50 protein-coding genes (2 of these 50 cut by a window edge) are annotated in these 57,671 nt (G+C 43.0%); 31 read left to right on the forward strand and 19 right to left on the reverse strand.

The features are described from left to right. The 7 genes from ACFGVS_RS11625 to ACFGVS_RS11655 all read left to right on the forward strand — a co-directional run. Nucleotides 1–199 carry the 3' portion of a response regulator gene (locus ACFGVS_RS11625; protein WP_439698735.1) on the forward strand. The gene continues 3,731 nt to the left of window position 1, outside the view, so only the last 199 of its 3,930 coding nucleotides appear in the window; its start codon lies off the left edge, out of view; its stop codon occupies nucleotides 197–199. Between the two features lie 146 nt (nucleotides 200–345). After that, on the forward strand, nucleotides 346–1,305 hold the full coding sequence (locus tag ACFGVS_RS11630; RefSeq protein WP_439698736.1) for a bifunctional helix-turn-helix transcriptional regulator/GNAT family N-acetyltransferase: 960 nt from the start codon (nucleotides 346–348) through the stop codon (nucleotides 1,303–1,305). A 38-nt stretch (nucleotides 1,306–1,343) separates the two neighbouring features. After that, on the forward strand, nucleotides 1,344–2,291 hold the full coding sequence (locus ACFGVS_RS11635; RefSeq protein ID WP_439698737.1) for a ketopantoate reductase family protein: 948 nt from the start codon (nucleotides 1,344–1,346) through the stop codon (nucleotides 2,289–2,291). Between the two features lie 76 nt (nucleotides 2,292–2,367). Continuing rightward, complete coding sequence (locus ACFGVS_RS11640; protein ID WP_274212299.1) at nucleotides 2,368–3,258, forward strand: helix-turn-helix domain-containing protein; 891 nt, start codon at nucleotides 2,368–2,370, stop codon at nucleotides 3,256–3,258. An 80-nt stretch (nucleotides 3,259–3,338) separates the two neighbouring features. Continuing rightward, complete coding sequence (locus ACFGVS_RS11645; RefSeq protein ID WP_439698738.1) at nucleotides 3,339–4,076, forward strand: SDR family oxidoreductase; 738 nt, start codon at nucleotides 3,339–3,341, stop codon at nucleotides 4,074–4,076. A gap of 294 nt (nucleotides 4,077–4,370) precedes the next feature. Further along, nucleotides 4,371–5,246 carry a diacylglycerol/lipid kinase family protein gene (locus ACFGVS_RS11650; protein ID WP_439698739.1) on the forward strand — a complete coding sequence of 292 codons (876 nt, stop codon included), beginning with the start codon at nucleotides 4,371–4,373 and terminating at the stop codon, nucleotides 5,244–5,246. A gap of 15 nt (nucleotides 5,247–5,261) precedes the next feature. After that, nucleotides 5,262–5,813 (forward strand): protein-tyrosine phosphatase family protein, encoded by a 552-nt coding sequence (locus ACFGVS_RS11655; protein WP_274212296.1) that lies wholly within the window; start codon nucleotides 5,262–5,264, stop codon nucleotides 5,811–5,813. A 525-nt stretch (nucleotides 5,814–6,338) separates the two neighbouring features. Here the strand turns inward: ACFGVS_RS11655 and galA are convergent. From galA to ACFGVS_RS11675, 4 genes are all read right to left on the reverse strand, one after another. Next, nucleotides 6,339–9,143, reverse strand: coding sequence for a beta-galactosidase GalA (gene galA, locus ACFGVS_RS11660; protein ID WP_439698740.1), 2,805 nt, complete (start codon nucleotides 9,141–9,143; stop codon nucleotides 6,339–6,341). A 446-nt stretch (nucleotides 9,144–9,589) separates the two neighbouring features. Further along, nucleotides 9,590–10,024, reverse strand: a complete 435-nt coding sequence (locus ACFGVS_RS11665) for a VOC family protein (RefSeq protein WP_274212294.1) — start codon at nucleotides 10,022–10,024, stop codon at nucleotides 9,590–9,592. A 43-nt stretch (nucleotides 10,025–10,067) separates the two neighbouring features. After that, nucleotides 10,068–10,559 carry an SRPBCC family protein gene (locus tag ACFGVS_RS11670; protein ID WP_439698741.1) on the reverse strand — a complete coding sequence of 164 codons (492 nt, stop codon included), beginning with the start codon at nucleotides 10,557–10,559 and terminating at the stop codon, nucleotides 10,068–10,070. Beyond that, the gene (locus ACFGVS_RS11675) at nucleotides 10,556–10,876 is read right to left on the reverse strand and encodes an ArsR/SmtB family transcription factor (RefSeq protein ID WP_090644261.1); all 321 of its coding nucleotides are present in this window, start codon (nucleotides 10,874–10,876) and stop codon (nucleotides 10,556–10,558) included. The genes ACFGVS_RS11670 and ACFGVS_RS11675 overlap by 4 nt, the downstream gene beginning before the upstream one ends. A 223-nt stretch (nucleotides 10,877–11,099) precedes the next feature. Between ACFGVS_RS11675 and ACFGVS_RS11680 the strand changes: the two genes are divergently transcribed. Beyond that, complete coding sequence (locus ACFGVS_RS11680; protein WP_439698742.1) at nucleotides 11,100–11,552, forward strand: VOC family protein; 453 nt, start codon at nucleotides 11,100–11,102, stop codon at nucleotides 11,550–11,552. 302 nt (nucleotides 11,553–11,854) lie between these two features. On the opposite strand, the gene ACFGVS_RS11685 is transcribed toward ACFGVS_RS11680, so the two are convergent. Next, nucleotides 11,855–12,676, reverse strand: coding sequence for a class I SAM-dependent methyltransferase (locus ACFGVS_RS11685; protein WP_439698743.1), 822 nt, complete (start codon nucleotides 12,674–12,676; stop codon nucleotides 11,855–11,857). A gap of 389 nt (nucleotides 12,677–13,065) precedes the next feature. Here ACFGVS_RS11685 and ACFGVS_RS11690 point away from each other — a divergent pair, with 389 nt between their 5' ends. Both ACFGVS_RS11690 and ACFGVS_RS11695 read left to right on the forward strand, forming a co-directional pair. Continuing rightward, nucleotides 13,066–13,884, forward strand: a complete 819-nt coding sequence (locus tag ACFGVS_RS11690) for an SDR family NAD(P)-dependent oxidoreductase (RefSeq protein ID WP_439698744.1) — start codon at nucleotides 13,066–13,068, stop codon at nucleotides 13,882–13,884. A gap of 71 nt (nucleotides 13,885–13,955) precedes the next feature. Further along, entirely contained in the window at nucleotides 13,956–14,846 is an 891-nt protein-coding gene (locus ACFGVS_RS11695; protein ID WP_439698745.1) for a helix-turn-helix domain-containing protein, read from the forward strand. Nucleotides 14,847–14,956: 110 nt separating this feature from the next. Here the strand turns inward: ACFGVS_RS11695 and ACFGVS_RS11700 are convergent, their stop codons facing one another. Continuing rightward, nucleotides 14,957–15,535: a DUF6438 domain-containing protein gene (locus ACFGVS_RS11700; RefSeq protein ID WP_439698746.1), complete on the reverse strand. Its 579-nt coding sequence runs from the start codon at nucleotides 15,533–15,535 to the stop codon at nucleotides 14,957–14,959. Nucleotides 15,536–16,005: 470 nt separating this feature from the next. Between ACFGVS_RS11700 and ACFGVS_RS11705 the strand changes: the two genes are divergently transcribed. The 3 genes from ACFGVS_RS11705 to ACFGVS_RS11715 all read left to right on the forward strand — a co-directional run bounded on the left by ACFGVS_RS11705 (nucleotide 16,006) and on the right by ACFGVS_RS11715 (nucleotide 19,306). After that, entirely contained in the window at nucleotides 16,006–16,581 is a 576-nt protein-coding gene (locus ACFGVS_RS11705) for a Crp/Fnr family transcriptional regulator (RefSeq protein WP_274212287.1), read from the forward strand. Nucleotides 16,582–16,648: 67 nt separating this feature from the next. Further along, entirely contained in the window at nucleotides 16,649–17,671 is a 1,023-nt protein-coding gene (locus tag ACFGVS_RS11710) for an NAD-dependent epimerase/dehydratase family protein (RefSeq protein WP_439698747.1), read from the forward strand. A 372-nt stretch (nucleotides 17,672–18,043) separates the two neighbouring features. Next, a complete protein-coding gene (locus ACFGVS_RS11715) occupies nucleotides 18,044–19,306 on the forward strand; it encodes a dipeptidase (protein ID WP_439698748.1) in 1,263 nt (420 codons plus the stop codon). A 238-nt stretch (nucleotides 19,307–19,544) separates the two neighbouring features. Here ACFGVS_RS11715 and ACFGVS_RS11720 read toward each other — a convergent pair whose 3' ends face one another. Then, nucleotides 19,545–21,410, reverse strand: a complete 1,866-nt coding sequence (locus ACFGVS_RS11720; protein ID WP_439698749.1) for a PAS domain-containing sensor histidine kinase — start codon at nucleotides 21,408–21,410, stop codon at nucleotides 19,545–19,547. A 698-nt stretch (nucleotides 21,411–22,108) separates the two neighbouring features. Here ACFGVS_RS11720 and ACFGVS_RS11725 point away from each other — a divergent pair. From ACFGVS_RS11725 to ACFGVS_RS11745, 5 genes are all read left to right on the forward strand, one after another. After that, nucleotides 22,109–22,690, forward strand: coding sequence for an RNA polymerase sigma factor (locus ACFGVS_RS11725; RefSeq protein WP_090644191.1), 582 nt, complete (start codon nucleotides 22,109–22,111; stop codon nucleotides 22,688–22,690). A 65-nt stretch (nucleotides 22,691–22,755) separates the two neighbouring features. Then, on the forward strand, nucleotides 22,756–23,835 hold the full coding sequence (locus tag ACFGVS_RS11730) for a FecR family protein (RefSeq protein WP_439698750.1): 1,080 nt from the start codon (nucleotides 22,756–22,758) through the stop codon (nucleotides 23,833–23,835). A gap of 131 nt (nucleotides 23,836–23,966) precedes the next feature. Next, entirely contained in the window at nucleotides 23,967–27,380 is a 3,414-nt protein-coding gene (locus ACFGVS_RS11735) for a TonB-dependent receptor (RefSeq protein WP_439698751.1), read from the forward strand. Between the two features lie 26 nt (nucleotides 27,381–27,406). Next, nucleotides 27,407–28,846: a RagB/SusD family nutrient uptake outer membrane protein gene (locus ACFGVS_RS11740; protein ID WP_439698752.1), complete on the forward strand. Its 1,440-nt coding sequence runs from the start codon at nucleotides 27,407–27,409 to the stop codon at nucleotides 28,844–28,846. A gap of 359 nt (nucleotides 28,847–29,205) precedes the next feature. After that, nucleotides 29,206–29,646, forward strand: a complete 441-nt coding sequence (locus ACFGVS_RS11745) for an Hsp20/alpha crystallin family protein (RefSeq protein WP_439698753.1) — start codon at nucleotides 29,206–29,208, stop codon at nucleotides 29,644–29,646. A gap of 298 nt (nucleotides 29,647–29,944) precedes the next feature. On the opposite strand, the gene ACFGVS_RS11750 is transcribed toward ACFGVS_RS11745, so the two are convergent. The 3 genes from ACFGVS_RS11750 to ACFGVS_RS11760 all read right to left on the reverse strand — a co-directional run bounded on the left by ACFGVS_RS11750 (nucleotide 29,945) and on the right by ACFGVS_RS11760 (nucleotide 35,619). After that, complete coding sequence (locus ACFGVS_RS11750; RefSeq protein WP_439698754.1) at nucleotides 29,945–31,132, reverse strand: histidine-type phosphatase; 1,188 nt, start codon at nucleotides 31,130–31,132, stop codon at nucleotides 29,945–29,947. 315 nt (nucleotides 31,133–31,447) lie between these two features. Then, nucleotides 31,448–32,830, reverse strand: coding sequence for a hypothetical protein (locus tag ACFGVS_RS11755; RefSeq protein ID WP_439698755.1), 1,383 nt, complete (start codon nucleotides 32,828–32,830; stop codon nucleotides 31,448–31,450). 11 nt (nucleotides 32,831–32,841) lie between these two features. After that, nucleotides 32,842–35,619 (reverse strand): TonB-dependent receptor domain-containing protein, encoded by a 2,778-nt coding sequence (locus ACFGVS_RS11760; protein ID WP_439698756.1) that lies wholly within the window; start codon nucleotides 35,617–35,619, stop codon nucleotides 32,842–32,844. A 298-nt stretch (nucleotides 35,620–35,917) separates the two neighbouring features. Here ACFGVS_RS11760 and ACFGVS_RS11765 point away from each other — a divergent pair, with 298 nt between their 5' ends. The 6 genes from ACFGVS_RS11765 (at nucleotide 35,918) to hppD (ending at nucleotide 43,165) form a co-directional block, all read left to right on the forward strand. Next, the gene (locus ACFGVS_RS11765) at nucleotides 35,918–37,639 is read left to right on the forward strand and encodes an HAD-IIIC family phosphatase (protein ID WP_439698757.1); all 1,722 of its coding nucleotides are present in this window, start codon (nucleotides 35,918–35,920) and stop codon (nucleotides 37,637–37,639) included. A 6-nt stretch (nucleotides 37,640–37,645) separates the two neighbouring features. After that, nucleotides 37,646–37,888 (forward strand): acyl carrier protein, encoded by a 243-nt coding sequence (locus ACFGVS_RS11770; RefSeq protein ID WP_439698758.1) that lies wholly within the window; start codon nucleotides 37,646–37,648, stop codon nucleotides 37,886–37,888. A gap of 189 nt (nucleotides 37,889–38,077) precedes the next feature. Continuing rightward, on the forward strand, nucleotides 38,078–39,391 hold the full coding sequence (locus tag ACFGVS_RS11775) for an MBOAT family O-acyltransferase (protein ID WP_439698759.1): 1,314 nt from the start codon (nucleotides 38,078–38,080) through the stop codon (nucleotides 39,389–39,391). Between the two features lies 1 nt (nucleotide 39,392). Then, entirely contained in the window at nucleotides 39,393–40,304 is a 912-nt protein-coding gene (locus ACFGVS_RS11780; RefSeq protein ID WP_439698760.1) for a hypothetical protein, read from the forward strand. A gap of 403 nt (nucleotides 40,305–40,707) precedes the next feature. Continuing rightward, entirely contained in the window at nucleotides 40,708–41,865 is a 1,158-nt protein-coding gene (locus ACFGVS_RS11785; protein WP_274212270.1) for a homogentisate 1,2-dioxygenase, read from the forward strand. A 175-nt stretch (nucleotides 41,866–42,040) separates the two neighbouring features. Further along, entirely contained in the window at nucleotides 42,041–43,165 is a 1,125-nt protein-coding gene (gene hppD / locus ACFGVS_RS11790) for a 4-hydroxyphenylpyruvate dioxygenase (protein WP_274212269.1), read from the forward strand. A gap of 170 nt (nucleotides 43,166–43,335) precedes the next feature. Here the strand turns inward: hppD and ACFGVS_RS11795 are convergent, their stop codons facing one another. From ACFGVS_RS11795 to ACFGVS_RS11810, 4 genes are all read right to left on the reverse strand, one after another. Then, entirely contained in the window at nucleotides 43,336–43,935 is a 600-nt protein-coding gene (locus ACFGVS_RS11795) for a hypothetical protein (RefSeq protein ID WP_439698761.1), read from the reverse strand. A gap of 152 nt (nucleotides 43,936–44,087) precedes the next feature. Next, the gene (locus ACFGVS_RS11800) at nucleotides 44,088–44,705 is read right to left on the reverse strand and encodes a hypothetical protein (protein ID WP_439698762.1); all 618 of its coding nucleotides are present in this window, start codon (nucleotides 44,703–44,705) and stop codon (nucleotides 44,088–44,090) included. A 51-nt stretch (nucleotides 44,706–44,756) separates the two neighbouring features. Further along, the gene (locus tag ACFGVS_RS11805; RefSeq protein WP_439698763.1) at nucleotides 44,757–45,461 is read right to left on the reverse strand and encodes an ATP-binding cassette domain-containing protein; all 705 of its coding nucleotides are present in this window, start codon (nucleotides 45,459–45,461) and stop codon (nucleotides 44,757–44,759) included. A 368-nt stretch (nucleotides 45,462–45,829) separates the two neighbouring features. Continuing rightward, the gene (locus tag ACFGVS_RS11810) at nucleotides 45,830–46,498 is read right to left on the reverse strand and encodes an FAD-binding oxidoreductase (protein WP_439698764.1); all 669 of its coding nucleotides are present in this window, start codon (nucleotides 46,496–46,498) and stop codon (nucleotides 45,830–45,832) included. Between the two features lie 474 nt (nucleotides 46,499–46,972). Between ACFGVS_RS11810 and ACFGVS_RS11815 the strand changes: the two genes are divergently transcribed. The 3 genes from ACFGVS_RS11815 to ACFGVS_RS11825 all read left to right on the forward strand — a co-directional run bounded on the left by ACFGVS_RS11815 (nucleotide 46,973) and on the right by ACFGVS_RS11825 (nucleotide 49,885). Beyond that, nucleotides 46,973–47,398, forward strand: coding sequence for a hypothetical protein (locus tag ACFGVS_RS11815; protein WP_439698765.1), 426 nt, complete (start codon nucleotides 46,973–46,975; stop codon nucleotides 47,396–47,398). A 428-nt stretch (nucleotides 47,399–47,826) separates the two neighbouring features. After that, nucleotides 47,827–48,072: a hypothetical protein gene (locus ACFGVS_RS11820; protein ID WP_439698766.1), complete on the forward strand. Its 246-nt coding sequence runs from the start codon at nucleotides 47,827–47,829 to the stop codon at nucleotides 48,070–48,072. Nucleotides 48,073–48,403: 331 nt separating this feature from the next. Then, the gene (locus tag ACFGVS_RS11825) at nucleotides 48,404–49,885 is read left to right on the forward strand and encodes a glycine--tRNA ligase (protein ID WP_439698767.1); all 1,482 of its coding nucleotides are present in this window, start codon (nucleotides 48,404–48,406) and stop codon (nucleotides 49,883–49,885) included. A 329-nt stretch (nucleotides 49,886–50,214) separates the two neighbouring features. On the opposite strand, the gene ACFGVS_RS11830 is transcribed toward ACFGVS_RS11825, so the two are convergent. After that, the gene (locus ACFGVS_RS11830) at nucleotides 50,215–51,222 is read right to left on the reverse strand and encodes an ABC transporter ATP-binding protein (RefSeq protein ID WP_439698768.1); all 1,008 of its coding nucleotides are present in this window, start codon (nucleotides 51,220–51,222) and stop codon (nucleotides 50,215–50,217) included. Nucleotides 51,223–51,398: 176 nt separating this feature from the next. Between ACFGVS_RS11830 and ACFGVS_RS11835 the strand changes: the two genes are divergently transcribed. Beyond that, on the forward strand, nucleotides 51,399–51,611 hold the full coding sequence (locus ACFGVS_RS11835) for a hypothetical protein (protein WP_090653067.1): 213 nt from the start codon (nucleotides 51,399–51,401) through the stop codon (nucleotides 51,609–51,611). A 2-nt stretch (nucleotides 51,612–51,613) separates the two neighbouring features. Here the strand turns inward: ACFGVS_RS11835 and ACFGVS_RS11840 are convergent, their stop codons facing one another. Next, complete coding sequence (locus ACFGVS_RS11840) at nucleotides 51,614–52,384, reverse strand: ChbG/HpnK family deacetylase (protein ID WP_439698769.1); 771 nt, start codon at nucleotides 52,382–52,384, stop codon at nucleotides 51,614–51,616. Nucleotides 52,385–52,741: 357 nt separating this feature from the next. Between ACFGVS_RS11840 and ACFGVS_RS11845 the strand changes: the two genes are divergently transcribed. Continuing rightward, entirely contained in the window at nucleotides 52,742–54,340 is a 1,599-nt protein-coding gene (locus ACFGVS_RS11845) for a PAS domain-containing protein (RefSeq protein ID WP_439698770.1), read from the forward strand. 84 nt (nucleotides 54,341–54,424) lie between these two features. Here ACFGVS_RS11845 and ACFGVS_RS11850 read toward each other — a convergent pair whose 3' ends face one another. Then, nucleotides 54,425–55,675 carry a DUF2130 domain-containing protein gene (locus ACFGVS_RS11850; RefSeq protein WP_439698771.1) on the reverse strand — a complete coding sequence of 417 codons (1,251 nt, stop codon included), beginning with the start codon at nucleotides 55,673–55,675 and terminating at the stop codon, nucleotides 54,425–54,427. A gap of 116 nt (nucleotides 55,676–55,791) precedes the next feature. Between ACFGVS_RS11850 and ACFGVS_RS11855 the strand changes: the two genes are divergently transcribed. Both ACFGVS_RS11855 and ACFGVS_RS11860 read left to right on the forward strand, forming a co-directional pair. Next, nucleotides 55,792–56,184, forward strand: a complete 393-nt coding sequence (locus tag ACFGVS_RS11855; RefSeq protein WP_090653071.1) for a hypothetical protein — start codon at nucleotides 55,792–55,794, stop codon at nucleotides 56,182–56,184. Nucleotides 56,185–56,387: 203 nt separating this feature from the next. Beyond that, nucleotides 56,388–56,609, forward strand: coding sequence for a hypothetical protein (locus ACFGVS_RS11860; RefSeq protein WP_439698772.1), 222 nt, complete (start codon nucleotides 56,388–56,390; stop codon nucleotides 56,607–56,609). A gap of 64 nt (nucleotides 56,610–56,673) precedes the next feature. On the opposite strand, the gene ACFGVS_RS11865 is transcribed toward ACFGVS_RS11860, so the two are convergent. Both ACFGVS_RS11865 and ACFGVS_RS11870 read right to left on the reverse strand, forming a co-directional pair. Continuing rightward, nucleotides 56,674–57,249 carry a YceI family protein gene (locus ACFGVS_RS11865; RefSeq protein WP_439698773.1) on the reverse strand — a complete coding sequence of 192 codons (576 nt, stop codon included), beginning with the start codon at nucleotides 57,247–57,249 and terminating at the stop codon, nucleotides 56,674–56,676. A gap of 190 nt (nucleotides 57,250–57,439) precedes the next feature. Next, a protein-coding gene (locus ACFGVS_RS11870) for an autotransporter outer membrane beta-barrel domain-containing protein (RefSeq protein WP_439698774.1) crosses the window boundary here: on the reverse strand, nucleotides 57,440–57,671 show its final stretch. It continues 437 nt past the right edge of the window; 232 of the gene's 669 nt are visible here — the last part of the coding sequence; its start codon lies beyond the right edge, outside the window; the stop codon is at nucleotides 57,440–57,442.

A 57,671-nucleotide genomic window follows, 5' to 3' on the forward strand; every position in this document is an offset into this window, starting at 1 on the left:
TTTGAAAAAATTAAATTTACATGGCCATAAACTGTACGGCACCGCGGTAACAGCCGGCTTAAACCACCTGGCCAAACTGGCCAGGGAACTGGAGCATATGCCTGTTTTTATACTCGAAAACACACAAAACCTCGTAAACGAAATTGAGGAAGAGATTAGGCTGATTATTGGCTTGTTAGAAAAGGAAATAACAAGCTAATTATCAACTCATTTGTGCCTCTCAACAGGGTGATGTAGTCCGCATTTACCGGCTGTCTACTATTTTAAACCACTATTTGATACCTTTTAATTTATTGGTTTAATTATATTTTGCAAATTACGTAACTAATTACGTAATTTGTTTTAATGGAAAATTCATTCTTTAATTCAGTTGGAAAAGCGGGCATTGGCAGCAGGCTGCGCATGCTCCAGGAAAAGATTACGGACGATGCTGCAAACATTTACCGGATGTTCGGAATTGACATGCAGCCCAAGTGGTTTCCTGTTTTTTATACCTTATCACAAGGGAGCTTCACCATAACCGAAATTGCCCAGCATATTGGGCACTCCCACCCTTCTGTCAGCAAAATTGTATCCGAGATGGTGAAGAAGGGACTGGTAACGGAAGGTAAAGACGCCAATGACGGCCGCAGGAATGTACTGTCGTTATCTGACAAGGGAAAACAGGTTAATGAAAAGCTGCAGTACCAGTTGGTTGATGTTAAAAACGCGGTAGAAGGCATTTTGGATAATACGCGGCATAACCTGTGGGAGGCCATCGGCGAGTGGGAATTTATGCTCGAACAAAAATCGCTGTTAAAGCGGGTTCAGGACGAGAAAAAATTAAGAGAGGGCCGCGACGTTACGATTGTACCTTTTGAAGAGCAATATAGTAAAGCATTCCGCGAACTTAACGTGGAGTGGATAAGCACCTACTTTAAAATGGAAGAAAAAGACTACCAATCGCTCGACCATCCGCAGGAATACATTTTAAACAAAGGCGGCGAAATACTGGTTGCCCTGTACAAAGGCGAACCCGTGGGCGTGTGTGCATTGCTAAAAATGGACGATCCCGAATATGATTATGAATTGGCAAAAATGGCGGTTTCGCCCAAAGCACATGGCAAAGGCATAGGATGGTTGTTGGGCAAAGCTATTGCCGAACGCGCCAAAGCCCGGGGTGGCAACACGCTATACCTGGAAAGTAATACCATGCTTAAACAAGCCATCAGCCTGTATCAAAAGTTAGGATTTAAAAAAGTGATTGGCCGGTTTACGCCTTACGAGCGTTGCAATATCCAGATGGAATTGCAGCTGAATAACTAATGAGGATGTTCTATTAAAACTATACAAATTAAAACGTTATGGAATCAGTATCTGAGCAAACTATAAAGGTTGATACAAACATATACATTATAGGCAATGGCGTTGTTGCCAAGGCTTTGGCAGTGGCCCTAACCCTAAAAGGTAAAAAGGTTACCATTCTGCGCGGCAGCGTTGATGATCAGCCGACCAGCCGCGAATTGCTGGAGATAGAAACGGAAAATAATACCCTGCAGGCCGAAGTAACCATCAGCACCCTAAATAATTATACGCAGCTTGATGGGCTTATCCTTTTAACCAACAAATCATTCGGCAATCAGGAACTGGCCGAAAAGCTCAAATTCAAAGCGAAGCATTCACCAGTCGTATTCCTTCAAAACGGACTTCATATTGAAGATAGTTTTATCGACGCGGGCTTTACCGAATTATACCGGTGTGTACTATTTGTAACCAGTCAATCGGTTTCAACCAATAAAGTAAGGTTCAGGCCGGTTGCATCATCACCCATAGGGGTTATTAAAAGCTCATTTGATAACCTGGATAGTATTGTTGATGAACTGAATACCGATGTATTTTCATTTAGGGCCGAGGCGAACATCCAAACGGTGATCTGGAAAAAAGCGATCAGCAATTGCGTATTTAATTCGATATGCCCATTGCTTGAGATTGATAATGGGGTATTTCACCGCAATGAAGCAGCCTTGCAGATTGCTAAAACTGTAATTGCTGAATGCGTTGCGGTAGCCAACCAGAACAACATCCGGCTAACAGAGCACGACGTACTTGAAAATGTACTGACAATCAGTAAAATGTCCGACGGGCAAAAGATATCTACCTACCAGGATATCCTCAACAAACGGGAAACAGAGATTGAAACGTTAAATTTTGCAGTAGCCAAAGTAGCACAGGTGTCTGGCAGCGCTAAAGTTCCGGTTACCACTTTATTAGGCGAAATGACAAAACTTAAGTCGGAGCTGTTTAGGATGTAGGGCTTGCCTTATCAACATGTGCATAGCTAATATCGCTTAGGTTTGAATTTCATAAATTAGTCAATAGCTTTACATCATGAGCAAAACTAAAATTACAACCCAGCCCTTTAGTGATTTTATCCCCGCTTTGAAAATAACCGACCAGTTTACCGTGTATGAACGTAAAGAATTTGCGCGAAAAACGGTACCGTATAACCGCAGGGACTTTTATAAAGTATCGCTCACGCTAAGTACCGGCACGTTGTACTATGCAGACAAAGCGGTTAACATAGACAGGCCTGCCCTAATATTTTCTAACCCGAGGGTGCCTTATGCCTGGGAAGGAATTTGTGAATCGCAGGAAGGCTTCTTTTGTTTATTTAGCGAAGATTTTTTAAAAGGAAATAACCGAGATTTAAATCTGCAGGATACGCCGCTGTTTAAAATTGGTAGCGACCCGGTTTTCTTTGTCGACTCTGCGCAGCTCGAATATATCAGCGGGATATTTCAAAATATGCTCCGGGAGTTCAAATCAGACTATATTTATAAAATAGATCTGTTACGCAACCACTTGAATTTGTTATTACACGAGGCCCTTAAAATGCAGCCATCGGTTAACTATTTTAAGCCGCAAAATGCATTGGTGCGCGTCGCTTCTCTTTTTATGGAATTATTAGAGCGGCAATTCCCAGTTGATACTCCCCAGTGCCAGTTAAAATTGCGTACCGCCAATGATTACGCGCTGCATTTATCCGTACATGTCAATTACCTGAACCGCGCCGTAAAAGAAGTAACGGGCAAAACAACAACTGAGCATTTAACAGAACGGATGGTGATGGAAGCCAAAGCGCTGTTGCTGCATACAGACTGGAGTATTAATGATATTGCTTACAGCCTGGGTTACGAGTACCCTACTTATTTTAATAATTTTTTCAAAAAGCAAACCAGGGTAACGCCAAGCTCACTAAGGCAGCCAAATTTGGTTTGAATTTCTTAGTTTCTGGTTTGATAACCTTTAACACACCCGCTTAATTAGTGGCGACCTTTGTATGATCAAAACAAAAAATAATGGATCATATTAAAGGAAAAGTAATTGTAATTACCGGTGCAAGCAGCGGCATAGGGCATGCAACCGCCCTGTTGCTTGCCAAAAAAGGCGCCATTGTTGTTCTTGGCGCTCGCAGCCTTGATAAGCTTGAGCAACTGGCCAGCCAAATTAAAGCCGAAGGAGGCCAGGCCACTTATGCAGCTATCGATGTAACCCAACGGCAACACCTGGAAAAACTTGTAGCCCTGGCGCTTGCTACGTACGGCAAGCTGGATGTACTTATAAACAATGCAGGCATAGCACCCATCTCCCTGCTGGATGAATTACAGGTTGAGGATTGGGATATGATGATAGACGTTAACATTAAAGGCGTGTTGTACGGCATAGCGGCGGCGCTGCCCGTTTTTCGTAAACAGGGCTTTGGCCATATTATAAATACAGCCTCGACAGCCGCGCTAAAAGTTACACCTGCCGCGGCTGTTTACTCCGGAACAAAATTTGCCGTGCGCGCCATCTCGGAGGGATTACGCCAGGAAGCCGGCCCCAATTTACGTGTCACTATAATTACACCTGGAATCATAAAAACCAATCTTGTTGATTCGATAGCCAGCCCCGGCATCAAAGCGCAAATAGCCGAAGCAATGGATAGCATCGCCATCTCGCCGGATGCCATTGCGCGGGCTATGGCCTATGCCATAGAGCAGCCTGCCGATGTTGATATAAGCGAGATTGTGGTGCGCCCCACAGCACAGGTTTAAGACGTTTACAGCAGCAGTTGAAATTTAAAGCATGTTACAAAAGGATAATAGAAAAGGGTCGTTACAAAACCATCCTCTTCTATTACCTTCTATTGTGAAAATTTTACCTAAGCTTAAGCCCAACATTTTTATTGCAGGTGGATTATTGATAGTAATGAGTAGCTTTTACTACTCAGGCCGAATAGGAGATTGAAAAATAATTGCATGGCGTTTTTGATAGCATTCCTTCACTGCTTCCGTCAAATAAATCAAACTATTACCTATCTTCCGTGTTGAAAAGCCGAAGGTTAAGCAATGAAATTTAAACACATCCACTTTATTATCAACCCGGCATCAGGTAAGGAAGAGCCTATACTCACCTACATAAACCAGGTTTTTGATGGTAGTACCACCAAATGGGATATATCCGTTACTCAGCGCCACAAAAACCCCGGTAATATTGCAAAAAAACTTATCGGCAAAACTGATTTAATTGTGGTGTATGGCGGTGATGGATCTGTAACGGATACGGCCGGCGCTTTACATGGAACAGATACACCAATGGCCATCATTCCTGGCGGCACGGCCAACGTTATGGCAAAACAGCTGCAAATTCCGTTGGATAGTATTTCTGCTCTTGAACTCATAAAAAGCCACCACAAATTAAAAGCTGTTGACATGGGCCTGGTAAACGGACATCCTTTTTTATTACGGGTTAACCTGGGTATTATGGCCGATATGATTTTACAGGCAGGCCGCGGGCTGAAAGATACCATTGGCCAGCTGGCCTACGGTTATACCGCTATTAAAACCATGGTAAATGCCACCCCGGTAACATACAAGCTGAAGATAGATGGTAAGGAGATAGAAGAAACGGCCGTTTCGCTCACGATAACCAATTCGGGCAATATTGGCTTTGCCGGCTTAGATATGCTGCCCGGCATCAGTATAACAGATGGCTTGCTGGATGTAATACTGATGGGCGACAACGATTTAACATCTGTGTTAAAAATTGCCGGCAACACCTTGCTGCAAAACCAAACCGAAGCTTTAAAGCATTGGCGGTGCAAAAATATAGTTATACAAATGGATGCCGAACAGGCATTTATCCGTGATGATTGCGAACAAAAGGCAAAAAAGTTAGCCATTAAAGTTGTTCCGGCAGCTATCAATATAGTAGTGCCGCGTTAAAAACAGCAAAACAATATGCTTGCAAAAATTAAAAGTATTTTAAAGGTAGTTTATTTATCGGCCCAAATGGCTTATGATAATGCGTACCGCATAATAACCGGGCTCCCTCAGCTTAAGCGATGCCAGATAACCGCTAACCTGTACTTAGGCAGCCAATATAATTTGGTGGGTTTGCGCAAACTAAAATCTTTGGGTGTTACAGCTATTATAAATATGCGGATGCATTCCATCTATACCGGCGCCCAATATAAGGGTTTTCGTTACCTGCATTTACCCACACCCGATAATACCCCACCGCCACTTGATGTATTAAAGGAAGGCGCCAATTTTGCCGATGCAGCCATAAAAAGCGGTGGCAAGGTATACATCCATTGCCGCCAGGGCCTTGGCCGCGGACCAACCATGACTATTGCCTATTTACTTAAAACGGGGTTAACTTTTGACGATGCCCTTGCGATGGTAAAAAAAGTGCGCACCTTTATTAACCCCCGTAAAAGCCAGGTTGAAGTATTAAAGCAACTGGAACAATTTTACCAGGAGCACCCGGCCGAGCAAAGCATTATTTAAGTAACACAGCCCTGCGAGAGCGTCATCGCGAGTGAATATCAGCTTATGCTGAAAAAATCGGTAATGAAGTACAAAGAAATGTAGTTAAATCAATGAACTAAACTCCCGTCATTGCGAGGTACGAGGCAATCCCCGGCATGCTAAGTCCCACATAGTTCGGGATTGCTTCGTACCTCGCAATGACATGATTATAATACGTTGATTATCAAATGTATTTTTTATTCCCCTCTCGAGAGGGGGCGCGGTAGGAGGTGCGTTGGCAGGGGTGTGTTTTTCCGCGTTTCATTGCGCGTGCATAACACACCCCTCCGCCCCTCTCAAGAGGGGAATCGCACTTTTCCACCGCTTTTTAAAAGGAAGCGCAAATCTGATGGTACCCAGAATAACCCCATTTGCAACCATGTCATTACTGTTTTTCCAGCCGAAGCTGATGGATACTCGCAATGACGGATATTGGATATTGGTAATCAGAAACTTGAAAACGGCTTCCAAAAAAACTCAAGACTCCCAACTCAATACCATCTTTTACCTATCGGCATCAATAACTATTTTCTTTTCTTTTAACCCCACCGAGGTAGCGGTTAAAGTGATTGGCCCAGCATGGCTTCTGTCTGATTGGATAATAACCTGGGCCAGGCCATTGAACAGCTTTCTTTTCCAGGTGGTAGCAGGGGCCTTAAACTGAATTACGCCGGGGTCTTGGTTAGGGTTATCCCAGGGGTGCAGTTTTTTGATAGGTAAGGCAACAATAACTATGCTGTTTTTCCCTGGCTTTAAAAAGGCTTTGCTGATGTTAAACACATCCTGGTCTTTATGATAATCGACATTGGCAGCCAGCAAATGGCCATTAAAATATACCGATTGCTTGCGGCCAATGCTTTTATAAAAAAAGGTGAGCGGGCTTCGCGTTAAATCATCGGTTAAATTAATACAGCCGCGGTAAACCCAGGCTTTTACGCTGGTATCACTTATATTGGTAAATGCCTTTTTCCAGCTGCTATCATCAAAGGTTTCGGCTGTTTCGCTTTTGCGGATGGTATCGGGTACCGGCAATTCTTTCAAGGCCTCAATGGGCATATTTACAATCGTTTCCAGGTACTTATCGGGCTCAAGCGAGGTAGGGTTGCCATTGCCTACCCCTATAATTCTGCCGGGGCCTTCAATTTTAAAACTTATTTCATTATTGACATCGGGTACCGCTAATCCTTTTTTATCAAGCAGGCTAACCTTAATTACAGCTACATCCTGCGCATCGGCTTTCAGGGTATTTTTATGGGCTTCAAGGGTGATGGCTTGCGGGGTGCCGGTAGTTTGCACTGTTTCGGTTAATACCTGTTTGCCGCCGGTATAGCCAATAGCCTTCAGTATCCCGGGGCTGTAAGGAACCGCCCATTCCAGGTGCCCGTTTTTGGCCATGGCTTTTTTACCCTGGGTTTTACCGTTTAAAAACAATTCTACTTCATCGCAATTACTGTATGCCCAAACATTTATGGACTGGTTTTCTTTACCTTTCCAGTTCCAATGCGGCAACAGGTGCAGCACCGGCTTGCTGCCCCACCAGGCCTGCAGGTACCAGGCATCATCCTTAGCAAAACCGCACTGATCGAGCATCCCAAAGTACGACCCGATAGATGGCCATCCATAGGGTGTAGGCTCGCCCCGGTAATCAAATCCCGTCCAGATAAACATACCTGCTAAAAATGGCCGTTTGGCATAGTAGTTCCAGCCTTCTTCAATGCTATAGGCATTCGGCCTTGGTTTGGCGTCGTAAGCAGATTTATAATGGAGCGAATCGTTGGTAAAGTAAACCCCACGGGTAGCAAAGGTCGATCCTTCCTCGGTTCCCCAACCCTTTTGCTGCGGGAATTTCTGGTGCTGCGCGTCGGGGTTTTCCTGTGCTATGTAGTTAAAGCCTATTAAATCCATCACACCCGATAAGCCCTGCCCCCAGCCGCCACTAAACGCCGCCGTAACCGCGCGGGTGGTATCCAGGCTTTTTACAAAGGCTTGCATGGTGGTTGCAATCCGTGCGCCTGTCTCCGAGTTTTCTATCCCCCACTCCTCGTTACCTACCGACCAACTGATCACGCTTGGGTGATTGCGATCGCGGTCAATCATTTTTTTAAGGTTGCCCAGGTGGTAATCATCTATGCCCATCAGCCGGTTCTCATCAATCACCAGCATGCCCAAACTATCGCAGGCATCCAGCAACTGGGGCGCTGGCGGGTTATGCGAACAGCGGTAAGCGTTACTGCCCATTTCTTTTAACCGGGCAATTCTATAGTACTGCAGTTCGTCGGGTATGGCTGTACCCACTCCCGCATGCTCCTGGTGGTTATTGGTGCCCTTTATTTCCAGCCGTTTACCGTTCAGGTAAAAGCCGCTGTTGGCGTCAAAACGCAGGGTACGTATGCCAAAGCGTGTTACATATTCATCAACGGGCACATTATTTACCAAAATGGTGGTAACCAAACGGTGCAGGTACGGCGTATCAACCGACCATAATTTAGGGTGTGCTATCTCCAACTGGCTGCTATACTCTCCCGTTTTAAAAGGTTGCAGGCTATTGCCGTCAGTTTGTTTGGTAGTCAGCAAACGGCCTTGGCGGTCATAAACTTTTTGTACGATGGCAAAATTGTCTGCCCCGGTATCGTAATTGCTTATATTAGTTTTAACGGTTATTTGCGCCTTGCCGTTACCAACAATGCTGCTCACAAATGTACCGTTGGCGGCAATATGCAGCGGCGACGTTTTATTGAGCCATACATGCCTGTAAATGCCGGCCCCTTCATAAAACCAGCCCTCTTCCATAGTGGCATCTACCCTTACGGCGATGGTATTATCACCGCCGTAGTTTAAAAGCTGGGTAATATCATATTCAAAACCGTTGTAGCCGCTTAGCTCGGTACCCAGGTAGTGCCCGTTTACCCAAACTGTCGAGTTGCGAAAAACACCATCAAAAGCAATGGTGATATGCCGGCCATAATCCTCCTTTGTTACAGTAAACTTTTTTCGGTACCAGCCAACGCTGCTTTCCGGAAAATTCCGGCCCAGGGCTTTGAAGCCATGGCTATAGCTCCCTTTTTCGCTAAAGCCAAGTTCGGTGGCCCAATCGTGCGGCAAATCAAGCTTGCGCCAGGGCCTGTCATCAAAGTCAGCGGCGGCAGCACCATCGCCATAGCCAGCTTTGGCAAAATAAGAGAAATAGCCGGTGCCGTTGTTAAAATCCTTAGCGGCATCAAACGGATGCCCATAGGCAAACCGCCAGCCGGTATCTATACAAATATGCGCCCTTGATTTTTGCCCGCTGCCGGCTGTTTGTGCTGACACAATAAAAGGGCAAACGGATAACAACAGCAAAAGGCGCAACATTTTCATATATCTATTGGATAAACACTAATTTTTTGAATTGAGGTTGATAATGTGCCCTAAAAATAATTGTTAAAAGCACAGCTATCTAAAAAATGTGCTCTGGTGATATTATTTGAGTATATTTTGGTAAAATAGTATCGATGGGGAGAAGCTAAATGCAAAATGCAAAGCTTAAAGCTACCATATTAATTTGCAATGTGGCAACTAACGTGTTTACACATTTTTTATTAAATGAACCGAATGCCATACGAACGAATAGAGGCGGAAAGAAGTAGTTTCTCCCCGCCCCTTACTTTCCCATACGCCTGCTGGTTCGTATAGCATTTCATAACATTGAAGGGCCCCTGGAGGAACGGCGAACCTCCATGCGACATTGCAAAACAACGGGGTTTTCCCGCCTAATTTTACCCGTTATTACTTGCGTCAAATTCCACAATCCATTCAATACCATATTTGTCCCTGAACATGCCGGCATATGTACCCCATGGGGTATCGCCAATAGGACCTTCCACGTCTCCGCCTGCCGACAGGCCGTTAAATATTTGCTCGGCCTCTTCCCGGCTATCGGCGCTCACATATATTTTCGACCGGTTTTCGGCTTCGCTCACCCGACCCATAAAACCGGGAACATCATTGGCTATTAGCACATTGTTTTTACCCAATGGTAAACCAATGTACATGATTTTATTGGCCTCATTTTCTGCTATCGGCATTTCGGGGCCTGATATGTCCTTGAAACGGATGATCTTTGTAAACTCGCCGCCAAAAACCGATTTGTAAAAAGTGAATGCTTCTTCGGCATTTCCATTGAAGTTGATCCATGGATTAATTGCTCTCATGATTTTTATGTTTTAATTGTTAATTATTACGGTTTATAAATTCTTAGGATAAAGTTGATAACAGCTCTTCCAGGTTTTTTAATGTCATGGTAAAGCCTATTTTGAAGCCCTCCAATAATTTCTCCATGCGTTCAAACGATTCATTAAAAATGGTGATGTTCACTTTTGTTATCCCGTTTTGTTCGCTGAAATTGTAATCCCATTCAGAACCCGGCAGTTCGCGATTTTCGTCTTTATCAGCAAACGCGTTGTACATCTTAAAATTGGTTTTCGGGGTAATGGATGTAAATTCCTGCACCGACCAACGCTCCTGCCCATCGGGGCTTATCATCGCGTAAAATCGCCGCCCGCCAACTTCAAAATTCATATACTTGGTTTTGGCGCGCATGGGTGCAGGTGCCCCCCATTGGTCCAGTAATTCGGCTTTGGTAAAGGCATCCCATACTAAAGATTGGCCGGCATTAAATTCCCTGGTTATAAATACCGTTTTCGCTGCTTTGTCAACGTTAAAATCAAATAGCAAATCGTTGTTCATTTTTCTGTTTTTTTAATTGTTGATAATAATTGGTCGAGTTGATTGAATTGAGTTTCCCAGCTTTGCCTGAACTGGGCTAACCAGTTGTCGAATTCCTGCATTTTTTTTGCGTTAAAGTGATAATAAATCTCCCGGCCGCTCTGCTCGGGTTTAATCAAATCGCATTCGTGTAATACTTTAATATGTTTTGATACAGCCTGCCGGGTCATATCAAATTTTTGGGCCATGGCATTTGGTGTTAATGCCTGTATGGCAATTAAAGTCAAAATAGCCCTGCGTGTTGGGTCAGCTATCGCCTGGAATATATCTTGTTTCATTTTGTAAAGTTCAAATAAGCAACCTGCTGGTTGCAAATATATATGCAACTTTTGAGTTGCGCAAATTTATTTGATTTTATTTTTTTCGGGGGATAAATGCAGGGGTTTAGTGATTGCCATACGTTCCGATTCGTACAATTTAGTGCGTTTAACTTCATTGAAGTTTGCTGTAAACAATTATTCAATGAACATCGTTACTTTTAATTCATAAGGAGATAAAACTATGGCAGAAAACAAATTAATAAGAATGGATAATATGGGCATCGTTGTAGAATCCCTCGATAACGCCATATCCTTTTTTACAGAAATAGGACTGAAGCTTGAAGGCCGGGCTACTGTGGAAGGTGAATGGGCGGGCCGCATTACCGGGCTTGGTTCGCAGCGTGTAGAAATTGCCATGATGGTTACCCCGGATGGTCATAGCCGCCTCGAGCTTTCACGATTTGTTAACCCTCCTGTAATTTCAGACCACCGTACTGCCCCGGTGAACGCGCTGGGCTACCTGCGTGCGATGTTCACTGTTGAAAACCTCGACGAAATGGTGTCCAGGCTCGGCAAGCATGGCGCCCAACTTGTAGGCGAGGTAGTTCAGTATGAGAACTCATACCGGCTCTGCTACATTCGCGGAACCGAGGGGCTTCTTATCGGCCTGGCGCAGGAGCTGGGGAATCACTGAGTTTCTCCGCCCTTGTTGGAGGTGACAACATAGGTGTTCGGAAGACTTTTTAGTTCCCTCCCCACGGGAGGGGTGCGGTCGGAAATGAGCGCGAAGGCAGGGAGGGGTCTATACGAGCGGCGAGTTGCAAAGCGGCTTGAACGGCTGATTTAACCCCTACCTCCCCTTCCCCAGGGAAGGAATCGCACATCCCTGCGCTTTTTTTATTTCTTCCGAACACCTATGGAGGTGACAACACCAACAACGGCGGGTACCAGCAAACTAAACCACCTCCGATTTTCTTTCAAACGAAGTTGTCCTAACTATTTCCGCGCCTGGCTGATTACAGCACTTATTGGAGCAACCATGGGAGCAGCTCCGAATTTTTCGGCAAGTTCTTTTTCCACCTTAATTTTTATCTCGTCTATCCAGGCAGGGTTACGCTTTTTAATCTCCTCATAAACAGGCCCCCACGCTACAAGACCGTCTGTTGCTTCTTTTGCGGTTGGACTGACGGCAAAAAGTTGTACTTTTTCAATTGATATTTTTGCAAACCCGGCATGCTGTAATAATGGTGTTATTACAGTTTCATCACTCATCGAGGTAGCAAGATTATAAGATTCGGGCAATGGCTCTTCCAGGTATTGTTGTGCGATAGTTCTGCAGGAATATGACGCAGCGTTATTCTCCAGTTTATCCCAGGTTGTAAATAAAAATAAGCCACCCGGTTTTAGCACCCGGTATGCCTCTGCAAACGCCTTTGGCTTATCCGGAACAAACATATACCCGAAGCAACATATAACTATGTCGATGCTATTGTCATCAAAAGGAAGTTGTTGGGCATCTATATTTTGCCAGTCGATATCAAGATGGCTTAATTTTTTTTGGGCTACGGCCAACATATCCTCGCTAATATCTGAAGCAATTAGTTTTGCAGGAGGAGGAATACGTTCCCGGATATGGCGGGTAACACGGCCTGTTCCGGCGGCAATTTCCAGTACAATAGAAACCGGGGCCGGGTCGATTCGTTTTGCAACTTCTATAGCATATGGCTCAAAGTATAACGGACCAAAAAATTGATCATACTGAATTGCAGCTTCTCCAGGCAAATCAGTGGAAGGTGCTTTAGTCGATATATCATTCATGAAACATTAATTTTATATTTTAAAAAACAACACAGCGGTTACCTCCGGTTACCATTCCATTTGCATCATTTTTTACAATCTGTCTCCTCGGGGTCTCTCGGATGTTATTAAGTTAAGAAAAACAGCCTGAGATAATTTCAAGCAAAGAAGCTAAGGCGCAAATCAAAAATAAGCAAATCAATTGCGTCTCGGCGTCTTTGCGTGAAAAACCTTTTGACTTCCTGACATTGGAGGTCCGGGAAGCAGCATTTATCAATTTCTCCTCATCATGACACTCCCATTACCATCCAACATCACCTACGTTAAAATGTATCATTCTTCCCCACTTCCGTATAAATCGGGCGGCAAAAGGCGCTATACATTTGTGTCATAATTAAAACAACAAAACAATGGCAAAAACAATTTTCATTACCGGTGCCTCACGTGGTTTCGGTAAATTATGGGCCGAGGCATTATTGCAACGCGGCGATAAAGTGGTAGCAACTGTACGTAACCTGAACTCGCTGGATGACCTGGTGAGCAAATACGGCAACAATATTTTACCCCTGCAACTGGATGTGACCGACCGCGCCGCCGGTGCAGCGGCCGTTAACAAGGCAAAAGAGCATTTTGGCAGCATTGACGTGCTGATTAACAACGCGGGCTACGGCCTGTTTGGCAGCATTGAGGAAACTACCGAGCAGGAAGCGCGCGAGCAAATGGAAACTAACTTTTTTGGTTTGTTATGGCTAACACAAGCGGTGTTACCTGTAATGCGCGAGCAGGGGCATGGCCACATCATCCAGGTTTCGAGCGCGTTGGGTTTGGTTACGTTGCCTGTATTGGGCTTGTACAATGCCTCAAAATTTGCGGTAGAGGGCTTGAGCGAAACACTGGCTGCCGAGGTAAAGGGCTTTGGCATTAACGTAACGCTGATAGAGCCTAACGGTTATGCCACGGATTGGGCTGGTGCTTCATCGGCACATACCACCCAGATGCCGGAGTATGATGGCTTGCGGGCAGCTTTCCAGGCTGGCTTAACCGATGACATTTTCGGTATTCCCGAAGCAACTAATGACGCGGTGCTAAAGTTGATTGACAGTGAAAACCCTCCCCTGCGTTTATTCCTGGGTAGCCAGGCTTACCCCTGGATTAAACAGGTTTATGAAGGCCGTTATGCCGAGTGGGACAACTGGAGCGAGGTATCGGCAGCAGCGCACGGTAAATAAATATTTAATGGTATTATACTGACACAATTTACGCCGAAATTCGGCGTAAATTTGTTTAAGCTTTTTTGATCATGCAGCATTTTAAAAATTTAGCCGATATGCACCGGGCCAACGGTTACGCCCCGCCGGAGAATCCACTCATCAGCATACAGCGGTGCACGCAAACCTGCAGCCTTGGCGACAGGGAGTTTACATCCGATTTTTACATGATAGGGTTTAAAAAACTGAAGTCGGGCATTATCAGATATGGCCGCACCAGGTACGATCATGATAACGGCAGCATGATGTTTGTAAAACCCCGGCAAATCATTGAATTTAGCAGCGTGGAGTATGAGGACGATGCTTTTATCATCTTCATCCACGAGGATTTTTTGAACGGCCATGTGTTGCATACCGAGATCAACAAATACCCTTTTTTTGATTACGAAACCAACGAGGCACTACACCTCTCTCCGCAGGAAGAGCAAATCATCTGGGACCTTTTTTATAAAATAGACACCGAATACCGCAGTAACACCGATGAGTACAGTCGTGATATTATGCTTACACACATTGATTCGATGCTTAAATATTCGCAGCGGTTTTATAAGCGCCAGTTTATCAACCGGCGCGAGCTATCGGGCAAAACTGTTTCAAAATTCAATGATGCACTGGCCACGTACTTCAAAAAAGGCTTATTGGTTACCCAGGGGCTGCCTTCGGTAAGCACGCTGGCATCGCGCCTTAACCTATCGCCCCGTTACCTGAGCGATCTATTGAAGCAGGAAACCGGTAAAACAGCCATCGAACTAATCCATATTTACCTGGTAAACGAAGCCAAAAACCGGCTCATGGGCGATGATCAAAGCGTTTCTGAAATAGCCTACCAGCTCGGTTTTGAAAACCTCCCCTATTTTTCGAGGCTTTTTAAAAAAGAAACGGGTATTAGCCCCAACCAGTTTAAAAAGCAATTGGTTAACTGATGGCGACATTTCCACCCGGGCGGCAGCAAGAACTGTACGTGTTTCAGCTTTGATCGCTATTTCACAACAACAGCCAATGAGGCCGTAAGCCATCCATATTAAACAATTATTTAATCTTCCTTCTCCTTTTTTGTTGGCGGTGGAAACCTGATGTCCCGAACATCCGGTCCCGGAAAGGGTTTTAATTTCGATTCGAATATAAAGGTGTCCTTGGTTGGTGCTGGTTTGACGACTTTATAACTTTTGATTATGTAGTAGAACGCCTCCCCTACGCCGTTGGGTAAACTCCCGGACTGTGCCCTTATACGTTTTACTTCATGTCCATAATGTATAAATACCTCGAGGCTTTCGTCATCAACCGTATAATTGTACATAGTATCCAAACGCTTATAGTTAATGTTTTCGAGTTTCATGTTCAAGGTGTCCCAATACGCCTGGCTTATCTTCGCGGAATAGTACCCTATTAGCTTTTTATTTTTGCCGCTGTCTGTCGAAGAAAGGAAATAGGGCTTTTCTCCCCAATATCGATAGGTAAGAGAGCTATCGACGCTCACGACAGTAGGCTGGCAAAAACCAAAACATCCTGTGGTAGCAATCTCAATTTTAGTGATCTCATTGTTCCGCCGCGATTGTATGTTACAAGCAGCAAGAAAAATTAGCGTAGTAAAAAACATCACGCAGTACTTCATATGATTGTAGGTTGAAACTAAGGTATAAATTTTTCTACGTTTTGTCCCCTGCAGATTGTTTAAAGAGAGACAATGCCCCAGGGGGAACTAACATCAAAATATATTTATCAATAAAACTTATAATAAATGTGTTAAAACAACGTACCTGTTGGGTTGGTATCCGCCTACAACAATCCGCCTCATCATGACCATAAAACCGTTACTATTGCTTTTCCTGGTATGTATAACTGCCTCACATGTTCTCGCCCAGGCTAATACTGCCGAAAATATTACACTTAAGGGTATTGTGATTGATAAGGAAAACAGCAAGGCATTGGCTTATGTAAGCGTGGGAATTTTTAAACAAGCCTATTCAGCTTCTGGTCGGTGTTTTCACCGCACCAGCCGATGCTTATGTATTGCAATTGATCTGCTTAACACAAAACGAGATCTTTCGACAAAATAGTGTTACTTATTGATAACTTGGCGGTATGCACAAGCACTTGCTAAATATAATATCTCAAAAGGGACCGCTAACAGAAGCTGATAATGATTTATGCAAAGCATGTTTTGAGCCGGTGTTGTTGCCTAAAAACAGAATTGTTGAACAAGCCGGATACATACCCCAATACTTGTATTTTGTTGTAAAAGGCTTTATGCGTATTTTTCATTACAATGAAAATGGCGACGAAGTAACAACTCATATTAATTGTCCGCCCGGCTTTTTAACTTCTTACTTTCATTTCATCAATCAAACTAAAGCTGATGAAAGTGTAGAATGCATTACCGAATGTGAATTGCTTAGGATCACAAAAACCAATTTAGACAGGCTAACCAGTAAAAGCGCAGCGTTTAAAGATTTCAGTATTGAAGTATTTCAGCAATCTATAGCTTACAACGAGAACCGTTCAAAAGAACTTGCCACATTAACAGCAGAGCAGCGATATAAAAAACTTATCGAAAACTATCCGGCTATCATTCACCATGTACCGGTGCAATACATAGCTTCGTTTTTGGGCATGAAACCCGAAAGTTTGAGCCGTATCCGCAAACGGATGCTTTCCTAACATTTGTCAAGTGGATTAGCTTTTATAGTCGGCAGATTTGAACCATTAATTATTAAAAAATAAGCAAATGGAAAATCAGCAGCTATCATTGGTTAACGGTGCAAATGGGCATCTCGGCAACAATTTAGTACGACTCCTTATCAGCAAAGGCATTGCGGTACGTGCGTCGGTAAGGAATATTAATGATAAAAAAACTTTTGAAGGATTGGATTGTGAGGTGGTTCAATCAGACATTACTGATAAGCAATCGTTGGTAAGGGCACTGCAAGGTGTAGATACCTTTTATGCAGTAGGCGCTGCGTTTAAGCTTTGGGCCCGAGATCCCCAAAAAGAAATTTATGATGTAAATATCCGGGGCACCAGGAACATGATAGAAGCAGCCGCAGAGGCTGGGGTTAAAAGAATTGTATACGTGAGTTCAATAACCGCGCTAAATTATACCACCACCCCGGCAAAGGAAAGTTACGGTTATAACCCGGACCGCAGGGATGTGTACTATAACTCAAAAAACGACGGCGAACAACTGGCTTTTAAACTTGCAAAGGAACTTAATATAGAGTTGGTAGCTGTATTACCGTCGGCTATGATAGGAGGTGAGGCTTTTGCGCCATTAAATGTATCGTACAATATTCTCAGGTTAATTCTGCAAAAAGAAATTCCGGTAGAAACAAACATAGCGCTTAACTGGGTAGATGTAAAAGATGTCGCCGAAGGTTGTTATTTAGCGGCAACAAACGGGACCGACGGAGAACGGTATATCCTGGCAAATGAAAAATGTACATCTATTAAAGATACTACCAAAATGGCACAACAGCTTTTCCCCGAATTGAAAATCAAATTACCGGTAGCAGTGCCAAAACTTATTTTATTTGTTATTGCCTGGTTAATGGAATTAGGAAGTAAAATGAATGGGAAAGCACCATTATTGAGCACTAAAGACATTGCTATGTTTTCGGGATTGCAACAGGACTTCTGTTTAACAAAATCGAGAAAAGAATTAGGCTTTAATCCCACAAATACCGGCATGGTTGTAAAAGAATCAATGCAATATTTGATCAGCCATCAATTGGTGCAATTAAAAACCTCTTAAACCCGCTCCGCCCTTGGTGGAGTTGTCTCCATAGGTGTCCGGAAGACTTTTTAGTTCCCTCCCAACGGGAGCCGTCGGAAATGAGCACAAAGGCAGGGAGGGGTTTATACGAGCGGCGGGTTGCAAAGCACCTTGAACGCCTGATTTAACCCCTACCCCCACCTTCCCCAAGGATGGAATCGCACACTCCCTCCGCTTTTCTGTCCCCGCGCAAGTCATATCCCGAAAGCCGCGTTTATGCGCGATGATTATCTTTATCGGCTCTATCCGCCAATTCGTCTATTCATCCCGGCCAAACGACGATTATAGGAGGCGATACTCCGGGTAGTTACTACCTTTAAACGATATAAAACAGCCATCCTGTAATTTAAAATGATGAAGAAGTTTCAACCAACCTGGTCGCGGTGGGAATTCCTGGCCGCGGTTACCCTTGCCGGAGCCGGTACCGCCATAATGCTGAACCCACTGGCCGCCTGGGCAATTGATGAGGTAGACCCACGCGTAGCCAAAATAGTAGCCGATACCCTGGGTATTGACACCCACAATCATATCGACGTGCCACTAACAAGCGCAGATGTACCCGGCCCGGATATCAACCTGGCGGGAGAAATGAAAAAGTCGGGCTTAGCCGCCATCTGCATGACATTCGCCGTTGATTATCAAAAACTGCAAAACCCCGGCGATGCCTACGAGCGGTTTAAAAACGGCCTGGCTTCAATGGACAAGCAGCTGGCCCGTAACGGTATGAAGCGCTCCCTGAACATGGCCGATCTTAACTCTGCCCATAAAAAGCACCAGCCCACAGTTATCCAATCGGTAGAGGGTGGTCATTTCCTCGAAGGACACATCGAACGGCTTCAAGAAGCCTATACCCGCGGCCTCAGGCACCTGACACTCCTGCATGACAGCGATGCCGCGGTACCGCTGGGCGACGTTTTCACCAACCCTGCACGCTGGGGAGGCCTTACCGCTTTTGGTGCCGACGTTATCCGCGAGTGCAACCGCCTGGGCATCCTGGTCGACCTGGGGCACGCCAGCGCCGAAACAGTGGCCGCCGCACTTAAAGTGGCCAAACACCCGGTAATCATTTCGCACACCGGCCTTGATACCCAATTGGGGCAAAACGCGAACATGGCCCGCATGATGCGCCCCCGGCTCATCAGCAAGGAGCAAGCTAAAATCGTGGCAGATACCGGGGGCGTTATCGGCGTTTGGACGCACCTGGCCGACTCGGCATCTGAGTATGCCCAAAATATCCGGGCGCTGGTTGATGTTGTGGGGATAGATCATGTTTGCATCGGTACCGATACCAAACTAACCCCGGCTTATAGGCCGGCAGGCGGCAGTTTCGGCCCCAAACCGGGCGAACAAGGCCCGCCACCGGGCGGCATGCCCGGCAACCGTCCTGATGGCCCACCTGCGGGCGATAAACCCCATGATGGCCCTAATGGCGGCCCAAACCGTGGCAAAATGGACGGCGGTACCAACCAAACGTGGCCCGATCAAAAGACAGGGTTTTATTACACCGTAGTAGAGGCGATGCTGAATATTGGTTTTAACGCAGATGAAATAGGCAAGATAGGCGGCGGCAATTTTTGCCGGGTGTTTGATGCGGCCACGGCCGGCAGCCACTAATAAGATTGCGTTGGCATGGTATAACGATTATGGAATCGATAATAATTATATCATGCCACTAATTTGCATGTCGACTTCCAACTGTTTATTTACTGCACCAACGTTTCATCATCGCCTTATGTACACTACAGTGGTACAGGGTCGTACACGGTTGCCCGTTCATAAAGTATTACTACTGCACCAAAAGAGGCTACAATAACAGAAGTGCAAATACTAAATTTCAATATTTATCCCGCTTTCAGTCGCCAGGCTTTGTAAAGGGAAATTCTAAAATAATTTCGGTACCTTCTGTTAATTTGCTTTTTACTTTTACGTTACCGCCTAAAGCCTCAACCTGGGTTTTAACCATAAAAAGCCCCATGCCCTTGCCTTCCATAGTGGTATCAAAACGTTTGTACAAGCCAAACAGGCTGGTGGCATTTTTGTCAAGATCAATGCCCTTGCCATTGTCTTTAAAAGTCAGCCTTATTTTATCTTTATGCTGATGGCTTTCGATATGAATAAGCGGCACAATGCCAGCCCGGCGATATTTGATGCTGTTTGAAATAATATTGTAAAAAATACTGTACATGAAACTTCGTATGGTAAATATGGCGTTGACCTCATCAAAAGCGCATTCAAAATAAACGTTTTCATCTGCGATGATATGCTGCATATTAACCTTAATATCGTTCACCAGGTTGTTAAAATGCACTGTTTCTTTTTGTTCGTTTACCACCTTGCGGGTTTGCAAAATATGGTTAAGGTCCTGTATAACGGTGTCGATATCTTTTGCAGATTGAGCAGCTTTTTCAAGCACTTCACGCATTTCAGTCAAGGTGCCATCGTTTTCATCAACCAGGTACGAGAGCCCTATTATATTGGCCACAGGCGCGCGCAGATTATGCGATATGATATAAGTAAACTGCTCCAGGTCTTTGTTTTGCTGGATAAGATCGGCCGTTATCCTTTCGCGTTCAAGCCCGGCAATTTTATGCGCGGTAATGTTTTTGTTAGCCACCACAAAACCACAGGGATTTTGCTCACTGTTTTTTATAACAAACCATTGAATATGGTACCATTCAACAGTGCCGTCGTTTTTTGGATAACTTAATTCATACTCGGCGCTTCCGTCCCTGACAACTTTATCCAGCATTTCTTCCATAAAAGCCATTCTTTCTGCCGGGAAATAGCCTTTCATGGCCTGGCCTGTCTTCAGTGTTTTATTTCGGCGTTCTTCAGAATACTTTTGCGCCTGCGCATTAAAAGAAACGATGTTCAGCTCTTCGTCAAACAGCACATAAGCTATATCGGTGTTGTCGAAAATGGCGCGCAGGTTTGCTTCCGATTTTTGAAGCGCTTCCTGATCTTGTTTACTCTGGGTAATATCTGTAACCATGGCAAGGGCGCCTTTATACCTGCCTGTTTTATCAAAAATTGGATTGGCAGATATATTTGTCCATACATCTTCCCCATTTTTTTTTACGTACCTGATATTTAAATTTTCTTTGGCCCCGTTTCTTCGCCTTTCCATGCAGGCTATGGCGTAGGCCTTGCCCTCCTCGTCCATAAAATCATAAAGTTCCTTTCCCATCATTTCTTCTGCGGAGTAGCCCAAAATTTCGGCTATTTTGATGTTTACAAAATTTGTTTTTTCGTTTTCATCAATTGTCCAGATACCTTCCTGGGCGGTTTCAACAATTTGCCGGTACAACTCCTCACTTAACCTAAGCGTTTCCTTTTCGGCTTTAACCGAAGTGATATCCCTGATAATCCCCTCGGCCCTTATTAAATGGCCCGAAGGATTCAGTATGGGGATAGTCTTTTTTTCCACCCAGCGCGCCGTTCCGTCTTTATGGATAATGCGGAACTGGCTGCTTGCCTGCTCGCCCTGTTCTAACTTTTTTTGCTCATTAACAACAATGTCATTATCCCCCGGGTGAACCAAATTAAACCACAGCCCGTTAGCGGCAATAAAATCGGCGGGTTTATAACCGTATAGTTTTTCGCATGCCTGCGAAATTTGCAATACCTGCATATTTACCATATCAACAGAAAAGAAAACTTCCTCCATGGCATTAAAAAATGTCATTAAATTATCATGGTTGCTTTCCTGTGTTTGCATCTTGCGGGATGTAGATTTATTAGGTAATATGAAAGTAATGACGTTTGGTTTAAAAAATACAACTGTATACTGCCCCGGACCTGAAATCGCAATTTTCCGTTTGTTAATCTACGTTAAGTAAAAAAGGCCCGTCATAATTAAAAAGTTCTTTAGCAATAAAAACGAGTTTCGTATTATTTAAACGTGATGGGTGTTATCCATACCGAATGTAATATACGCATATTACAAAAACATATAAAAAGCTATTTTTAAATATATTGTCATCGCTACAAGGCAATGACACTATTACAAGTTACTGATTTTCAATAGGTATTAAAATATTCACTGGTTACCTTACTCGTTTTTCGCTGCCGCGAACCAGTCTTTCGGGAGCATTGGGGCCGGCAGGTTAATATTTAATTAAGCAAAATTGGCTAATCATTCAGCATAATTACCATATCCTTTATTTTTTTAATAAGTTTATTAATTCTCTTTTTTGAATCATCCTGGTTCATTTTACAGGCCAAGTAGTGGAATTGGAAGTGTTTTTTTCAAAATATCCATTGATTTCCATCTATATAGCATATTAACATATTGTGCCCTGGCTAAGCCAGATATGTAAATGTCATTAGTTTAATACAAATATTTTATTTTAGTTTGTATCATTGGATACCAGTCTTGTATCGCAATAAACCTAATTTAATTATAAGCAATCAAAAATGTCGTGCAATTTGTCTGACTTAACGGATATTGTAAAAGAAATAGCTGTGCACGACAGTTATTCCGCTTACAAAAAGTTATTCGGATTGCTATTTCCGCCAATAAAACGCTTTTCATACAGCCTGTTAAAATCACCGGAGCTTGCAGAAGAGGTAGCATCTGACGTATTGATTACTTTGTGGCGAAAGCGGGATTCTATTACCTCCATCAATAATATTAAAGTATATGCTTTTGTAATTGCAAAAAACCTGTGCTTAAATATTTTAAAAAAGAATTCGGGCGGCAGAATAGTTTCACTGGATGATATTGCAGTTAATTTACGGATTGATAACACAACCCCCGAGTGGATCCTGATTAACGACGAATTGAGGATAAGCCTTAATAATGCTATCAACGAATTGCCAACCAGGTGTAAAATAATTTTCAGGCTGGTAAAAGAAGATGGCCTGAGTTATAAAGAAGTTTCTGAAATACTTGACATATCTATAAAAACAGTTGATGCTCAACTTGTTATTGCCACCAGGCGCCTGTCTGTTTCTATTAAAAAGGAGTTTAACCTTAGCCCGGTAAAAAAATATTAAAAATTTTTAGGGAGAATTTCTGGTTTTGTTGTCCTTCGGCTTAATTACCCAACATTTAGTTATTAATGGAGCAGAAAAGGATCATTCAGTTATTAACCAGGAAACTTGCCGGTGAAGCCACCAGCGAGGAACTACTGGAACTGGACGAACTGCTTGCGCTATTTCCCGAAGCCCTGTATTACGAAGAGGTGCTAAACCAAATTACCTTTAAAGATGAACTTCAGGAAGAAATTGATATAGATGAAGCTTTTGCCTTGCATGAGCAAAAATACGGGCATGAGTTTGCCGATGATAACCAGAAAGGCCCAGCCACCAATTTAAAAAGGAGGCTTGTTACACGCTGGCTGGTGGCCGCCTCGCTGATAACGATAACCAGTTTTGCCGTATTCCTGTTATATCGCAATAAAAAAAGCAACAATGTTTCATACACACCAGATACAGAAATTGTATGCGGCAAACGGATGCGCAAAAAAATAGTACTGCCTGACGGCACAAGCGTTTGGCTTAATACCAACAGCAAGCTCCAATATGATGAAGCCATGCTGAATAAGGACCGCCGGGAAGTAAGGCTGTACGGCGAGGCCTTTTTTGATGTAGCTAAAGATAAAAAGCATCCGTTTATTATACATACCGAAAAAATAGCTGTCAAAGTTTTAGGTACGGCTTTTAATATTAAAGCCTATCCTGGCGATGCTGTTACCGAAACAACGCTCATCAGGGGATTAATCGAGCTATCGCTTAACAGCGATCCGCAACGGAAAATATTGCTGCGTGCCAAAGAAAAACTCGCGTTAAATGAAAGCGTGCTAAATGAGCATAACGATAAAAGCGCCGCCCCGCCAATTCATAACCAGTTGGTAATAGAAAACATTGAACCGGTTGAAATATCAAACAAGGATTATATTGAAGAAACCTCATGGCTGCAAAACAAACTGGTTTTCAAAGACGAATCTTTTGAAGAGCTGGTACCCAAGTTAGAAAAATGGTATAACGTAACCTTTAAAATTAATAATAAAACCGCGGCCGGCTATAGGTTTACCGGCATTCTTGAAAACGAAACCCTAACCCAGGCATTAACAGAAATGCAAATTATAAGACCATTTAAATTTAAGATAACCGCCAATGACGTAGTGACCATTAACTAAAGAGAGAAGAGGGTTGCAATAAAAAAGCGGGAAATGCTCGAATATTCCCCGCTGTATTATCGATCCATTAAATCAGTAACAGGATGTTGCTGATAACTAACCGATTGTTTAATTACTAACACCGTAAAATTATGAAAAAAGAAATACTTCATGATAAAGTATTTTCTGTGCCCCATTACCGAAAATTTTTATTGATGCTTAACTGGACTTTTGTTCTCACTTTCCTGTTTTGTTTGAATGTATCGGCAAACAGTTATTCGCAAAACGTTAAGGTTAGCCTTAACCTTAAAGACGCGTCTTTGAGGAAGGCTATTAACACCCTTGAGCAAAAAGGGAAAACCCGTTTTTTATACAGCGAGCAGCTGTTGCCGCAAGACAAGCAGGTTACGCTTGATGTTAACAACGTGCCCCTGCTTGATGTATTAAACAGGATACTTGAAAATACCGGCCTTGATTACCAGACAACTGATAACGGGTTGGTGATTATAGCCCTGAAGGGTTCTGTTATTAAAAATATACAGGTAAAGGGCAGGGTGCTTGATGATAAAGGCAGCCCATTGCCGGGGGTAAGTGTGAAGGTACTTGGTACAAACGGCGGCGCCGTAACTAATGGCAATGGCGAATACGATGTATCGGTGCCCGAAGGGGCTTCCCTGGTATTTTCGTATATCGGCTATCTTACACAAACGGTTGAAGTTGGTACAAAAACACAAATTAACGTAGTTTTAAAAACAGATGAAGCCAGCCAGAAACTGAGCGAAGTAATTGTGGTTGGATACGGCACGCAACGCAAAAGCGATCTTACCGGATCAGTAGCCTCCATAAGCGGGAAAGATTTGGATAAAACGCCGGTACTGGGCGCCGACCAGATGCTGCAGGGAAGGGTTAGCGGTTTGCAGCTTACTCAATCAGACGGGCAGCCGGGCAGTGCCACATCTATCCGCATACGGGGCACCAACTCCATCAACTCGGGTAACGAGCCTTTGTATGTTGTTGATGGTTTTGCAGGTGTTGGCAACCTTACCTCTATCAACCCCAATGATATACAATCTATCGAGGTTTTAAAAGATGCTTCGGCAACGGCAATTTATGGTAGCCGCGGTGCCAATGGGGTAATACTTATTACCACCAAAAAGGGAAAAGCCGGGCAGCACGCTATAAATTTTGAATCGTACGCGGGTGTACAGCGTATAGCCCGCAAACTCCCCCTGATGGACGCCACACAGTTTGGCAAATACCTGAACGAATATTATACCGAATATAACGCAGCTAACCCAGCCACAGCCAAAGCGTTACCTTACACCGACGACCAGATTGCCGGGTTTGGCAAAGGCACCGACTGGCAGGACGAGCTATACCGCACCGCGCCAATACAAAATTATCAGCTTAGCTTTAACGGCGGAACCAACGAAGCGCGATACTACCTCAGCTTAAACCACTTTGACCAGGACGGTATTATGAGGGCCACGGGTTTCAGACGCGAACTGGTGCGTTTAAACCTGGACAGGAATATAGGCAAGAAGATTAAGATGGGCTTTTCTTCGCAGATTTCCTATAATGTACAGGCGGTTGACCCAAGTATAACCGGGGTAGGATATGGCGCTGCGGGCGGCGCGCTGAGTATGAGCCCTATTACGCCTTTACGCGATGCAAGCGGCGCATACACATTTGCAAATGCGCCTGCCGCGTATGTTGGCACATACGGCAACCCGGTTGCCGCTGTTGAATTGGCCACAGACCGTATTGCCAATTCGCGGGGGCTTATTAATACTTTTGGCGAGTATGAATTTATCCCCGGCTTTAAATTTAAAAGCAGTTTTGGGGTTGATTATAATACCGCAAACGAAAATTCATACCTGCCTACCACCATTTACATTGGGCAGCAAACCGGCGGAACGGCTTATTCGTCCAATAATACAAGCTACAGCTGGTTAAATGAAAATACATTATCCTTCAATAAACAATTCAACAAAATACATGTAATTGATGCGGTGGCCGGTGTTTCATTACAGGAGTTTAAAACCAAGGCATTCAGCAGCAGTGCACAGGGCTTTTTTACAGATAATTTAGGCACCGACAACCTGGCTTTAGGCGCCAATGTTTTAACGCCCCAATCCAACAAGTACAGGAATACTATTGCCTCCTATTTTGGGCGGATTAATTACCGGCTGATGGAAAAATACCTGTTTACTTTCACCATGCGTTCTGATGGGTCTTCCCGTTTTGGTGCAACAAGAAAATGGGGTTATTTTCCATCCGGAGCGTTCGCGTGGCGGGCATCGGAAGAGAAATTCATTAAAAACATAAAACAAATATCAGACCTGAAAATCAGGGCCAGCTACGGGGTTACCGGTAACCAGGAAATAGGATCATATCAATCATTATCTCAATATGGCATAAACAGCTACACTTTAGGCACGTCGGCAACACGTGTGGTTGGCGTACAGCCAAATAATATTGCTAACCCTAAATTGAGTTGGGAGTCTACAGCTTCTTTTGACGTAGGCGCCGACATGGGATTGTTTAATAACCGCATCAGCCTTACTGCCGATTATTATCATAAAACAACCAGCGATCTGCTGCTTAATTTTTCGATACCTCAATCGTCGGGTTTTTCAAGCATCTTGCTTAATGCGGGAAAGGTTGAAAACCACGGTATCGAATTTTCTTTAACTACAAGAAATATTGAATCGCGGAATTTCAACTGGAATACCACCCTTACCTATGCCGCAAACAGGAACAAAGTATTGGATATGAATGGCACCAACAATATACTGGTTGGTAATACCGGCCCATACATTGCAACCAACGGCCTTGCACCTTCTATTTTGCGGGTTGGCCAGCCTATAGGATCGTTTTATGGCTATCATTTTGATGGCGTATACCAAACCCAGGCGCAAATTGCTGCAGCAGGCATATCAGGCGTAGTACCGGGCGACGCCATCATTCGAGATGTTGACGGCAATAAAATAATTGACGGTAATGACCGGCAAATTATCGGGCAGGCAGCTCCAAAATTTATTTTCAGCATAAACAATACCCTATCTTACAAAAACTTCGATCTTTCCATTTTTGCCCAGGGGGTACAAGGCAACAAGGTGCTAAACCTTACCAGCTATGCACACAGCAGCGGCACTACAGCAAACGTGTACAGCTATATGGCTAATGCCTGGAACGGCCCCGGCAGCACCAACACCGTTCCAAGGGTACTCAGCACATCTATACGCAACGCCGGCGTGGTAGATAATTACCTGGAAGACGGGAGTTATTTGAGGATACAAACCATATCGCTGGGATACAATATACCTGTCTCGCCCACATCACGGGTATTTAAAACCTCAACGGTATATGTCACAGTCCAAAACGTACACACTTTCACAAAATACACCGGCTATAACCCCGAAATAAACAGCTTTGGCGCTCAAAACTTAAATGCGGGTACGCAGAACCTGAACCCGGGCAGCCAGAACTTAAACCTTGGGGCCGACGTTAACTCATATCCGCCGCCAAGAACCTTTTTATTGGGAGTGAAAATAGGATTTTAAACAAACACATATTTAATATCATTCATATGAAGATAAGAATTTTAATGGCTGTGGCGATAGTTACTATCAGCCTTACCTCGTGTAAGAAATTCCTTACCGAACAGCCATATAGCTTTTTAACGCCCTCCAATTTTTATAAAAACCAGGGCGATGCGGTTGCGGCTTTAAACGGAGTTTTCAGCACGATGCAACCTCAAACCTTTTATCAGCGTACGGTTTACATCGTATCTGATAATGCATCGGACCTGATGTATGCGGCACCTGGTTCTTCAACCGACAGGAACTCGCTGACCAACCATACTTTTGCCGCGGTTAATGGCGAAATTGGCAACTGGTACATCAATGATTACAAAATGATCAAGAATGCCAATGATGTTATCAAATACGTTCCGCCAATTTCAATGGACCCGGTTGAGAAGGCAAATATTATTGGTAATGCCCGCTTTTTGCGTGCATTAGGCTATTTTAATTTGCTTACTGCTTTTGGGGAAGTGCCGCTTATTACAGAACCTGTTACCGCTACCTCGCCCGATCTGTATCCAAAAAAAGCTTCACTTGCGGCTCTTTATGACCAGGTGGTTGCCGATCTTCAGTATGCCGAAGCCAATTGCTATGCCGAAAAAAACATTACAGCCGGTAATAAGGGAAGGGTGTCTTCGGGCGCAGCGTCCGGCCTGTTAGCAAAGGTATTGTTAACACGTGCCAAATCAGGTGCGGCAAAGGCTACCGATAGCCAGGACGCGCTTGCCGAATGCAATAAAGTAATCAATGATGCCTCATATAGTTTGCTTGCCAATTATGCCAGTATATTCAGCTCGGATAATAAATATAACAAAGAGATAGTTTTTGCGGTACGCTTTGGCACAGCGCCCAATGTTGGTAATATTATATTGCGGATGTTTTATCCAACTGTTTTAGGCGGGTACGGCTCATTTTTTGCCCAGAACAACTTTTTCAATAATGGCTTTCCCGATGGCGACAGAGATATACGCAAAACCTATAGCATATCTAACCAGGCGGTTGATAATAAAGGTGTAACCCAAACGGTAACCCCTTTTATTTATAAATTCAGAGACAGCCAGTGGAAGCAGGATAATAATTCACGGAGTGATTGGTTTGTATTACGCCTGGCCGAAATTTACCTGTTGCAATCAGAGGCCATGAATAACATCAATCCAGCTGACCCCGACAAGTTTAACGGGATAAATATAGTGAGGGCACGGGCGGGTTTATCATTGCCAACAGACCAACTAAATATTACCAATACCCCCACCCCTGATGCGTTTATAGATGCCTTACTGGCCGAACGGGCGCGTGAACTTTGCGGAGAAGGGCAACGCCGCTGGGACCTTTTACGTTTGGGACGGCTGAAAGCCGCTATGGCCAAAGTTAGTGTCACTGTTGATGATAACCATTTACTATTCCCGATTCCACAATCTGAACAGGATGCCAATCCTAATTTTTAATGACATACCCCCCTACGGCGCCGCCCCGACAATTATCGGGGTGCCCTGTTGGCAAAGTAGTTAATATACAAGTCCCGGATGTGGTTTCATCCGGGATTTTGTGTTTTTAGGAGGGGCTATTGGGATAGGCTCCTAATATTTGATTTAGATTATTTATGGACGGTAATGAATAACGCGCGTTATATTTGAATTTGTGACAGCCATAACCTGCAATTTTTTCACAGAATATGAAATTTTTTCAGTCGGTTAAGCCGCTTTAGCTTCTGGCATTTTACTTGTTAGGTTATTATCAGAACGCGAAGTTCTGAAGTTTAATTAATTACAAGTTCAATCATTAAATTTATTTAGGAGGACAACCGATGACATTGGTTAAATTTAATCCCGAAAAAAGGAGCAACTCATTACTGCCAGGCTTTAATGACGTTTTTGATTCCATTTTTAACGACACTTTTTTAAACGACCGTATGGTGGCCCGCGTACCTGCCGCTAACATTAGCGAAACAGCCGAGAACTACCATATTGAACTGGCCGCGCCAGGCTTAAAAAAAGAAGATTTTAAACTAAACCTTGACCGCAATGTATTGAGCATTTCTGTTGAACAATTGTCAGAAAGCAATAACGAGAAAAAAAATTACAGCAAACGCGAGTACAGTTATAGTTCATTCGTGAGATCATTTACCCTTCCTGAAAGTGCAGATGACAATCGCATTGAAGCTGCTTACACCGATGGCGTACTTAAGGTAAACATTGCCAAAAAAGAAGAAGCCAAATCTGTAAGCAGGCAAATTGAAATTAAATAACATGTTCTGATTTATAGTTTAAGAGCCTCCTGGATAAGGGGGCTTTTTTGTACTTGTAATTTACCCGCAGGCCAAAAAAGACATAAAAAAACTGCAGAAGCTAATTTAATCCCTGGGGTAACGGCTGCGGGTACCGAGCGTACAAAAAGCTATTTTAATTCCTTTAAAAACGCAGCAGCATCGTCGCCCGGTTTGTAATTTAGCATGGCAAGTTTGGTTATATACAATTGGCGTATATCGGCCCATTTGTAATATGGGAAACCTGTTTTTAACCCGCTGATATGCGCTTCCTTCTCGTTTAGTAGTATCCTGACAAGGTAACTTGCCGCCCCCCTTTTTTATAAAATATCCACTGGATATTTGAGCTTAGCGGGGCTACGTTTGAAGCCTGCCAATTGGCATCAAACTGATTAATGTCAGGCGATACCTTATCGGCCCCCTTAATTCCCAACAATGCCGCAAACGGCGAAATAGTTTCGGCATGGGCAAAACGGAGGTTGGCGCTAATTGCTCCGGTTTTTATAAAATCATCACTGGTGGTTATAAAATTGGCTAATAAAGGCGCAGCTATACTTACCTGGATGCCATTGGGTTTTATACCGGGGCCTTTTACCAAAAAATCTTCAACGGCATCGACGCGGCCTAAAGCTTTTAGTTCATCACAGGAAAAAAATTGGGTAAAGTCAAGATCTTTTAATTTCAAATCTTTTTGGCTGATTTCCTCTTTTAATGAATATACAATAGTGGCAAAGCCCCAGATGTCGCTCACCACTTTATCGACCCATTTTTTATCCTGTACTTTCACAAACTCAGGATTGAAAAATTTGGCGATAATATTTTTGTTGATCTCGTCAATATGTTCGGCTTTGGCAACAATAGCTTTGTATTTTCCCCAATCGTCGCCGTCTTTATAAGCGATGTAAGCCGCCGATTCATCGTAAAACCGCAGGTTAACATCATCATTGGCCTCCGTTATCTGTGCCGAATCTTTTAAACCGGCCTTTAACCCCGACAAAAATGCATCGGCGCTTTGTTTAGTGCGTACCTCTTTGGTAATTGTTACCTTTAATTTGGGATGGCCGGCAAATACGTTGCTGTAGTTTCGATACATCCTATCCCCTATTTGCTGTAGTTCGGTTCGGCCCTCGGCAGATATGGATTTGGAGTTTCCTTTCTCTACCTTTTGCAGGTTAAGCACCATTTGTTTAAGCAACCTGCCTTTTTCGGTAAGCATGCCTGCGCTATCGGCCTTTAATAAAATGACGTATATAGCAGTGGTATTTACATCCTTAGTTAAATGCCTTGCCCCGTGCCTGCCCACGTGATTAATAAACACCGGCCGGTAACCTTTTGGCGCAGGTGTATATTTGGCAAGCGGTGCTTTATACAAGGTTTTGGTACCTAAAAAAGCAGTACCACAATCCTGGGCATAGGCATTGAAAGTTGATACAGAAATGAGCAGAAGATATAAGAAAGCTTTTTTCATGGGTTGAAGAGATGTCGTATTAAAAGGGCTGTCATATTGAGCTGTAAAATCTGTATATTCTGAAGCGAAATGACATTAAAAAATATAAGACTGTCATCCTGAGGTACGAAGGATCTATTCGCGAACTTTTCTATCGGTCATATACAGTTGATAGATCCTTCGTACCTCAGGATGACAGGAAAATTGGATATGTCATGGATAACATGGCAGTCCTCCTCTTTTTAAACGTAAACACTTTAAAAATATCAATTTAAACATGCAAGGATCAGCCTTTCAACTGATCCTTGCAAATATTAATTAACCAGGAGCTTATTATTAATGCTGGTTACCTGTAAAATCATTCTGATAAGCGCCGGCATCTTTACCCGGAGGGGTAATATCCGTACCGTAAGTACCGGTTGCGGTTACCGCGTGCATTGGCATAAAATCAGTTTTGCCCGCTTTAAGCGCTTTCGATGTTGATTTTAACCTGAAGTTTGATGTACCAACCATTACCGCGGCCGGGGTTTGTAATGATACCGTCATCGGGCCAGGGTTGGCTGTATAATCAAAAGCAGTAAGATCATAGCCATAAAATGACGGATCGTTATCTTTTGGTGTAGTTGAATGTACATCAGCCGATTGAAAAGTGGATACGCCATCCGCCGCATTAAACAGGTCGACTATTTTTTGGGTCTGTCCGTAATAATATTGATTGTTGTACTTAATGTTAATTAAATCCGCATCGCTGGTTAAACGCAGGCCAAACCGGCAGTTGGCAATAATGTTATTGTAAACTGTTCCCCGTGCCGCCTTTTCAAAATTGATAGAGCCCCCACGGCCAGATTTCGTTTGCCTGAAACCGCAGTTAACCATGGTATTGTTGTACATGTTAACATTGGTTTGAGTGCCCGAGCTACCGGCATCAGATGCCTTTAAAGCGTTGGTAGCAGCACCTATCATAAAGTTATAAGCCAAATCGCCCACGGTGCCGCTTTTCATATTAAAAAACTCGCCTCCTGATTGTCCGCAAAGTTCAAAGGTATTTCGCATTACGCTAATCTTGCCGCCTGCTACCCTGATGGCATCATCCTTGGCGCCAAACACCCACGAATCTTCTAAAATAAAGTTCCTGTTGATGTTGGCGAAATAAATGATATACCTGGGGTCGCCGCTGGAATAAATGCCAGTTTCGTTACCGCTTGCGGGGCCGCCCGCAAATTCAAGGTGTGTCCATTTAATGATCAGATCGCCGCCTGGGGTAGCGCTTTTCGATGAAGGGTCGGGCCAGCAAACAATACCTCCCCAGTATCCTTTAAAAACGTCGGTATAGTTTTGCGCGTTCGCCTCGGTGTGATAGGTATCGGCATTTTGTACGGTTATATAGTTGGGTTTATCCTTTGTACCCAGGCTGATAAAAGTACCGTGCATGATAATTTCGGGCGCCGTTTGGTAGGTTTTACCATCCCCTATAGCTATCAGTTTTACACCCGCTTCCATTTGCAGGGTGTCGCCCTCATTTACAGTAATATCGCTGCTGAAGTAATAAGTTTTACCGCTAAGCATAGTGCCTTTTACGGCCCCTTTAAGGGTATCAGAAGTGATACCGTTACTTACCTGGTGCAATGGCGGCGAAATAATTGCCAGTTCGGCTTTATGGCATGCACTTAGCGCTAACAGCGTAAGGCATGCAAAATATATTTTGTTTAAGCTTTTCATCTGTAATATCATTATAATTTATACCGTAAACCAAGTATGTAATATTGTTTGTAAAGGTCTTTACGTACAGCTGTGTTTTCGCCTGCTTTTTGCAGTTCAACATTTACCGCATCTGTTGGGTAAGGCCTTCTGATCTCTAATTCATAGGGGGTATTCAACAGGTTGGTTGCCTTAGCATATATGTACAGGTTGCCAAACAATCGTTTATCGGCCGATAGATCAAGCGTTGTAAAACCTTTTTGCCAGATATCATTATTTAGATAGGGCGATACGGTATTTAACCTTGCACCGGTGTATACAAATGACAACTGTGCATTAAGCCCGTTTTTAACGCTGCGGTACAGTAATGAAAGGTTACCAATATTTTTTGACTGGCCCTGTAACGAACGCGTTTGCTGTACGGTACGGTGTGTTACCTGCCCCTGGTCGTTACGATAATCTTCTTCTTTATCTGTTGTTATTTTAGAGTTGGTGTAGGTGTAGTTTGCACGGATACCAAAACTTCTGAAATATTTGGTATAATCAACCTCAAAGCCGTAGTTATGGGCGTTACCAAAGTTTTCCGGCCTTAATACGTAGCTTGTTCCCGATTTTTCGATAGCGTATTCAACCGGGTTGTTTATTGATTTGTAAAACACACCAACCAATAACTGGTCAAGCGCCTTAGGGAACAGTTCGTAACGTAAGTCGAAGTTTTCGGCGGTGATACGTTTCAGGTTCGGGTTGCCTAATTCGTCATAAAGTGCATCCGGGTCGCCGGCTGTATGCGGCACCAGCTCATAAAAATTTGGACGACTGATGGCCGAGTAATACGACAGGCGCAGATCCTGCTTTTCATTAAACTGATATTTAAAGTTTAGGCTTGGTAGTAAATCATAATATCTGATTGTTCCGTCTTTACCTTCTACCGAAGCATCAGCCTGCGTATGCCAGGCCTGGCTGGTATGCTCATACCTTAAGCCGGCAATAGTTAATAATTTACCTGTGGTAAACTTAACCTGGCCATATCCGGCGCCAACCTTTTCGGTAAAATCGTAATTAAGCGCATTGGTTGGCGTGCCCTGGGTGTTAAACAAATCGAAAGTGTTTAAATCAACATTGCCGTTAAAAGTTTGGGCCGTGTTTGCGGCGCCTGGCCTCAGGTCGTACTCATCGTAGCTGCTGTGCCTTGTTTTATCGCGGTACATACCACCTGCGCTTAATTCAAATTTAGTATCGAACAAAGTTGGTGTATAAATAAAGTTCAGGAAGCCTGTTTTGTCCTCATCCGAGTTTTTGGTGAAAGTGCGGCTCTGGGCTTTATTGGCATCAAAAGTAAAAGGGGCTTGTACAATAGTACCGTCTGATTGAACGTTACGGCCGGTATTCAGGTTAAGTTCGGCCCTATCGGGCTCATTGGCGGTAGCTTTTGAGTAAACGGCCGTCCAGTTAATGCTGAAATTATCGTTTAGCCTATGGTCGCCATGTAAATTTCCGTTTTTTATGGTTTGTATCGTCCTGTCGCTGCGATAGGTTTGGCCTACACGGCCGGTGCCAATACCTGCACGGCCAAGCTCTAAACTGGTATCCGAACTAAACCTGTAGGTGTTTTGGGCAAGGTTAATGTAATCCAGGTCGAGGGTTATCTTATTGGCATTGTTGATACGGTAATCAAACTTGGTGATAACACCCACACGCTGTTGTTGGATGTTGTAATTACGTTTTTCAATATCAGTAACCAGCGGCTCGTTATTTGCCGGGTTAACTTCGGTACTAAAAAATGTACCGTTGGTCTGCCTGTACGTATTTTGATAGCTTAAAGATAATAAGGCCCCAAATTTTTTATTGGCACTGCGGCCGCCTATGCTTAAACCGGCTATAGTAGCTAAAGGTACCTTGTTTTCGCTATAATGAAATGGAGCGGTTGTAAAATCGGCACCGGTAGCTATGCGGCCATCGGCACGCGGCGAGGTTTGTAAACTACCGCTATGATCAAATTTAGTAAAGCCTTTGTTAAAAAAATTGGCCGCCAAACCCGTACCCAGGTTGGCACGAACTGTAAAATCGTCCGGCGCATCTTTTAACACAAGGTTTATGGCGCCGCCAATAGCATCGCCTTCCATATTGGCTGTAAGCGATTTGGAAACCTCTAAACGGTCAACAATATCTGCCGGGAATATATCAAGCGGCACGTACCGGTTTTTATTATCGGGACTTGGGATTTTAACTCCATTTACCAATGTATACTGGTAACGCGCATCCATACCGCGAATGATAGCGTATTGTGCCTCGCCGTTGGTGCTGCGGTCAACCGATACACCCGATACACGTTGGGTAACATTAGCTATGGTAATATCGGGTGATGCTTCAATGGTGCGTGCCGATACCACATTTAACAAAGCCGGCGACCTGCGCTGGGCAGTGGTGGCCGACTGATCGGTACTTTTATCGGCGCGGCCATTTATAGCTACTTCGTTTAAAGCGTGTTCTTTTATTTTTAAAGATAATTTAACGTTTGCAATGCCGCCGTCCTGCACGGTTACATTGGCTTCATCATCTTCAAAAGAAATGTAGTCTGCCTCAACTTCGTAATTACCCGCGGGTACATTTTTAAATACAAAAGTACCATCAAGGCCAACGCCGGTTGACGCTTTGAAACCTTTATCTTTGCTTTTTAATTTAACGGTGGCACCAACCAGTGGCTCGCCTGTTTTTCTGTCGGTAACGGTTCCTTTAATCGTTCCACTTGCAAAAGCAAAACTGCTGATAGCAAACTGGAAGATAATTAATAGGGGTAGGAGTTTCTTCATTATCATGGGGATTAAAAATCCCTGCAAAGAAACCCCGGCGGTTTAATGATTAAATAAACCTAACGTTAACATATTGTTAGGCAAGGTTAAAAAACCAATAACAAATAGCTTTTTACGTAACAAAGTTGTTTCAATTTTAAAAAACACAAATTTGCTACAGAATTATTTATCAGCAATAAATTGCTTATGGAATTAGTAAGTAACCATTTATATCCATGAAGCCTTAAAAGCATTATTTAGCAAAATAACTATTTAAAATAAGTTTTTATATTTAGCAACGCTTTATCAGGCATCATAAATGAAGGTTTTTTCGGAGTTAAAAAAAAATTTAAAGAATAACATTTCAACGTTACCACCTATTAAAGTTGCGTTATTGGGCGACACCGCGACCCAATTTTTATCAACAGCCTTACGCGGCACAGGGTTTGACCAAGGCTTTGACCTTCAAATGTGGGAGGCCGATTTTAACCAGGTGGAGCGCCAGGTTTTTGACCCAACATCTGAGTTGTATCAATTTGCCCCCCAGGTTATTATAATATTTCAATCGGCACATAAGTTACTTGGCAAATACGGCAAATTAAACACACAACAATACCATTGCCTTGCCGAAGATCAGATGGCATTAATTGATAAACTACACTCGGCAATAAATAACAACTCGAAAGCCCGGATTATTTATTACAACTACACCGAAATTGATGATGCCATATTTGGCAGTTATGCCAATAAACTGGAGCAATCTTTTTTGTTTCAGTTGCGTAAGCTGAATTATGAGTTGATGATATACGCCGCAGAAAACGTCAACTTTTATTTATGCGATATGTCGGCCATTCAAAACCAGGTGGGCAAACCGGCCATGTTTCAAACATCAGTGTATATTAATACCGAGATGGTTTTGAGTATTGAGGTTTTGCCGTTAGTTGCCGCCAGAACAGTTGATTTGATAGGAGCGATATGGGGGAAATTTAAAAAGTGCCTGATTGTTGACCTTGACAATACCATGTGGGGTGGCATCATTGGCGACGATGGGTTAGAAAATATCCAGGTAGGCAATATCGGCATCGGCAAGGCATTTACAGAATTTCAATATTGGATAAAAAAGCTTAAAAACCGCGGAATAATCATTGCCGTTTGTAGTAAAAACACGCAAGAGACAGCAATGGAGCCTTTTGCAAAACACCCGGACATGGTATTGCACCTGGATGATATTGCAGTTTTTATGGCCAATTGGGACAATAAAGCAGATAACATCCGAAAGATACAGGCTGTATTGAACATTGGGTTTGACACCATGGTTTTTTTAGATGACAACCCATTTGAAAGGGCCATGGTGCGGGATAATATCCCCGGCATTACTGTACCCGAACTGCCCGAAGACCCTGCCGATTACCTGGAGTATTTATATGCATTAAACCTTTTTGAAACGGCATCCTATTCAAATGAAGACATAGAGCGAACAAAGAAATACCAGGTTGAGGCTAAACGCACAGTAGCACAAGCAGGATATACCAATGAGGCTGACTTTTTACAGAGCCTTGATATGGTTTCGATAGTTGAACCTTTTAATAAATTTAACACGCCCAGGGTTTCCCAGTTGTCGCAACGATCAAACCAGTTTAATCTGCGAACGGTGAGGTATACCGATGCCGATATAGCAGCAATGATTGGGCATGAAAGCATTTTTAGCTTCTCGTTTACCTTAGCAGATAAATTTGGGGATAACGGCCTTATAGCCGTAATTATACTAAAAAAAGAAAGTAACGATGTGCTGTTTATTGATACCTGGCTAATGAGTTGCAGGGTGTTAAAAAGGGGGATGGAAAATTTTATATTGAATACAATTATTGTTTTTGCAAGGCAAAATGATTACACATGGTTAAAGGGAGAATATTTACCTACACCCAAAAACGCCATGGTAAAAGATCATTATCATAACCTGGGTTTTGTGCCGGAAGGAAGCCAATGGATGGTCAACGCAAAAGAATATACGCCCCAAAACTGCTTTATACAAAAAAAATAAATTGAAATGGAAAAATCTGAAGTGTTAAAACAACTAAATGAAATTTTTATAGACGAATTGGATAATGATCGTATCGTTTTAAAATATGAAACAACGGCAAGCGATGTTGAGGACTGGGATTCGCTAAATCATATCCAGTTAGTTGTAGCTATCGAGAAAAAATACAAGATCAGGTTTTCGACGCAGGAAATACAAGGCTGGAAAAATATTGAGGAGTTAATTGATTCAATAAATGCGAAGCTTAGTTAACCACAATGTTTTCGTACACCATACATTTAAAAAATAGTAGGTGCTACTATTCTAAAAATACATAAATGCAATATGCTATTTAACTCCTTCGAATTTTTAATTTTTTTTCCTGTAGTAACTGCGCTGTATTTCTTATTTCCTTATAAATTCAGGTGGCCGCTTTTACTTATTGCAAGCTGTATTTTTTATATGCTCTTTGTGCCAATTTATATCCTTATACTGCTGGTAACTATTTTAATTGATTATGTAGCTGCCATATATATTGAAAAGACGGAAGGGCACAAGCGGAAGTTTTATCTCGTCATAAGCATTATATCTACTTGTGTAGTGTTGTTCATTTTCAAATATTTTAATTTCTTTAACGATAATATCCGGCTTTTAGCACAGGTTGCACATTGGAATTATTCCGTTCAGTCGCTAAAAATATTATTGCCTATAGGGCTATCATTCCATACATTTCAAAGCCTTAGCTATGTTATTGAGGTTTATCGGGGCAACCAAAAAGCCGAAAAGCATTTTGGAATTTACGCGCTGTACGTAATGTTTTACCCCCAACTGGTGGCCGGTCCAATTGAGCGGCCGCAAAATATGCTGCATCAGTTTTATGAAAAGCACAATTTTAACTACGATGACGTCACCTACGGACTAAAAAGAATGTTGTGGGGTTATTTCAAAAAGGTAGTAATTGCCGATAGGCTCGCAATTTATGTAAACGCGGTATACAACAACTCCAGCCACCATAATGGTACTACTCTGTTTGTGGCTACTTTATTTTTTGCGCTCCAGATATATTGCGATTTTTCGGGATACTCCGATATTGCCATTGGCAGTGCCCGTGTAATGGGATTTAAACTCATGACAAACTTTAACAGGCCTTTTTTCAGTAAAAACATATCCGAACTTTGGCGGCGCTGGCATATTTCATTATCAACTTGGTTTAACGATTATCTTTTTACGCCCATAGTAGTTGCATTAAGGAGCTGGGGAAAACTTGCAGTAGTGTTTGCAGTATTGGTAACTTTTGCGGTGAGCGGCTTGTGGCACGGCGCCGGCTGGCCGTACGTGGTTTATGGTTTACTACATGGCATTGCTGTAGCGTATGAATTTTTAACAAAAAAAATACGCAAAAAAATATTCAAAAACTTACCAGAACTGGTAGTAAAAGTAACCTCTACCTTTTTAACATTTACGTTTATCTGCTTCACATATATCTTTTTTAGGGCTGCCACATTTACACAGGCCACCAGCATTGTCCACAAAATACTTTTTGATCATGGCAAATTATTTATTGCCGAAAATAATTGGTTAATGATTTACGCTTCAGTATTTCTATCGATACTATTTATAAGCGATTTTATAGAAGAGTACGGGAGTTTGAAAAGCCTGGCCTTTTATAATAACAAGAACTTATTTATAAGATACTTAAGCTATTGCTCGCTGGTGATCATCATATTGCTTTTTGGTGTATTTGATAAAAATCAATTTATTTATTTCCAGTTTTAACATGCAATACCCAAAAAACAGCGATCTGAAAAGATTCTTTAAAAAGTTTGCCCTGCTTTTGCTTGTGTTGATCATTCTTGATTTTGCTATTGGCAAAACGCTTAAATTCCTCTTTTTTAAAGAAAAACTCAACAGCACCACCTATGTCATGAATACAACCACCGCCGATTTTTTGGTATTTGGTTCATCAAGGGCCAGCCGCCACTATGTGCCGGCTGTATTTGAGAAAAAGTTTAATACAACTTTTTACAATTGTGGGCGCGATGCTTCTAAAATGATATATAGCCTGGCCGCCATGTCGGCCGTGCTGGAGCGGTACAGGCCCAAACATATAGTGCTTGAGCTGGATCCTGATGATTTTGCCAACTCCGAAGAAAATAGCTTATCAATGCTGCTGCCTTATAGGGATAATACGGCGGTTGCCAACTTTATAAAATACAACAGCCGATTTGAGCGTTTTAAATTGCTGTCACAAATTTATCCCTACAATTCAATGATAGGCGATATTATTATGGGTAACCTGTCATCGCATAAAGCCGGCTTTGGTATTGATGTGGAAGGATATCTCAAATTTGATGATATGATGGATAACCAACCCGTGAAACCATTTAAATATGAAAAACTGATACAGCAAAGGGTTGACATTTTAGATGATTTTTTGAACCAGCTTCATAAGCGGGGCATTAAAATAACCGTGGTTATATCTCCAATCTATTTCACCTTTGCCCCACACAACCAGGTGGTGGCCATCATGGATTCTTTTTGTAAAAAATATTCTAATGTAAGCTTCATCAACTATGAAAACGACCCGCGTTTTTTTGACCATACCCTATTCCATGATGATTTACATATGAACGATATAGGAGCGCATAAATTCTCCGAAGATTTGGCCGATAAACTAATCAAAAACTGATTTGATATTTATTCCGCACCCCTCCTGTTTACTTAATAAATAAAAGGTTAAAGAGAGGAATTAAAATTGAGATGTTATAAAACAAACCCGTTCTTTTTCTCCAGCTAAAAATTTGCTTTGCAATAATAAACCACCTAACTTCGTATTAAATAAACCATGAGCATACAAAAGCACTTTTATTTTTCCCTGGGGCTTACCTCCATGAGCGATGCATCATCGTTTAGGGATGCTATGCTTGCCAAAGCTGTGCTGGCTCAATACTAACTCCGTTTCCACTCTTCTTTTTTAATTATTGCCAAAGCCGGTTTGCTGCCATACGGTTCATTTGCGCTATAAGCATATTTAAAACATCCGAAACTATCCTGGTACTTTAAACGTTTTATTATCAACCAATTAAAACACAATGCCTGTATATCATTCATTAGGAGCAATTCCGCCTAAAAGGCATACGCAGTTCCGTAAGCCCGATGGTACCTTATACGCCGAAGAGCTGGTTTCTACCGAAGGTTTTTCGAGCCTTTATTCGTTGGTTTACCACGTATACCCACCTACCATTGTTAAAACCCTTGGCGAGCCGTATAGTGTTGAGCCACAAATAGCCCGCGAAAAACACCTGAAACATACCAGCCTGATAGGCTTTAATGTACCGCCCGAAGATGATTACCTGCAAAGCCGCAAACCTGTACTGGTTAACAGCGATTTGCATATTTCACTGGCCGCGCCACGCCAAAGCATGACCAATTATTTTTACAAAAACAGCCAGGCCGACGAGGTGGTGTTTATCCATGAAGGTACAGGCACTTTAAAAACCGGGTTCGGTAATATTAAATTCGGCTACGGCGATTACCTGGTAATACCACGTGGTACCATTTACCAGATGGAGTTTGATGGCACAGCAAACCGCCTGTTCATCATCGAAAGCTTTAGCCCCATACGTGCGCCTAAACGCTACCGCAACCAATACGGGCAGCTGATGGAACATTCGCCTTATTGCGAGCGCGATATTAAACGCCCGGCCAACCTGGAAACCCATGATGAGCACGGCGATTTCAAAATCCTGATTAAAAAACAAGGCCTTATTTACCCCTACATCTACGGTACACATCCCTTTGATTTTATTGGCTGGGATGGTTTCCATTACCCATGGGCGCTATCTATCCATGACTTTGAACCGATAACAGGCCGCCTGCACCAGCCACCGCCCGTACACCAAACTTTTGAGGGTAACAACTTTGTGATATGCTCCTTTGTGCCCCGCAAGTTTGATTATCACCCCCTATCTATTCCCGCCCCGTATAACCACAGCAATGTAGATAGCGACGAGGTTTTGTACTATGTGGATGGCGATTTTATGAGCCGTAAAAGCGTGGTTAAGGGCCAGATAACCCTGCACCCGGGTGGTATCCCCCATGGCCCGCACCCAGGATCGGTCGAAAAATCAATAGGCAAAGAATCAACCGATGAGCTTGCCGTGATGATTGACCCCTTCAGGCCGCTGATGCTTACCGAAGATGCTATTAAGATTGAGGATGAAAATTATTATAAAAGCTGGCAAATGTAGGTTAGGCGAAAGGTAAAAGCTGAAAGGCAAAAGGTAGCTGCAATCAAGTTAAAATGGGTGAAAGGTTAAAGGCAAAAGCTGAAAGGACTCTCCCCCTTTCAATTCAATAATTCAGGATTAAGCCGCCGCCCTTTTCAAATCAATAATTCAATAACTCACTAATTCACTAATTAAAATGCATACACAAACCATAGATAAACCAACAACCTCAACTGATTTTTTGCCCCTTAACGGTACCGATTATGTTGAGTTTTATGTGGGTAATGCCAAGCAGGCCGCCCATTATTATAAAACCGCCTTCGGCTTTCAAACGCTGGCTTATGCAGGCCCCGAAACCGGTGTGCGCGACAGGGCATCATACGTGTTGCAACAGGGCAAAATAAGGCTGGTGTTAACCACCCCCCTTCACTCCGACCATCCTATTGCCGAGCATATCAAAAAACATGGCGATGGTGTAAAAGTATTGGCCCTTTGGGTTGATGATGCTTACGATGCCTTTAAACAAACCACCAGCCGCGGTGCCGAACCTTACCAGCAGCCACAAACCCTACGCGATGAATATGGCGAAGTACGCACCAGCGGCATTAAGCTTTATGGCGAAACCGTTCACCTTTTTGTGGAACGTAAAAACTATAAAGGCTTGTTTTTGCCCGGCTATCAAAAACTGGAAACAGCCTATAACCCAACCGAGACCGGTTTATTATACGTGGACCATTGCGTAGGCAATGTTGGCTGGCATAAAATGAACGAGTGGGTTAACTTTTATGAGGAAGTATTGGGCTTCAAAAACATTTTAACCTTTGATGATAAAATGATATCTACCGAATACTCGGCACTAATGAGTAAAGTGATGAGCAACGGCAACGGTTATGTAAAATTCCCTATCAATGAGCCGGCCGAGGGTAAAAAGAAATCGCAGATTGAAGAGTACCTGGAGTTTTATGAGGGCGAAGGCGTGCAGCACCTGGCACTGGCTACCCACGATATTGTAGCCACCGTTACCGAACTGCAAAATCGCGGGGTAGAGTTTTTAACCGTACCCACCTCCTACTATGATGAGCTTACAGACAGGGTTGGGCACATTGACGAAGACCTGGAACCACTTAAAAAACTGGGTATACTGGTTGACCGGGACGACGAAGGTTACCTGCTGCAAATTTTCACCAAACCTATTGAAGACAGGCCTACCCTTTTCTTCGAGATCATTCAGCGTAAAGGGGCAAAATCATTTGGCGCCGGCAATTTCAAGGCCCTGTTTGAAGCTATTGAGCGCGAGCAGGATTTGAGAGGAAATCTTTGATTTGGGAATTCGAATGTTTGCTTTCGGATTTATATAGAAGCTAAAATAAAATCGCGATCTTTGTCTTCACAGATCGCGATTTTTAAGCCCTGTTCCTACATCATTCAGGTCATCACAGCCTCCCCGATAGCACTATTTTAAGGTTAAACATTGGGTAGCCTGCAAACACTTTAAAAGGTATATTTATAAGCAAACCCAATCCCCAGCTGCGCCATCTTGAAATCCGAATCGATGTTTTTATAACCGCTTTCGTAACGCAGACCAATATCCAGACCATGATGAATACCAAAGGGAATTGCGGCGCCTACGCCTCCCGAATATATAAAAGATGATACCGCCTGGTTTTGAACTTTAACCGCGTCGCCGGCCTCTGCACCTACATATAGGTACTTTGAGTAGTAATAACGCAAACCCGCTTTTAGCGGTATATACTTATAAGGCGGCGGGCCTGCCGGGGCCGATGAACTATTAATAGTACCCTGCCAGGGTGTTAAATAAAAATACTTTACATTGGAGTGGTAAACCACATAACCCACGCTTGCTGTTAGGTGTAAAGCTGCGGTGACAGGTAACTCGGCCCTGATGTTACCGCCCAAACCATCCTGGTAAATATCGCGGGTATGCACCTGATAGGTGTGTTCGGTATTAAAGGGAGTACCAACATCCGGCCCTATGCTGATACTCATTTTATTACCCGATTGTGCTTTAACCAGGGTGGATGCCCCGAAAAGCATCAATAATAAAAACAAACGGATTGATTTAGTTTGCATACAGATTTGAGGTTATTTAACAGTTACGTACCCTGGCAGTTAAATGCGACAGCCTGGGGCCAATAATTTATATTTAAGCCCGGTAAATTTATTATTCAATAAAAAGCCCCGGCAAGTCAATCGCCGGGGCCGTTCATTAAATCTTTTCGATACTATAATCCTAAGCTGAATGCCACGTGAAAGGCAATCATGTTATAGCTTCCATATCCGCTGATGTAAGGGCTAACAACCGTAAGATCGGAAGGTGTTTGTGTTTTTTCCAGGCGGGTTTCGTACGACAGGCTTAAATCGAGCCCAATTTTTTGCGACGACCCAAACCTGAAACCGTAACCAATACTTGGCGAAAGTATAGGTGCAACCTTTTGGGCAGTGTATGACTTACCAGAATTAAGGTTGAAAGATGCACCAACATCGCCTTCAAAAAAAAGCTTGTTAACATATACCCTTGCGCCAGCCATAACGGGTACAAATGAAGCTATCGAGCCGGTGGTATTATCACCATAGGTACTATTATAGCTGTAGTTATAGCCATCTTTTGATACATAAAACTGGTATGCCACTGATGCTGTAATACATACAGAACTACCGGCTATGGGGTATTCCCCTTTTAAGCCCAGGCTGCCCGCTGCCGGGAACCCTGAATGCTGCGGGCCGGTTGTAACGCCAACACCAAAACCGGCGCTAAAGCGTGGTAACAGATCATCGTCCTGGGCTTTAACAGTTAAAACGGCACAAAATAAAATTGCGAGAGAAAGTAAGGTTTTTTTCATATCACTATAAGGTTTGATTATTCGCCAAAAATAAAGAAACATTTATGCCATTTAATTGGTGAGGCTGATAAAAATTTTCTCGAGCGTTTTATTGTTGTTACCGGCCCGCAAACCCTGCAGGGTATCATCGGCAACTATTTTGCCTTTGTTAATGATAATCACTTTATCGCAAACGGCTTCAACCTCCTGCATAATATGGGTAGATAGGATGATGGTTTTGGTTTTGCCCAAATCGGTAATTAACCGGCGGATGCCTATGAGCTGGTTAGGGTCAAGACCGGAGGTTGGTTCATCTAAAATCAGCACATCGGGATTGTGCAGTATAGCCTGGGCAAGACCAACACGCTGACGATAGCCTTTAGATAGCTGCCCAATTTTTTTATGCTGCTCGGGCCCAAGGCCGGTTTGTTCAATCACTTGGGCAATGCGGGCCTCGGGTTGGGCCATTTTGTGAATGCCTGCTATAAACGCCAACGATTCCTTCACGTACATATCCAGGTATAGCGGGTTGCTTTCGGGCAGATAGCCAATACGCCTGCGCACATCTAACGATTGTGTTACCACATCAAACCCGCAAACCGATGCCGAGCCCGATGTTTGGGGTATAAAGCCCGTAAGTATCTTCATCGTAGTTGATTTACCCGCCCCGTTAGGCCCCAAAAAACCCAGCACGCCTGTTTCGGCAGTAAAGCTGATGCTATCAACTGCCTTTTGCTCGCCGTAAATTTTTGTCAATGCTTCTACCAGGATACTCATGCGGTAAAAATAGATGTTAGATATGAGATTTGAGATAGGAGATGGAAGAATTTGTTAGTTGTTCATGGTTCATAGATCATGGTTCATGGTTTTACCGGAATCGGGTATTTCGATTTAGTTTTTTTTGGGTGTCCGTCCGTCCGGAGGTGACCAACACTGCGGACGGTTTTGTTCATTGGTTCATGGTTCATGGATCATGGTTCACGGATCATGGTTCATGGCTGTTTGAAGACCTGGGAGATTATATTTTGTTCATGATTCATGGATCATGGTTCATAGCTTAAGATGGCAGAAAGTAAGCAACAGTTTCAAACTCCGCCGAGGCCATGAGCCATGAACAATCAACCATGAACCATGAACCAAACAACTTACCGCTCAAATACCACCGAATCGGCATCTGCGCCCATCCTGGTTAAAATACCGTTAATCTGCTCCACCATCGCATCCGGGCCGCAAACGTAAAAGTGTTTGGTAAAATCGCTTACTTCGGCCTTTAAAAAGGCTTCATCTATGCGGCGGATGTCATGAACGCTATCCTTTTGGCTGCTTATTAAAAACAAGGCATCGGCGCCAAGCATACTTTTCAGCTCATCGGCAAGAATAATGTCGCTATCTGTTTTGTTACTAAAAAACAGTTTGTTTCCTGCCAGCTCTCCTTTCCTGTTCAAATCTCTTAAAATGGCAATAAATGGCGTAATACCTGCACCACCCGCTATAAAATAACCGGGGCCCTTATACTCAATGGCGCCCCAGGCATCGCGGATAATAAGTTCATCACCAACGGCTAATTTGCTTAATTGATTGGTTACGCCTTCCTCGCTATCGGGATATATTTTAATGGTAAACTCCAGGTAGGGGTCGGTGTTAAGGCAAGTAAAGGTAAAAGGGTTTTTCTTGTCCGTCCATCCGGGTTGGTTTATAGATAATTCGGTGGCCTGCCCCGGTGTAAAAGTAAAGCCTTCGGGTTTTTCGAGCCTAAACTGTTTTACATTATGGGTTACATATTGGGTTGATATGATTTTTACTATGGTTTCCATGGCAACAATTAGTTGTATATAGTACAATAAACTTTTGCCCGATAAGTTTTAGCAAACACCCTGTTTTAGTGTCATTTTAAGGGCGTTACCCACACCGGCATGAGTGTGTGCCAGGCCATACACTCATACTGCACAGGCCTTATTCACATGCCGGTATCCGTTTCTGTCCTTAACGCAAGTTTCCGTTAATCAAAAAGCCTGTCCGTCCGTCCCGGGGTGCCACTCTTTAACGGACAAATCCGGACGGACATGGTTAAAACCAGTTTTACCCAAAATTTACCTGTCCACCCCTGTCCGTTTTTGTCCTGTTCCCCCTTGCGGACGGACACTACAAAAGGGCAACCAATGTTTTTTTAAGGGCAAAGGAATTTACACAGGCACTGGCAGTGTGTTTATTACGCAGGCAATCAATCGGTCAAACATCCATATATTTATTATTGGCTGCACTTTAGTAAATTAGCAGCACTTATCGCAATGAAAATAAAGTTTAAACTAACACAAGCTATCCATGTTGCCCCTCGAGTTGTAATTGACAACATAGTATCCCTGTTAGAGGGTGAAGAATACAGGGTTAAAAACTTAACAAGTAGTGTTGTTGAATTTGACGATAATCCCTGGAAATTAAGGTGGAGGCACCAAGCTGCAGCACGGCTAAATGGAGGAAAGTTTGAGCTCAGCTTTACGGGAGATGAGGTTTTGGTAACCTTTAGTTATTACACAAGTTTAACTGCACCGCTACTTATATTTATTGCCCTTGCAATAGGCTTAATAAGCCAAGAACAGTATTATGGTATTTTGTTTTTCCTGGTATTTTACATTTTTGCCATATCAATACAATTAATTACCCAAAGAGGTACAGCAAAAGATATGTTAAAGAATATATTGAGCAACTTACCCTGACTTTTTACTGCCCTATTTTTTTATTGCCCCTCAATTTGTAAAAACCGCGTTTTTATAAAATACCTCCCCTTACCTTAAATTTAAATAAAGTGGGGAAAGCGGGCGGCTGCATGCTATCTGGTGGGTTTATGTGGTTGGTTGTGTTTCCGTCCGTCCGCTTTAGGGTCCCGGTACATTTCGGACAGGGCGGACAAGGTGGTGTGGGCCTGTTCTGGTGTCCGTCCGCCCACAGGTGTAGGACGGTATCGGACGGAAGCGGACAGTTTTTAGTGCTTTTAAACAGAACAAGCCCGTTACAAACATACAGAAATTTCTTTAAAATAAAGAAGAAACCGATGAGAAAATGCGTAATCGGTAACATCTACCCCATTATTTTTTTTTCCAAATTCTGCTTATTTTAGGCTGAAGCTTACGACATGAAAAAAACAATGCCAAAATGGCTCTTAATAATTAGCAATACAGTATTTGCTTATGTATCGGCATCGATGATAGTCAGGCTGTTAATTTTTATACTAAAATCATGCTGGGGTGTTTCGGCAAAACTTTTTATCGGCAACGACATTAACCCGGTAAAACTGATTTTAACATTTGTATTTATATCGTTACTGGTATTTAACTACTGGCTGTTTTCTAAAATAACGCCACGCGTATGGTTACGGCTTAGCAGGCGATAGTTTCTGCCAATTTATGACGGTGAGGCGTCCGCTTTTGTCCGAAATAGAGTGAGGGCACCTGTGCGGACGGACGGCCTATCGATTCCAGGGTTTTGCGTTAGGGACAGAAACGGATACCGGCCCGCGCCTAATGCCTTGTGCGCGTATGAGTGTATGGCCCGGCCCGCAGGGAACGCCATTACGAGTAGTAAGTATCAAGACAAAAGTAGATGGTCATTAACCTTTACCTTGACTCGCCGAAAAAAATCTTACTACTTACTACTTACTACTTACTACTTGCTACTATTCTCCCCTTTCAGCTTTCTGCCTAAATTGTATCTTTGCAGCTATTATGAGCAAATCAACCGACGAACTTTTTAAAAATGTTATATCGCATGCCAAGGAGTATGGCTTTGTTTTCCCATCGAGCGAAATTTATGATGGTTTAAGCGCTGTTTACGATTACGGCCAAAATGGTGCCGAACTGAAGAACAACATTAAAACCTACTGGTGGAAAGCCATGGTGCAAATGCATGACAACATTGTTGGTATTGATAGCGCCATATTTATGCACCCAAAAATCTGGAAAGCCAGCGGCCACGTTGATGGTTTCAGCGATCCGATGATTGACAACAAGGATTCGAAGAAGCGTTACCGCGCCGATCAGCTTTTGGAGGATAAGATTGACCGTTACGATAAAGACGGTAAAACCGACAAAGCCGAGCAACTGCAGCACGATATGGACGAAGCCCTTAAAAATGAGGACCTGCCACGCCTTAAAGAACTAATTATTGAGCACGAAATTGCCTGCCCGGTAAGCGGTACCCGCAACTGGACAGACGTACGCCAGTTTAACCTGATGTTTAGCACCCAAATGGGCGCTGTAGCCGATGATGCCGACCTGATTTACCTTCGCCCGGAAACCGCGCAGGGTATTTTTGTGAACTACCTAAACGTGCAAAAATCGGGCAGGATGAAAATTCCTTTCGGTATTGCGCAAATAGGTAAGGCCTTCCGTAACGAGGTGATTGCCCGCCAGTTCATTATCCGCATGCGCGAATTTGAGCAAATGGAAATGCAATACTTTGTACGCCCTGGCACACAAAAAGAATGGTTTGAAAAATGGAAAGCTGCCCGTTTAAAATGGCACCTTGCCCTTGGTACCGATGCCGCCAAATACCGTTACCATGAACACGTAAAACTGGCCCATTATGCCGATGCCGCATTTGATATTGAGTTTGAGTTTCCGTTTGGCTTTAAAGAGGTAGAGGGCATACACAGCCGTACCGATTTTGATTTGAGCCAGCACGAGAAATTCTCGAACAAAAAGATGCAATACTTTGACCCCGAGGTTGACCCGGAAACAGGCAAACCTTATGGCAACTATGTGCCTTACGTTATTGAAACTTCGATAGGGTTAGACAGGATGTTCCTGCTAACCATGATAAACGCTTTTGAAGAGGAAGACCTGAGCACCGACGAGAAACAGGACAGCCGTACCGTGCTGCACCTGCACCCTTGCCTGGCCCCGGTTAAAGCGGCTATATTCCCGCTTACCAAAAAAGATGGCTTGCCCGAGAAAGCCCGCGAGATTATGGACCGACTGAAAGTTGATTTCAATATACAATACGAAGAAAAAGATGCCATTGGCAGGCGTTACCGCCGCCAGGATGCCATTGGTACACCTTTCTGTATAACGGTTGATCATCAGAGTTTGGAGGATGATACCGTAACCATCCGCTACCGCGATACCATGGCCCAGGAACGTGTAGCCAGCGCAGACCTTGAAAAAATCATCGGCGACCAGGTAAGCTGGAAGAATTTGCTGAAGTAAGTCGCCACTCCTTTGATTTAGAACGAGGTACGAGAAAAATCTTATGCGCCCTGTATTCAAAAAAACTATCGAATTGCAGGGCACATAAGCTTTTTCGCTACGCTCAAGAGATAGTTTCTCCTGGCCCCTTCGCTTACATCCACTTCTGATTTGGTAGAAATGGCACCTCCTTTGTTTAGTGATACGTGTTTAAAAACCGTGCATACACGTAGCCAAACGAGAGGACTTTTGATTTGCAGGATAGATAATATTATTAAGGCTTTAACTTCAATATTTGCTTTAATTTTCAGAACCCTACCACTTTTTTGGTCTTGATTCTTGCCTCTTCATCAATTCTCCCATTTCCCAAACTCAAAGTACCTTGTTATTTTTATGCTCACCTTACTGCCTACTTTGTATTTGCCCCTCTTGTAGTTCATAACACGCAGGGTAACATCATTATGATCAATAATCAACTCTTCAAAAAAACCTTTAAACAGGATCATTTTTATAAGCCATTTTTTGCCAATGGCTGCAATTTTTACATGCTCGGCATATACAACAACAATACTACGCTTGCTTTTAATTCCGCAAACTTTGGCCTGGGTTGATGTAAGCACACTGCTGCTGGCCAGTATTTGCGAGGTATACAGCAATTTGGGCGAGTGATATAATTTATCGGGCGGGCCATGTTCAACAATTTCGCCTTCTTTTATTACAATAAGTTCATCCGCCATTGATAAAATCTCGGCCGGGTCATGCGATACCAGCACCACGGTTGTTTTCCACTCCCGTACAATCTGCCTGATATCGTGCTGCAGGGCTTCCCGGTAATAGGCGTCAACCTGGTTAAAAGGTTCATCAAGCAGTAAAACCTGCGGCCTGCTTATGAGGGCTTTGGCGATAGTAACCCGCTGCTTTTCGCCACCGCTTAGCTTACCGAAGGGATAATCTTTTAGCGGATAAATATTAAGCATATTAAGGGCTTCGGTAACCAGCTTTATTTCGTGGCTGTGGTCTTCAGGAGGCATGCCATCACGCACAGTTTCCCAAACAGTCGATTTGGGGTTCATATCAACACCATTTTGGGTAACCATCCGCATTACCTGGTGTGCATGTTGTATACCGTGTTCCCGGCTCAATACCCGTTCCTCTTTAAAAAAAACCTCGCCATGATCGGGTTGCAGGGTACCAAACAATAAGTTCAGGAGTGTGGTTTTACCACTGCCGCTTTCGCCAACTATAGCGGTTATCTTCCCTTTGGGCACAAATATGGTTATGTTGTTTACCCCGGTTGATTTATCGCCAAAAAAGTTTTTGGTAACAGATATGGTTTCGAGTATCAAATCATCTTGCATTCCTGTATACTTTTATCGCGTAAGTTTTTGATGCAGGCAAATAACTATGGCCTTATAAAGTACCTAAGCTATAAAAAGTTTGTTACCCACAAAAGCTAAAGCTTATATTTTGTATCTCCGCAAACAATTTACAACTCTGGCCATTCCTATAAAAGCGAAACATTAAAACTACAAACATGAACAAAACCATTGGTATAGCACTTATCGTTATAGGCGCTATCATGCTCATCTGGACGGGCTTTACTTATACCAAAAAGGAAAAAGTTATTGACGCTGGTCCACTCCAGGTTTCTGTTGATAAGCAAAAAACTGTTAACTGGCCCCCGTATTTAGGCGGCGCATTAATTATAGGAGGCATAGCTGTAATTGCCTTATCAAAAAGTAAATAAGCCTATTTATTATCAACAGCTTTAAGTATGCTTATATCTTTGCCAGCCAATAATTGTGCGTAATTAATCATCCTGAATTTTTTTCCATCCATCGCCCTAAATTCCGGCGATAGCAACATGTTCAGTTCTGTTTGGCGATGAAGGCTGGTGAGGGGTTTACCCTCTTTAGTATTCATCATGTTGCTGTTCATATCTACCAGCGCATCCATTTCGGGGCTGGGCGTGGCTGTATGAATAACCACCAGATTTGGCTTGTTGGGGTTAAGTTTGGTGCTCACGTAATTCAAAAAAACCTTTTTCTTGGTAGCTATCGGTTCGCCCCACATTTCCATATAGGTTTCGCCAAAATAAGTAACACTACTTAGGGTTGATATAGCTAATTTATATTTATGCGCCAGTTTTTCGGTCAGCGCCCGAAGCTCGGGTGTCGAAAGTGCTATGCCCATGTGTGGATCGATATAGGTAATTTTAAGCCCCGAGGCCAATGCACGTTCAATTTGTGCCGATAGTTCTGTTTCTACCTCTTCTATTTTATAACCACTTTTAGCAAATGCCGATGTTGAATGCGGAAAATAGCCAACTTCATCAACCAGGCCCGGCACCGCAGTGCGCCCTGTAACAGGCCCCCAGCGATAGTTTTTCCACTCAGATGTTAAGGTTAAGTGTACCCCTACACTCACGTTTGGATATTTTTTTAAAATCTCCACAGCTTCCTGGTACCATGGGCAGGCAAACTGTAACGATACTGAAAAAGGTAAGCCTGTTTGGGCCATTTTTTTCGGCGGCCATATTTACAGAATGGTTCATGCCAATATCGTCAAGTCTTATCAGCAATTGCGGCAATTTATCAACTTGTTGTGCGGCCACCGGGTTCAACCAGGTAACCATCATTAACCCAAACAGGTACCAGAAACGCGTATTTTTCATCAAATCAGGGATTTATCAATAAAAGATTAAACTAAAAATAGCCCGAAAAGGGCAAAAAACCATCGTTAATGGCAATAATAAAATGTAAATATTATAAAAAATCACCCGCTGGGTACATTTATTCGTGTAGTTTTTACGTTTATTTAATATCTTGTCACTCATAATGCCGGCCCTCCCCTAAATACCGGCATTTACCGCTATTGATGCAATATATATGGCAATACTATAAAACCCTGGTTAACCGCAACTGTTTAGGAAACACCGAACAACTGCATGGACTACCCTACTGGAGCAACAAACTATTTGCAGCAATAATGACTTACCTGCTGCCGCTTTTCGTTATCGCCCTGGTTCCCGGCGGGTACATGAGTATTTCAAATCATTTTTACACGCTTGCTGTTTTTGATTTTTCAATTGTGTTTGCCATTTCGGCCGTAGCATTATCGCATGGTATCAGTATACCTGCCCGTAAACTGTTGCTTATTGTATTATTGTACCTGCTTGCCGTGTTTTTGCTTTACTATCTTGGCTGGTACGGACCAGGCTTGCTTTATTTATTAGGAATAACCATTTTTTGTTTACTTATATTTCCGGGTACACGGCCATTTTGTACAGTTTACATCAACATAGGTATTTGCATTTCGATAGGTATTTGCATTCACTTTAAACTTTTATCTGATGGTATTGCCTTACAATACAGTCTTGGCTCGTGGATAGCCGTATCAATAAACCTTATTATTTTAAGTGCTGTTACTGCGCAACTTTTACCTACGCTTTTTAACGGGCTGCAGCAAAGTAACAACAGGTACGAAACGGTTGCACAGGCCACGAGCGATACCATCTGGGACTGGGATATCATTAACGATACCATTCAGTACAACTATGGTATGAACCAGGCCTTTGGGTACAAATTAAGCGAAGTTGCCAATGTAACCAACTGGTGGAACACCAAGCTGCACCCCGACGATGCCGAAAAAGTTACCGGGGGCCTTACCCGGGCATTTACAGGCAAAAACAATCACTTACAGCTTGATTACCGGTTTTTATGCGCCGATGGCAAATACAAACATATACTTGACCGGGCTTTAATAATTAGGGAGGCAAACGGCAAACCTATACGGGTTATTGGCGCCATGCAGGATATTACACGCCAAAAAGAAGAAGAACAATGGCTGCGCCTTACCGAATCGGTATTGAATTATGCGACAGACGCGGTTTTGATTTTTGAGGCCGAAGCCAATGAAAACCTGCAAAGAAAATTAGTATACGCAAACGAGGCATTTACCAATATTACCGGCTACACCCGGCAGGAAGCGATTGGGGCTGTAACCGATATTTTATGGGGTAATAATGCGGCGGCGGCTGGTCAAAATAACTTAATAAATACCTTCGATCTGCATGCAGCATTTGAAGTTGAGGTAATTAACTTTAAAAAGAATGGCGAACGTTTCTGGAGTAGTAAGTCGGTATCACCAGTTAAGGACTCAGCGGGCAAAACAACCCATTGGATCTCTATCGAGCGCGATGTTACCCAAACAAAAAACCACGTAAATGCTATCGAAAAACAAAATATAAAACTCAAAGAAATAGCCTGGACCCAGGCCCACACTGTACGAACCCCGGTTGCCCGGCTCATGGGCCTGCTTGATTTATTGGTTGATGAAAATACCCAATCAAAGGATTATGATCAGGTACTTAATTTTATTTCCGTATCGGTACATGAACTCGATAGCATCATTTTAGGCATTATCAGAAAATCGGAGGATGAGCAGATAGATTTAATACCTAAGTTGGGCACTTAAAAATCTAATGGCCAAATAAATACTGAAACTATATTTTTCACCCTGAAAGGCCCTGATAATCTGGCAAATCGCCAAATTGCGTCCCTAATCCAACAACAAAGTATCCTCATCATCTGTAAGGCTTAGCTGAATGCTATCTGCGCCGGCAATACCTTCAATACTGCCTTTAATATGCGCGGCGTTTAACAATACCTTATCCAGCTGCTTCTCGCGCGATTTCCACATTTTTTCCATCGCGTCGCGTTCTTTTTGGATGGATAGGCGCATGCTCATATAACCTTCTCTGATGGCCTTCCATTGCTCAGAAAATTCACTGCTGGTTAGGTAATCATACAACAGGTGCATTTTATCGCCTTTATTATCCTGAGATTTGATGAGGTTTGACAGTTTGATTACGCCATCGCGCAGGATATATGATACCGCTTTCACCTCGTCAAAACTACAAATCCAAACTCCATCCTTTTCGCCAAAACAATCCATTCCCTTGGGGTAGCATTGCGTAACAATAACTGCTACATCTACACCAACGCTGCGCATATCTTTTTTGAGTTTGTCAATCCAGTCGGCGCCAAAGGTAGCGGTACGTTTACTTTCGTAAATAATTTTACCGCACTCCTGCCCAAACTGGTTACGAACGGTTTGAATACAATCGGCACCGCGAACGCCTTTGCCAACTTCGCTTATTAAATCAAAAGGAAAATAGTTACGCAATAACTCCTCCAGTATCAGTTCCTGCACTTCGCCCTGTAATTGCATTGACCCTTGCTCGGCCTTGCGTTTCATTTCTTCGGCAAGCTTTTTTTGGTCGTCCAGTTGTTTTTCCAGTTCTTTTACTTTTAACTGGTACTCAATATCCTTTATGCTATGCCGCTCGGCTTCCTGGCGGCGAATCTGCTCGCTCAGTTCATTTCGTTGCTCCTGCAATTTACGTTGCAATGAAAGCTCCATCTCCTCTTCTTTTTGCTGCAGCTGCTTTTCGCGCTGTAAAAATTCAAGCTCCTTCTGGCGCGATAGCTTTAATTTTTCTTCGCTTTCCTGCGCCGAGTTTTTAAGCATCAGCACCTGGTTTTCATAATCCTGGCTTATGGATTTACGCAAGTTTTCCTCCAGCACCAGCTGCAGTTGTTTTTTTTCGGCATTCAGGCGCTGTTCAAACTCGGCTTTTTGCTGCCGCTCTTTACTTAAAAACTCCTCGTCTTTTTTACGGTATTCCTCCTCTTTTTGGCGGGTATAATCCTGCATTTTAACCCGGAGCTCTTTTTTATACTCCTCGGCCATCACCTCCTCTATCGGAAAACCAAAACCACAACTGGGGCACTTAACTTCTGTAGCCATACTTTTTATCACGCGAAAAACATTTTCGCACCTCAAATATAGGAATTTATACAGCGCCAAATTTTGACGAAAATGTAATACTTGCAGTTATCAATTATTATTTATACATTACATCAATGCAAATTTTACAAATTGGCAAGGTCTTGTGGAGCTACGATTACGAAATCGCGGCGCTTACACTGATCGACGAAGCCGGAGCCCTTTTTTCGCTAACTCCGCCTCCCCACCATCGTGAGGGTGAAATTATATTGACTCCAACAAGCCTGGTTATTGATGGCTACAACTACTTAAATATCCCTTTAAACAAGCTTGAACAAGTATATCTTGGATTTGATGACGTTTACAAAAGATCGTTGGTCAGAAACAAGGGCCTTTTTTGCCAACCCTTAAGGTTACGTTACAAACAAGGCGACGATACTGCCATAGTTTACCTTATTGTGGATCTTCGGTTCTTCGGCACCAAAAACCAACTTTGGTTTGATACTTTAAAACACCTCCTGGCCGACTGATCCTGCTTTCCCGTCGAAATACTGCCATCTAAAACGGATACTACATGCCAAAACACGCAGTTTAAAATACCAAATTGTGGGTATTTTTTACTAAGTATCAATTTGCCATATTTGTCACCACAAACCATCACTAAAACCTTTATCTCCTGGCCCTCATTTATTTGGCCACCTGTAGCAAAGGCTTACATAATTTATTAATCATTATGAAAAAACTCGGACTACTGCGGTTATTTATTTGTTTACCACTCATCGCCCTCATTATCCCAAACGTTACCGAATCACTAATAAACCCTAATTACCAGGTACCCATTATACACATTATTGCCGGTGCGGCATTGGTAGCAGCAATTGCAATATGTACCATTATCATTTATTACCTGCAAAAACAGCAGCTTAAAGTACAATACCAGCGCAACAAAAATTAACAAAAAAACAAACGGCGTACCCATTTTAACAGGTACGCCGCTTGCGTTTTAAACAATATTGTAATTATTTTGCCTTAGCAAATTCGCCATTGGCTTTAATAGTAACATCATCGCTTAACATAGCCGAACCAAATTTGCTGCCAAAGCCAAAATCAGCACGTTTTATTGTACCTGTTAACTGGAAACCAGCATCATCGGCTTTGCTCATTGGGTTTTGGATAGTGCCACGGTACCAAAGGTCAAAAGTTACCGGTTTGGTAACACCAGCTAAAGTAAGGTTACCAGTAACCGCATAATGTTTATCAGATGTTTTTGTGATACCAGTGCTTGTAAAGGTAATTGTTGGCTTATTGGCAACATCAAAAAAATCGGCCGATTTTAAGTGATTATCGCGGTAATCATTATCTGTGCTTACAGATGCTGTTTGTACAGTAAACGCAACTTTAGCGTCGCTAAAATCTGGCTTAGCAGCAACGATGGTGGCATCATAAGTTTTAAAGGTACCATCAACATCATTTACTAATAAGTGGGTAACTGTAAATTTCACATTTGAGTGTGCTTTGTCAACAGTCCAGGTAGTTTGTGCAGATGCAGCAGTATACAAAAATGCCGATGCCAACAGGATAAAGATTTTTTTCATTTTTTTAAATTTTTTTGAGACTTGATTTTTTTAATGACCCAAAAGTATACAAAGAATTGGAATAACAAGCGATTAAATGTTTGAACATTTAATTATTAAATTGGGATGACAAATCACGACTAATTTAGTGGGGTAAACAGTATTTTCGGCGTAACAAATGGATTACCAGAACGTGGTAAATGGGCGGTGGTTACTTAGCACCAAATACGTAAAATAATGAAAGACCCAATCCATTGCTTATAAAACTGCCGTTAAAGCTATCCGTGCTTCCGTGACTTTGAGCTCCATCATCTGATTTTGAATGGGCATAATAGATATTAGCCAACGTGGCTGATACTCCTATTTTTTTTGTTGGGTAATAAACCAGCCCAAGATTTATACCGGCGTTATAGCTATCCGTTTTGCTTGAGTTTGAATTTACA

Source organism: Mucilaginibacter sediminis (genome assembly GCF_051903035.1).
In the GTDB taxonomy this organism is placed as follows: Bacteria; Bacteroidota; Bacteroidia; order Sphingobacteriales; family Sphingobacteriaceae; genus Mucilaginibacter.

Excerpts from the sequence above, each read along its gene's own strand:
- ACFGVS_RS11815 (WP_439698765.1), top strand. The coding sequence starts at position 46,973 with ATGAAAATAAAGTTTAAACTAACACAAGCTATCCATGTTGCCCCTCGA.
- ACFGVS_RS11750 (WP_439698754.1), bottom strand. The coding sequence starts at position 31,132 with ATGAAAAAAGCTTTCTTATATCTTCTGCTCATTTCTGTATCAACTTTC.
- ACFGVS_RS11840 (WP_439698769.1), bottom strand. The coding sequence starts at position 52,384 with ATGGCCCAAACAGGCTTACCTTTTTCAGTATCGTTACAGTTTGCCTGC.
- ACFGVS_RS11725 (WP_090644191.1), top strand. The coding sequence starts at position 22,109 with ATGTCGTGCAATTTGTCTGACTTAACGGATATTGTAAAAGAAATAGCT.
- ACFGVS_RS11775 (WP_439698759.1), top strand. The coding sequence starts at position 38,078 with ATGCTCTTTGTGCCAATTTATATCCTTATACTGCTGGTAACTATTTTA.
- ACFGVS_RS11680 (WP_439698742.1), top strand. The coding sequence starts at position 11,100 with ATGGCAGAAAACAAATTAATAAGAATGGATAATATGGGCATCGTTGTA.
- ACFGVS_RS11795 (WP_439698761.1), bottom strand. The coding sequence starts at position 43,935 with ATGCAAACTAAATCAATCCGTTTGTTTTTATTATTGATGCTTTTCGGG.
- ACFGVS_RS11740 (WP_439698752.1), top strand. The coding sequence starts at position 27,407 with ATGAAGATAAGAATTTTAATGGCTGTGGCGATAGTTACTATCAGCCTT.
- ACFGVS_RS11695 (WP_439698745.1), top strand. The coding sequence starts at position 13,956 with ATGCAGCATTTTAAAAATTTAGCCGATATGCACCGGGCCAACGGTTAC.
- ACFGVS_RS11800 (WP_439698762.1), bottom strand. The coding sequence starts at position 44,705 with ATGAAAAAAACCTTACTTTCTCTCGCAATTTTATTTTGTGCCGTTTTA.
- ACFGVS_RS11855 (WP_090653071.1), top strand. The coding sequence starts at position 55,792 with ATGCAAATTTTACAAATTGGCAAGGTCTTGTGGAGCTACGATTACGAA.
- ACFGVS_RS11745 (WP_439698753.1), top strand. The coding sequence starts at position 29,206 with ATGACATTGGTTAAATTTAATCCCGAAAAAAGGAGCAACTCATTACTG.
- hppD (WP_274212269.1), top strand. The coding sequence starts at position 42,041 with ATGCATACACAAACCATAGATAAACCAACAACCTCAACTGATTTTTTG.
- ACFGVS_RS11655 (WP_274212296.1), top strand. The coding sequence starts at position 5,262 with ATGCTTGCAAAAATTAAAAGTATTTTAAAGGTAGTTTATTTATCGGCC.
- ACFGVS_RS11820 (WP_439698766.1), top strand. The coding sequence starts at position 47,827 with ATGCCAAAATGGCTCTTAATAATTAGCAATACAGTATTTGCTTATGTA.
- ACFGVS_RS11665 (WP_274212294.1), bottom strand. The coding sequence starts at position 10,024 with ATGAGAGCAATTAATCCATGGATCAACTTCAATGGAAATGCCGAAGAA.
- ACFGVS_RS11780 (WP_439698760.1), top strand. The coding sequence starts at position 39,393 with ATGCAATACCCAAAAAACAGCGATCTGAAAAGATTCTTTAAAAAGTTT.
- ACFGVS_RS11675 (WP_090644261.1), bottom strand. The coding sequence starts at position 10,876 with ATGAAACAAGATATATTCCAGGCGATAGCTGACCCAACACGCAGGGCT.
- ACFGVS_RS11700 (WP_439698746.1), bottom strand. The coding sequence starts at position 15,535 with ATGAAGTACTGCGTGATGTTTTTTACTACGCTAATTTTTCTTGCTGCT.
- ACFGVS_RS11860 (WP_439698772.1), top strand. The coding sequence starts at position 56,388 with ATGAAAAAACTCGGACTACTGCGGTTATTTATTTGTTTACCACTCATC.
- ACFGVS_RS11690 (WP_439698744.1), top strand. The coding sequence starts at position 13,066 with ATGGCAAAAACAATTTTCATTACCGGTGCCTCACGTGGTTTCGGTAAA.
- ACFGVS_RS11770 (WP_439698758.1), top strand. The coding sequence starts at position 37,646 with ATGGAAAAATCTGAAGTGTTAAAACAACTAAATGAAATTTTTATAGAC.
- ACFGVS_RS11755 (WP_439698755.1), bottom strand. The coding sequence starts at position 32,830 with ATGAAAAGCTTAAACAAAATATATTTTGCATGCCTTACGCTGTTAGCG.
- ACFGVS_RS11710 (WP_439698747.1), top strand. The coding sequence starts at position 16,649 with ATGGAAAATCAGCAGCTATCATTGGTTAACGGTGCAAATGGGCATCTC.
- ACFGVS_RS11765 (WP_439698757.1), top strand. The coding sequence starts at position 35,918 with ATGAAGGTTTTTTCGGAGTTAAAAAAAAATTTAAAGAATAACATTTCA.
- ACFGVS_RS11705 (WP_274212287.1), top strand. The coding sequence starts at position 16,006 with ATGCACAAGCACTTGCTAAATATAATATCTCAAAAGGGACCGCTAACA.
- ACFGVS_RS11645 (WP_439698738.1), top strand. The coding sequence starts at position 3,339 with ATGGATCATATTAAAGGAAAAGTAATTGTAATTACCGGTGCAAGCAGC.
- ACFGVS_RS11650 (WP_439698739.1), top strand. The coding sequence starts at position 4,371 with ATGAAATTTAAACACATCCACTTTATTATCAACCCGGCATCAGGTAAG.
- ACFGVS_RS11805 (WP_439698763.1), bottom strand. The coding sequence starts at position 45,461 with ATGAGTATCCTGGTAGAAGCATTGACAAAAATTTACGGCGAGCAAAAG.
- ACFGVS_RS11720 (WP_439698749.1), bottom strand. The coding sequence starts at position 21,410 with ATGCAAACACAGGAAAGCAACCATGATAATTTAATGACATTTTTTAAT.
- ACFGVS_RS11835 (WP_090653067.1), top strand. The coding sequence starts at position 51,399 with ATGAACAAAACCATTGGTATAGCACTTATCGTTATAGGCGCTATCATG.
- ACFGVS_RS11715 (WP_439698748.1), top strand. The coding sequence starts at position 18,044 with ATGATGAAGAAGTTTCAACCAACCTGGTCGCGGTGGGAATTCCTGGCC.
- ACFGVS_RS11635 (WP_439698737.1), top strand. The coding sequence starts at position 1,344 with ATGGAATCAGTATCTGAGCAAACTATAAAGGTTGATACAAACATATAC.
- ACFGVS_RS11760 (WP_439698756.1), bottom strand. The coding sequence starts at position 35,619 with ATGAAGAAACTCCTACCCCTATTAATTATCTTCCAGTTTGCTATCAGC.
- ACFGVS_RS11685 (WP_439698743.1), bottom strand. The coding sequence starts at position 12,676 with ATGAATGATATATCGACTAAAGCACCTTCCACTGATTTGCCTGGAGAA.
- ACFGVS_RS11810 (WP_439698764.1), bottom strand. The coding sequence starts at position 46,498 with ATGGAAACCATAGTAAAAATCATATCAACCCAATATGTAACCCATAAT.
- ACFGVS_RS11845 (WP_439698770.1), top strand. The coding sequence starts at position 52,742 with ATGCAATATATATGGCAATACTATAAAACCCTGGTTAACCGCAACTGT.
- ACFGVS_RS11785 (WP_274212270.1), top strand. The coding sequence starts at position 40,708 with ATGCCTGTATATCATTCATTAGGAGCAATTCCGCCTAAAAGGCATACG.
- ACFGVS_RS11865 (WP_439698773.1), bottom strand. The coding sequence starts at position 57,249 with ATGAAAAAAATCTTTATCCTGTTGGCATCGGCATTTTTGTATACTGCT.
- ACFGVS_RS11735 (WP_439698751.1), top strand. The coding sequence starts at position 23,967 with ATGAAAAAAGAAATACTTCATGATAAAGTATTTTCTGTGCCCCATTAC.
- ACFGVS_RS11670 (WP_439698741.1), bottom strand. The coding sequence starts at position 10,559 with ATGAACAACGATTTGCTATTTGATTTTAACGTTGACAAAGCAGCGAAA.
- ACFGVS_RS11640 (WP_274212299.1), top strand. The coding sequence starts at position 2,368 with ATGAGCAAAACTAAAATTACAACCCAGCCCTTTAGTGATTTTATCCCC.
- ACFGVS_RS11830 (WP_439698768.1), bottom strand. The coding sequence starts at position 51,222 with ATGCAAGATGATTTGATACTCGAAACCATATCTGTTACCAAAAACTTT.
- ACFGVS_RS11850 (WP_439698771.1), bottom strand. The coding sequence starts at position 55,675 with ATGGCTACAGAAGTTAAGTGCCCCAGTTGTGGTTTTGGTTTTCCGATA.
- ACFGVS_RS11730 (WP_439698750.1), top strand. The coding sequence starts at position 22,756 with ATGGAGCAGAAAAGGATCATTCAGTTATTAACCAGGAAACTTGCCGGT.
- ACFGVS_RS11825 (WP_439698767.1), top strand. The coding sequence starts at position 48,404 with ATGAGCAAATCAACCGACGAACTTTTTAAAAATGTTATATCGCATGCC.
- ACFGVS_RS11630 (WP_439698736.1), top strand. The coding sequence starts at position 346 with ATGGAAAATTCATTCTTTAATTCAGTTGGAAAAGCGGGCATTGGCAGC.